This is a genomic window from Methylobacterium persicinum (genome assembly GCF_022179525.1).
Taxonomy (GTDB): domain Bacteria; phylum Pseudomonadota; class Alphaproteobacteria; order Rhizobiales; family Beijerinckiaceae; genus Methylobacterium; species Methylobacterium persicinum.
In genome coordinates this window covers 57,471-113,916 of record NZ_BPQX01000012.1, presented here as the reverse complement: position 1 = coordinate 113,916, position 56,446 = coordinate 57,471, and the positions used below count along the sequence as shown (strand labels likewise).

Annotated in this window: 50 protein-coding genes, 1 tRNA gene and 3 pseudogenes (2 of these 54 only partly in view); 25 read left to right on the top strand and 29 right to left on the bottom strand. The window is 67.9% G+C overall.

The features are described 5' to 3' along the window. The 3 genes from glyS to MFF22_RS04370 all read right to left on the bottom strand — a co-directional run. Nucleotides 1-72, bottom strand: partial view of a glycine--tRNA ligase subunit beta gene (glyS, locus tag MFF22_RS04380; protein WP_238247703.1) — the start only. 2,028 nt of this gene lie to the left of the window's left edge; 72 of the gene's 2,100 nt are visible here — the first part of the coding sequence; the start codon lies at nt 70-72; its stop codon lies off the left edge, out of view. Between the two features lie 49 nt (nt 73-121). Continuing rightward, nucleotides 122-565 (bottom strand): nuclear transport factor 2 family protein, encoded by a 444-nt coding sequence (locus tag MFF22_RS04375; RefSeq protein WP_238247702.1) that lies wholly within the window; start codon nt 563-565, stop codon nt 122-124. A 218-nt stretch (nt 566-783) separates the two neighbouring features. Next, nucleotides 784-1,704, bottom strand: coding sequence for a glycine--tRNA ligase subunit alpha (locus MFF22_RS04370; protein ID WP_238247701.1), 921 nt, complete (start codon nt 1,702-1,704; stop codon nt 784-786). A gap of 331 nt (nt 1,705-2,035) precedes the next feature. Between MFF22_RS04370 and MFF22_RS04365 the strand changes: the two genes are divergently transcribed. After that, entirely contained in the window at nt 2,036-2,290 is a 255-nt protein-coding gene (locus tag MFF22_RS04365; protein WP_238247700.1) for a hypothetical protein, read from the top strand. A 38-nt stretch (nt 2,291-2,328) separates the two neighbouring features. Here the strand turns inward: MFF22_RS04365 and MFF22_RS04360 are convergent, their stop codons facing one another. From MFF22_RS04360 to MFF22_RS04350, 3 genes are all read right to left on the bottom strand, one after another. Further along, nucleotides 2,329-3,933, bottom strand: coding sequence for a Na+/H+ antiporter (locus tag MFF22_RS04360; RefSeq protein WP_238247699.1), 1,605 nt, complete (start codon nt 3,931-3,933; stop codon nt 2,329-2,331). A 94-nt stretch (nt 3,934-4,027) separates the two neighbouring features. Beyond that, nucleotides 4,028-4,558 (bottom strand): MmcB family DNA repair protein, encoded by a 531-nt coding sequence (locus MFF22_RS04355; protein ID WP_238247698.1) that lies wholly within the window; start codon nt 4,556-4,558, stop codon nt 4,028-4,030. An 81-nt stretch (nt 4,559-4,639) separates the two neighbouring features. Then, the gene (locus tag MFF22_RS04350) at nt 4,640-5,161 is read right to left on the bottom strand and encodes a DedA family protein (protein WP_238247697.1); all 522 of its coding nucleotides are present in this window, start codon (nt 5,159-5,161) and stop codon (nt 4,640-4,642) included. A 43-nt stretch (nt 5,162-5,204) separates the two neighbouring features. Between MFF22_RS04350 and MFF22_RS04345 the strand changes: the two genes are divergently transcribed. From MFF22_RS04345 to MFF22_RS04315, 7 genes are all read left to right on the top strand, one after another. Beyond that, nucleotides 5,205-5,345, top strand: a complete 141-nt coding sequence (locus MFF22_RS04345) for a hypothetical protein (protein WP_238247696.1) — start codon at nt 5,205-5,207, stop codon at nt 5,343-5,345. Nucleotides 5,346-5,378: 33 nt separating this feature from the next. Next, complete coding sequence (gene pdxY, locus MFF22_RS04340; protein ID WP_238247695.1) at nt 5,379-6,227, top strand: pyridoxal kinase PdxY; 849 nt, start codon at nt 5,379-5,381, stop codon at nt 6,225-6,227. Between the two features lie 45 nt (nt 6,228-6,272). Then, nucleotides 6,273-7,160, top strand: coding sequence for a PhzF family phenazine biosynthesis protein (locus MFF22_RS04335; protein WP_238247694.1), 888 nt, complete (start codon nt 6,273-6,275; stop codon nt 7,158-7,160). Further along, the gene (locus tag MFF22_RS04330) at nt 7,153-7,851 is read left to right on the top strand and encodes an NUDIX hydrolase (protein ID WP_238247693.1); all 699 of its coding nucleotides are present in this window, start codon (nt 7,153-7,155) and stop codon (nt 7,849-7,851) included. Before MFF22_RS04335 ends, MFF22_RS04330 begins: the two co-directional genes overlap by 8 nt. Before the next feature lie 231 nt (nt 7,852-8,082). After that, a complete protein-coding gene (locus MFF22_RS04325; protein WP_238247692.1) occupies nt 8,083-9,051 on the top strand; it encodes an ABC transporter substrate-binding protein in 969 nt (322 codons plus the stop codon). Nucleotides 9,052-9,316: 265 nt separating this feature from the next. Continuing rightward, a complete protein-coding gene (gene glgX, locus MFF22_RS04320; protein ID WP_238247691.1) occupies nt 9,317-11,584 on the top strand; it encodes a glycogen debranching protein GlgX in 2,268 nt (755 codons plus the stop codon). 129 nt (nt 11,585-11,713) lie between these two features. Then, nucleotides 11,714-11,803: transfer RNA gene (locus tag MFF22_RS04315), tRNA-Ser, on the top strand. On the opposite strand, the pseudogene MFF22_RS04310 reads toward MFF22_RS04315, so the two are convergent. The 6 genes and pseudogenes from MFF22_RS04310 to traA all read right to left on the bottom strand — a co-directional run. Continuing rightward, nucleotides 11,774-13,402, bottom strand: a pseudogene (locus tag MFF22_RS04310) (recombinase family protein); the annotation flags it as partial. The gene MFF22_RS04315 and the pseudogene MFF22_RS04310 overlap by 30 nt on opposite strands. After that, nucleotides 13,399-13,860, bottom strand: a complete 462-nt coding sequence (locus tag MFF22_RS04305; protein ID WP_063112035.1) for a type II toxin-antitoxin system VapC family toxin — start codon at nt 13,858-13,860, stop codon at nt 13,399-13,401. The gene MFF22_RS04305 and the pseudogene MFF22_RS04310, both read right to left, overlap by 4 nt. Beyond that, the gene (locus tag MFF22_RS04300; protein WP_082772848.1) at nt 13,857-14,105 is read right to left on the bottom strand and encodes a type II toxin-antitoxin system Phd/YefM family antitoxin; all 249 of its coding nucleotides are present in this window, start codon (nt 14,103-14,105) and stop codon (nt 13,857-13,859) included. The genes MFF22_RS04305 and MFF22_RS04300 overlap by 4 nt, the downstream gene beginning before the upstream one ends. An 86-nt stretch (nt 14,106-14,191) precedes the next feature. Then, complete coding sequence (locus MFF22_RS04295; RefSeq protein ID WP_229644492.1) at nt 14,192-14,338, bottom strand: hypothetical protein; 147 nt, start codon at nt 14,336-14,338, stop codon at nt 14,192-14,194. An 85-nt stretch (nt 14,339-14,423) separates the two neighbouring features. Further along, nucleotides 14,424-14,642: a helix-turn-helix transcriptional regulator gene (locus MFF22_RS04290; protein WP_063112037.1), complete on the bottom strand. Its 219-nt coding sequence runs from the start codon at nt 14,640-14,642 to the stop codon at nt 14,424-14,426. Nucleotides 14,643-14,770: 128 nt separating this feature from the next. Beyond that, entirely contained in the window at nt 14,771-17,686 is a 2,916-nt protein-coding gene (traA, locus tag MFF22_RS04285; protein ID WP_063112038.1) for a Ti-type conjugative transfer relaxase TraA, read from the bottom strand. Nucleotides 17,687-17,857: 171 nt separating this feature from the next. Between traA and MFF22_RS04280 the strand changes: the two genes are divergently transcribed. Continuing rightward, nucleotides 17,858-18,184 carry a conjugal transfer protein TraD gene (locus MFF22_RS04280; protein WP_197430434.1) on the top strand — a complete coding sequence of 109 codons (327 nt, stop codon included), beginning with the start codon at nt 17,858-17,860 and terminating at the stop codon, nt 18,182-18,184. A gap of 1 nt (nt 18,185) precedes the next feature. Further along, on the top strand, nt 18,186-18,413 hold the full coding sequence (locus tag MFF22_RS04275; RefSeq protein WP_063112040.1) for a conjugal transfer protein TraD: 228 nt from the start codon (nt 18,186-18,188) through the stop codon (nt 18,411-18,413). 266 nt (nt 18,414-18,679) lie between these two features. On the opposite strand, the gene MFF22_RS04270 is transcribed toward MFF22_RS04275, so the two are convergent. Both MFF22_RS04270 and MFF22_RS04265 read right to left on the bottom strand, forming a co-directional pair. Beyond that, complete coding sequence (locus MFF22_RS04270) at nt 18,680-19,675, bottom strand: phosphonate dehydrogenase (protein WP_063112041.1); 996 nt, start codon at nt 19,673-19,675, stop codon at nt 18,680-18,682. Between the two features lie 26 nt (nt 19,676-19,701). Then, a complete protein-coding gene (locus tag MFF22_RS04265) occupies nt 19,702-20,571 on the bottom strand; it encodes a LysR family transcriptional regulator (protein WP_238247690.1) in 870 nt (289 codons plus the stop codon). Nucleotides 20,572-20,903: 332 nt separating this feature from the next. Between MFF22_RS04265 and MFF22_RS04260 the strand changes: the two genes are divergently transcribed. The 5 genes from MFF22_RS04260 to MFF22_RS04240 all read left to right on the top strand — a co-directional run bounded on the left by MFF22_RS04260 (nt 20,904) and on the right by MFF22_RS04240 (nt 27,743). Beyond that, nucleotides 20,904-21,785 (top strand): phosphate/phosphite/phosphonate ABC transporter substrate-binding protein, encoded by an 882-nt coding sequence (locus MFF22_RS04260; RefSeq protein ID WP_082772847.1) that lies wholly within the window; start codon nt 20,904-20,906, stop codon nt 21,783-21,785. Nucleotides 21,786-21,881: 96 nt separating this feature from the next. Further along, nucleotides 21,882-22,763, top strand: a complete 882-nt coding sequence (gene phnE, locus MFF22_RS04255) for a phosphonate ABC transporter, permease protein PhnE (RefSeq protein ID WP_063112043.1) — start codon at nt 21,882-21,884, stop codon at nt 22,761-22,763. A gap of 21 nt (nt 22,764-22,784) precedes the next feature. Beyond that, the gene (gene phnC, locus MFF22_RS04250) at nt 22,785-23,588 is read left to right on the top strand and encodes a phosphonate ABC transporter ATP-binding protein (RefSeq protein WP_082772846.1); all 804 of its coding nucleotides are present in this window, start codon (nt 22,785-22,787) and stop codon (nt 23,586-23,588) included. Continuing rightward, complete coding sequence (locus tag MFF22_RS04245) at nt 23,572-25,065, top strand: NADH-ubiquinone oxidoreductase-F iron-sulfur binding region domain-containing protein (RefSeq protein WP_063112044.1); 1,494 nt, start codon at nt 23,572-23,574, stop codon at nt 25,063-25,065. The genes phnC and MFF22_RS04245 overlap by 17 nt, the downstream gene beginning before the upstream one ends. Next, nucleotides 25,062-27,743: a molybdopterin-dependent oxidoreductase gene (locus tag MFF22_RS04240; protein WP_063112045.1), complete on the top strand. Its 2,682-nt coding sequence runs from the start codon at nt 25,062-25,064 to the stop codon at nt 27,741-27,743. The genes MFF22_RS04245 and MFF22_RS04240 overlap by 4 nt, the downstream gene beginning before the upstream one ends. Before the next feature lie 135 nt (nt 27,744-27,878). On the opposite strand, the gene MFF22_RS24810 is transcribed toward MFF22_RS04240, so the two are convergent. Next, entirely contained in the window at nt 27,879-28,535 is a 657-nt protein-coding gene (locus MFF22_RS24810; protein WP_373320178.1) for an IS5 family transposase, read from the bottom strand. Then, a pseudogene (locus tag MFF22_RS24805) lies at nt 28,517-28,717 on the bottom strand (transposase); the annotation flags it as partial. The gene MFF22_RS24810 and the pseudogene MFF22_RS24805, both read right to left, overlap by 19 nt. A gap of 838 nt (nt 28,718-29,555) precedes the next feature. On the opposite strand from MFF22_RS24805, the gene MFF22_RS04230 reads away from it, so the two are divergent. The 4 genes and pseudogenes from MFF22_RS04230 to MFF22_RS04215 all read left to right on the top strand — a co-directional run. Continuing rightward, nucleotides 29,556-30,313 (top strand): IS5 family transposase gene (locus tag MFF22_RS04230; RefSeq protein ID WP_133866454.1). Its coding sequence is split into 2 segments (ribosomal slippage): nt 29,556-29,892 and nt 29,892-30,313, totalling 759 coding nucleotides; the frame shifts between segments, so codons are not numbered across the junction. A gap of 51 nt (nt 30,314-30,364) precedes the next feature. After that, nucleotides 30,365-33,727: a S8 family serine peptidase gene (locus MFF22_RS04225; protein WP_133866437.1), complete on the top strand. Its 3,363-nt coding sequence runs from the start codon at nt 30,365-30,367 to the stop codon at nt 33,725-33,727. Continuing rightward, a complete protein-coding gene (locus MFF22_RS04220; protein WP_063112050.1) occupies nt 33,678-34,211 on the top strand; it encodes an autotransporter outer membrane beta-barrel domain-containing protein in 534 nt (177 codons plus the stop codon). The genes MFF22_RS04225 and MFF22_RS04220 overlap by 50 nt, the downstream gene beginning before the upstream one ends. Before the next feature lie 223 nt (nt 34,212-34,434). Beyond that, nucleotides 34,435-34,767, top strand: a pseudogene (locus tag MFF22_RS04215) (IS110 family transposase); the annotation flags it as partial. 726 nt (nt 34,768-35,493) lie between these two features. Here MFF22_RS04215 and MFF22_RS04210 read toward each other — a convergent pair. The 3 genes from MFF22_RS04210 to MFF22_RS04200 are packed head-to-tail and all read right to left on the bottom strand — an operon-like array spanning nt 35,494 to nt 38,901. Next, nucleotides 35,494-36,852 carry an LLM class flavin-dependent oxidoreductase gene (locus tag MFF22_RS04210; RefSeq protein ID WP_238247688.1) on the bottom strand — a complete coding sequence of 453 codons (1,359 nt, stop codon included), beginning with the start codon at nt 36,850-36,852 and terminating at the stop codon, nt 35,494-35,496. 14 nt (nt 36,853-36,866) lie between these two features. Beyond that, the gene (locus MFF22_RS04205) at nt 36,867-37,910 is read right to left on the bottom strand and encodes an LLM class flavin-dependent oxidoreductase (protein WP_238247687.1); all 1,044 of its coding nucleotides are present in this window, start codon (nt 37,908-37,910) and stop codon (nt 36,867-36,869) included. A 4-nt stretch (nt 37,911-37,914) separates the two neighbouring features. Next, nucleotides 37,915-38,901: an ABC transporter substrate-binding protein gene (locus tag MFF22_RS04200; protein WP_238247686.1), complete on the bottom strand. Its 987-nt coding sequence runs from the start codon at nt 38,899-38,901 to the stop codon at nt 37,915-37,917. 412 nt (nt 38,902-39,313) lie between these two features. Between MFF22_RS04200 and MFF22_RS04195 the strand changes: the two genes are divergently transcribed. From MFF22_RS04195 to MFF22_RS04180, 4 genes are read left to right on the top strand one after another with little or no spacing between them, the layout of a single operon-like run. Beyond that, nucleotides 39,314-40,534: an acyl-CoA dehydrogenase family protein gene (locus MFF22_RS04195; protein WP_238247685.1), complete on the top strand. Its 1,221-nt coding sequence runs from the start codon at nt 39,314-39,316 to the stop codon at nt 40,532-40,534. A gap of 10 nt (nt 40,535-40,544) precedes the next feature. Beyond that, nucleotides 40,545-41,912: an LLM class flavin-dependent oxidoreductase gene (locus MFF22_RS04190; RefSeq protein WP_238247684.1), complete on the top strand. Its 1,368-nt coding sequence runs from the start codon at nt 40,545-40,547 to the stop codon at nt 41,910-41,912. Nucleotides 41,913-41,958: 46 nt separating this feature from the next. Further along, nucleotides 41,959-43,200, top strand: a complete 1,242-nt coding sequence (gene soxC, locus MFF22_RS04185; protein WP_238247683.1) for a sulfite dehydrogenase — start codon at nt 41,959-41,961, stop codon at nt 43,198-43,200. Next, on the top strand, nt 43,187-43,729 hold the full coding sequence (locus MFF22_RS04180) for a c-type cytochrome (RefSeq protein ID WP_238247682.1): 543 nt from the start codon (nt 43,187-43,189) through the stop codon (nt 43,727-43,729). Before soxC ends, MFF22_RS04180 begins: the two co-directional genes overlap by 14 nt. Before the next feature lie 235 nt (nt 43,730-43,964). Here MFF22_RS04180 and MFF22_RS04175 read toward each other — a convergent pair whose 3' ends face one another. From MFF22_RS04175 to MFF22_RS04160, 4 genes are read right to left on the bottom strand one after another with little or no spacing between them, the layout of a single operon-like run. Next, nucleotides 43,965-44,903 (bottom strand): carbohydrate ABC transporter permease, encoded by a 939-nt coding sequence (locus MFF22_RS04175; protein ID WP_238247681.1) that lies wholly within the window; start codon nt 44,901-44,903, stop codon nt 43,965-43,967. Further along, nucleotides 44,900-45,856, bottom strand: a complete 957-nt coding sequence (locus MFF22_RS04170; RefSeq protein ID WP_238247680.1) for a carbohydrate ABC transporter permease — start codon at nt 45,854-45,856, stop codon at nt 44,900-44,902. Before MFF22_RS04170 ends, MFF22_RS04175 begins: the two co-directional genes overlap by 4 nt. A 23-nt stretch (nt 45,857-45,879) precedes the next feature. After that, nucleotides 45,880-47,190: an ABC transporter substrate-binding protein gene (locus MFF22_RS04165; RefSeq protein ID WP_238247679.1), complete on the bottom strand. Its 1,311-nt coding sequence runs from the start codon at nt 47,188-47,190 to the stop codon at nt 45,880-45,882. A 51-nt stretch (nt 47,191-47,241) separates the two neighbouring features. Next, the gene (locus MFF22_RS04160; protein ID WP_238247678.1) at nt 47,242-48,303 is read right to left on the bottom strand and encodes an ABC transporter ATP-binding protein; all 1,062 of its coding nucleotides are present in this window, start codon (nt 48,301-48,303) and stop codon (nt 47,242-47,244) included. Between the two features lie 579 nt (nt 48,304-48,882). On the opposite strand from MFF22_RS04160, the gene MFF22_RS04155 reads away from it, so the two are divergent. Next, a complete protein-coding gene (locus tag MFF22_RS04155) occupies nt 48,883-49,308 on the top strand; it encodes a hypothetical protein (protein WP_238247677.1) in 426 nt (141 codons plus the stop codon). Between the two features lie 23 nt (nt 49,309-49,331). Here MFF22_RS04155 and MFF22_RS24800 read toward each other — a convergent pair whose 3' ends face one another. Further along, nucleotides 49,332-49,463, bottom strand: a complete 132-nt coding sequence (locus MFF22_RS24800) for a YjiS-like domain-containing protein (protein ID WP_370877576.1) — start codon at nt 49,461-49,463, stop codon at nt 49,332-49,334. 220 nt (nt 49,464-49,683) lie between these two features. Next, nucleotides 49,684-50,400, bottom strand: a complete 717-nt coding sequence (locus tag MFF22_RS04150) for a Crp/Fnr family transcriptional regulator (RefSeq protein ID WP_238247676.1) — start codon at nt 50,398-50,400, stop codon at nt 49,684-49,686. Between the two features lie 440 nt (nt 50,401-50,840). On the opposite strand from MFF22_RS04150, the gene MFF22_RS04145 reads away from it, so the two are divergent. Further along, complete coding sequence (locus MFF22_RS04145; protein ID WP_238247675.1) at nt 50,841-51,464, top strand: helix-turn-helix transcriptional regulator; 624 nt, start codon at nt 50,841-50,843, stop codon at nt 51,462-51,464. Nucleotides 51,465-51,799: 335 nt separating this feature from the next. On the opposite strand, the gene MFF22_RS04140 is transcribed toward MFF22_RS04145, so the two are convergent. From MFF22_RS04140 to MFF22_RS04125, 4 genes are all read right to left on the bottom strand, one after another. Next, the gene (locus MFF22_RS04140; RefSeq protein WP_238247674.1) at nt 51,800-53,167 is read right to left on the bottom strand and encodes a S8 family serine peptidase; all 1,368 of its coding nucleotides are present in this window, start codon (nt 53,165-53,167) and stop codon (nt 51,800-51,802) included. A gap of 52 nt (nt 53,168-53,219) precedes the next feature. Continuing rightward, a complete protein-coding gene (locus MFF22_RS04135; protein ID WP_238247673.1) occupies nt 53,220-54,029 on the bottom strand; it encodes a phosphatase PAP2 family protein in 810 nt (269 codons plus the stop codon). 39 nt (nt 54,030-54,068) lie between these two features. Continuing rightward, complete coding sequence (locus MFF22_RS04130; protein WP_238247672.1) at nt 54,069-55,880, bottom strand: adenylate/guanylate cyclase domain-containing protein; 1,812 nt, start codon at nt 55,878-55,880, stop codon at nt 54,069-54,071. Nucleotides 55,881-55,981: 101 nt separating this feature from the next. Beyond that, nucleotides 55,982-56,446 carry the final stretch of an ABC transporter ATP-binding protein gene (locus MFF22_RS04125; protein WP_373320177.1) on the bottom strand. Its footprint extends 1,392 nt past the window's final position, so only the last 465 of its 1,857 coding nucleotides appear in the window; the start codon falls outside the window, past its right edge; it ends in the stop codon at nt 55,982-55,984.

The following is a 56,446-nucleotide window of genomic DNA, read 5'->3' as shown; positions in this document are numbered from 1 at the left end:
ATCCTCGGCCGCCCGCCGCTGCATGCGGGCGGGGATCTCTTCCGAGCGGAGTTCGAGCAGGAGGTCGGGCATGGCGCGGCCATATCGCCGCGCCGCACCCCTGTCGAGGGTGCGGGAGCGGTTACCGCGCCTCGCCCTTCAGGATGGTCGAGAGCTGCCACTTCTGGTCGCCGATAGCGTGGGCGTCGGAGACCTTCCAGCCGCCATCCTCGCGCACGAGGTCGTAGACGATGGATTTCGAGCCGTCGCCGCCCTTGCGCTCCACCGTGACCTTCGCCTGATCCTTGCCCTCCGTGGCCTCCTTGAAGGTCAGGGCCTTCACGGTATCAGGCTTCATGGGCTCGCCGTTGAGGCGGAAGTCGAAATCGAGGTTGCCGGTGGCGCCGTTGGCCTGCTTCGCGTCCGCATCGAACAGGGACTGCAGGCGCTTCGTGTAGACAGCCGAGTGATTCGGGTGGGGCTCGGCATAGAGCTTCTTCACCACGGCCTCCGGGCCGGGCTCGGCGGCGAGGGCGGGGGCGAGGCCCAGCGCGAGGAGGCCGAGGGCGAGGGCGGTCTTTTTCATGCTGCGGTTCCCGCGTCTGCGGACGCGCCCGGGGCGCGCCGATTGGCGGGGCTGCAACGCACGAGGGCGCAAGGGGCTCCCCGTCACGCCGTCACCGTCATTGCGAGCGCCGCGAAGCAATCCAGGGATGCGCCACGCTCTGAGGCGTTCCGCTGCCCTGGGTCGCTTCGCGGCGCTCGCGATGACGGCGCGGGGCGAGGCGAGCGGCTTGCGGCCGGTCAGGCCCCCCCGGCTGCCGTCTTCAGCCACGCCGCGCCGCAGGCCTTGGCGAGTTCGCGGACCCGCAGGATGTAGCTCTGCCGCTCGGTGACCGAGATGACGCCCCGCGCGTCGAGCAGGTTGAAGACGTGGCTCGCCTTGATGCACTGGTCGTAGGCCGGCTGCACGATGCGGTGACGCTCGCCCTCGGCGGGGGCACCCGCGTCGAGATAGGTCCGGCAGGCCGTTTCCGCGTCGGTGAACTGGCGGAACAGCATCGCCGTGTCGGCCGCCTCGAAGTTGTGGCGGGAATATTCCTGCTCGGCCTGGAGGAACACGTCCCCGTAGGTGACCCGGTCCTCGCCCTCGGCGCCGTTGAAGTCCAGGTCGTAGACGTTCTCGACGCCCTGCACGTACATGGCAAGCCGTTCGAGGCCGTAGGTCAGTTCCCCCGCCACGGGGGCGCATTCGAAGCCCGCGACCTGCTGGAAATAGGTGAATTGGCTCACCTCCATCCCGTCGCACCAGCATTCCCAGCCGAGCCCCCAGGCGCCGAGCGTCGGGCTCTCCCAGTCGTCCTCCACGAAGCGGATGTCGTGCAGCCTCAGGTCGACGCCGATCGCCTCCAGGGAGGCAAGGTAGAGTTCCTGCAAATTCGGCGGATTCGGCTTCAGGATCACCTGGAACTGGTAGTAGTGCTGCAGCCGGTTCGGATTCTCGCCGTAGCGCCCGTCCTTCGGGCGGCGGGAGGGCTGCACGTAGGCGGCCTTCCACGGTTTCGGCCCCAGCGCCCGCAGGGTGGTGGCCGGGTGGAACGTGCCGGCGCCGACCTCCATGTCGTAGGGCTGCAGGATCACGCAGCCCTTGGCCGCCCAGAACTCCTGCAAGGCCAGGATCAGCCCCTGGAAGGACTTTTTCGGATGGGGCGCGGCGCTCGGCATGGTCGGTCGGGGCTTTCGGACTCGGCCGGGGGTCTAGGAGAGCGGGGCGGCGGGCGCAAGGCGCCTGGGCCGCGATGCAGGTCCGGCCCACGACAGGGTGCATGTCCCCTGATCCAAGGATCACACGCCCTGTCATCGACCTTTTCCCGTGTGAAAGCAGTAAGTCTTTCACCACTGAAGGTGCACGGAACCTTTGCGCGTGCCGTTCTGCTTAGGGGACCCGGCTGAGACGGCACAGGGCGACGGAACCTGCGCGCCAATGGTCAAGTTATGTCTGCAACCAGGGGAAATCCGGCGCCCTCGTGCTGCCGAATGTTGCGGACCACCGACGATGAACCAGTCTTTCGCCCGCCGTCACCTCACCCTCGTCGCCACCCTCGCCCTCTCGGCGATGGCCGCCACGCCCGTCGTGATGGGCGCGACCCGGGCGCTCGCGACCGCCGACGATCCCATTGCCACCGCCACGTTGCGGGTCGAGCCGGTGGAGGTCGCCGCCGTCTCCCCGGCGCCGGTCCCGGCCTGCCAGCACAAGGTGCGGGTCGTCTACGGCAGCTACGGCACGCCGGAGGGCTGCGCCGCCCGCTGATCGCCCGCTGAACCCGCCTTCGCTCAGGCGGATGGCCCTCAGCCGTGGCCGGCGGATTCGCCGCCGATCTGCCGGAGATGGAGTTCCTCGAGGTCGAGTTCGGCCTCGAGGGTCCGCAGCACCGAGCTGTGGACCACCCCGTCCCGGTGGAGGGCGATGAGGGCCTTCCGCCCCGCCTGAACCGCCGCGAGGGCTGCCATGAAATGGGCGTCGCGCTCCGGCTCGGCCGCCTGACGTTCGTCGCGCAGACGCGACGTGGCCCAGACCCGAAGCCGGTACTGCTCTACGAGGCGAGGATGGCGGTGAGCGCCTGTCTCGGGCTCCTGCAGGCTCTCCAGGACGGAGAGGGCCGCTTGGTTCACCGCCACCCGGGCCATGCTGGCATCGAGGTGCCCGTCCGGCAGACTCGCGCCCCCGCCGAGGCGCAGGCGGCGGATCAGTGGCCCCAGGGTGGTGCCCTGTACCAGCACCGTGAACAGGATCACCGCGAAGGAGGCGAGCAGGATCGGGTCCCGCCCGGGGAACCCGAGGGGCAGGGCAAGCGCCGCCGCCAGGGTGACGACGCCGCGCATCCCCGCCCAGCCGATCACCAGGGGAATCGCCGGGCTGAGGGGCGGCGGCGCGTCCGACCGCCGCCGGGCCAGGATCTGCGAGAGGTGGACGGCGGGAAACACCCAGGCGAGGCGGGCGACGACGCAGGCCGCCGTGGTGGCGAGGGCCAGGGGCAGGCCGGCGAGCACGGCATCCTCGCTGCCGCCCATCCGGGTGAGTACGCCCCGGAGCGCCAGCCCGATCAGCACGAAGACCAGCGCCTCCAGGAGGAACACCACGAATCCCCAGACGGCCAGCGCGTGGGTCCGGGTGCGGGCGTCGAAGGTCTCGTGCTCGCGCCCCCCCAGCATCAGCCCGCAGGCCACCACTGCCAGCACCCCCGAGGCATGGATCTCCTCGGCCGCGAGGTAAGCGAGGTAGGCGACGAGGAAGGTCACCACCGTCGTCGCGTCCGTATCCTGCAGGCGCCCGATCGCCCAGTTGGCGGCGAAGCCGAGGGCCACTCCTACCGCGATGCCCGCCGCGGCGAGCCACGCGAAGCTGCCGAGCGCCGCGAAGGCGTCGAAGGCCCCGGTCAGGGCGGCGGCGACGGCGAAGCGGTAGAGCACGAGGCCGGAGGCGTCGTTGACCAAGCTCTCGCCCTCCAGCACCGTCACCGTCTTGCGGGGCAGGGTCACCCGCGCCAGCACCGCCTTGGCCGACACGGCGTCCGGCGGGGAGACGATGGCGCCGAGTGCGAAGCACGCCGCCCAGGGCAGGCCCGGCACCACCCAGTGGGCCACCAGCCCGACCACCAGGGTCGTGAACATCACCGCCCCCAGCGACAGGGACAGGATCGGGCCGAGGGAGGCGCGAAAGTCCCGCCAGACGGTGAAGTAGGCCGATTCGAGCAGCAGCGGCGGCAGAAATAGGCCCATGATCAGGTCCGGGTCGAGGTCGAAGGCCGGAAGGCCCGGCGCGAAGGCCAGGGCCATGCCGCCGACCACCAGGGCGGCGGCGGGGGGAAGGCCGAGCCGGGCGGCGGCGAGGGACAGGACCAGGGCCGCACTCAGCAGCGCGAGGACCAGTTCGAACAGCGCGACGGGCGTCATGCCCAAGCTGTGGACTGCGGGCCCGCGCCGGGCAAGCGGGGCGTTTCCCGCACCCCAGATGCCATCGGCGCCCCACCCGCGACGGCGACGGGCGTCAGAGGGCCCCTTCGCGGATCGCGCCGGGGTCGGCCAGGGCGTGGAGCAGCCGCGCCGCGCTGTGCGCGAAGCGCAGGGTCACGGCCTTGCGCCGGGCGCCGCTCAGGGCATGCTCCGGCGCCTCCCGGAGAATCGCCGCACCGTAGGCGTCGGCGACGATCAGGCCGCATTCCTCCGGGATCAGATCCTCGGGGACGTCGTCGGGGATCGCGAAGAAGAAGCGATCGCAGAAATCCCGGTAGTCGGGCCATTTCCGGTCGGCACGGAAGTCGGCGACGCTCGACTTGATCTCCACGATGGTGAGCCGGCCCGCCCCGCACAGGGCGATCACGTCGGCCCGCCGGCCGTTGACGAGGGAGAATTCCGGCAGGGTCACGCAGCCCATCTCCGAGAACAGCCGCCGCACCCCGCGCTGGATGCGCAGGGCGGTGGGCGACTGGCGCCGGTCCGGGGGAAGGACGAGGGAAGGCTCGGCGGAGGTGGTCGTGGAGATCTCGGCGGAGATCTTGGGAAAAGCGGTGGCTGTCATCTGCGAATCGGTATCGTGCCGAATCGGGACATCCTGATGGCTTGGGCCGGTGCCGTCACCTGCGGCGCGGCACCACGCGGTTCAGCGGTCGAACCACGCGAGCAGCCCCGCGCCGGGGGCGAGGAGCACGAAGGCCCACACCGCCGCCGAGGTGACGTTGGCGAACTGGAAGGGCAGGCGGGCCATGCCGAGCACGCCGGCCAGCAGCGGCACCAGCGCCCGCGCCGGGCCGAAGAACCGCCCGAGCGCCACGGCGGCCACGCCCCAGCGGCCGATGAAGCCCTCGGCCTTCAGGGTCATCGCGGGATAGCGGTTGAGGGGCCATTTCTGCTTGGCCCCCGGCCCGAGCCAGCGCCCGACTTCGTAGGACAGCCAATCCCCCGTCGCCGCCCCCAGCGCCGCCCCGATCACCACCGGCCAGAAGGCGAGCCCGGCCCCGCCGATCAGCGCCCCGACCGCCATGAGGATCACCGTCGCCGGCACGAACAGCGACAGCACCGCCACCGATTCGCAGAAGGCGAGGACGGCGGCGATGACGGGCGTCCAGGCCTTGTGGGTCTCCACGAAGGCGAGCGTCGAGTCCTTAAGGGCTTCGATGTCCATGCGCCGGAATAATCTCCTTGGGTCGGTCCCATCTGATGCGCGGATGCCGAGGGGACAAGGGATCATCGCCCGGCACGGGGCATGGGTGCTTCGTCGCCACCTCCCTTTCGAGGACTGGGTCCCGCTCGCCCTCCTCGACAAGAATCCGCAGGTGGTCCAGGAGCTTCCCGGCGAGGCCGCCTGAGTCCCGAGTGCCGGCCTGCCTGGAGCCGCCCCGGTGAACGTCCTCTCCATCCAGTCCCATGTCGCCTACGGCCATGTCGGCAACGCCTCGGCGGTGTTTCCGATGCAGCGGCTCGGGGTCGAGGTGTGGCCGGTCCACACCGTGCAGTTCTCCAACCACACCGGCTACGGCGCGTGGCGGGGCGAGGTCTTCGCCGCGCAGACCATCCGCGACGTGGTCCGGGGTGTCGGCGAGCGCGGGGCGCTCGCCCGGTGCGACGCGGTGCTGTCGGGCTACATGGGTTCGGCCGAGATCGGCGAGGCGATCCTGGAGGCGGTCGCCGCCGTGCGGGCCGAGAACCGGGACGCGCTCTATTGCTGCGATCCAGTGCTCGGCGACACGGAGGAGGGGGTCTATGTCCGCCCCGGCATCACCGAATTCATGCGCGAGCGGGCGGTGCCGGCCGCCGACATCGTCACCCCCAACCAGTTCGAATTGAACCTCCTCACCGGCCTCCCGAGCCGGACCCTCGGGGAGGCGAGGGCCGCCGTCGCCGCCCTCCAGGCCCGGGGGCCGCGGGTGGTGGTGGTGACCTCGGCCGCCACGGACGACACGCCCGCCGATCGGATCGACCTGCTGGCCGGGGAGGGCTCCCGCCTGTTCCGGGTGCGGACCCCGCGCCTCGACCTCGCCATCAACGGCGCGGGCGATTGCATCGCCGCCCTGTTTCTCGTCCACTACGCCCGGGAGCGCTCCGCCGCCCTCGCCCTGGCGAAGGCCGCGGCCTCGGTCTACGGCCTCCTCCGGCGCACCGCCGAGGCGGGATCGCGGGAGATCCTCACCGTGGAGGCACAGGACGAGTTCGTCGCCCCCACCGCGACCTTTGCCGCCGAGGCGGTCTGACCGCCGCCCCTCCTCCGTCCCTGTCCCGCGAAACGAGGTCCCGTCATGAGCCGCCGCCGCTTCGCCACCCTCGACGTGTTCACCGGGACGCCGCTCGCCGGCAACCCCCTCGCGGTGGTCCTCGACGCGGAGGGCCTCGACGGGGCGACGATGCAGGCCGTCGCCGGCGAGTTCAACCTGTCGGAGACGGTCTTCGTGCTGCACCCGGCCGACCCTCGGCACCGGGCGCGCCTGCGCATCTTCACCCCCGCCCGCGAGTTGCCCTTCGCCGGCCATCCTACCGTCGGCACGGCAGTGCTCCTCGCCCTCCAGGATCCGCCCGGCGCCGACGCCCGCGCCTTCGGGCTGGAGGAGGGGATCGGCACCGTCCCCTGCCTCGTCGAGATCCTGCCGGACGGGACGGGGGGCCGCGCCCGGTTCAGGCTTCCGGCGATGCCCGAGTTTCTCGGGCCGGGGCCGGAGCCGGCGGTGCTGGCGGAGCGCCTGGGGTTGGCCCCGGCGGAGATCGGCTTCGGGCGCCACCAGCCAAGCCGGCATCGGACGGGGCCGTCCTTCACCTGTGTGCCGGTGGCTTCGGTGGAGCGCCTCGATGCCGTCCGCCCTGTGGCGGCGCCGGAGGAGGGCGACGGGCTCTATCTCTACGCCCCCGATCCGGAGGGGACGGGCCTCGCCTTCCGCACCCGGATGTTCGCCCCGCGGATGGGCGTGCCGGAGGATCCTGCCACCGGTTCCGCCGCGGCGGCCTTCGCCGGGGTGCTCATGCAGTTCGAGGCGCTCGGCGACGGGACCCACGACGTCGCCATCGCCCAGGGGCAGGCCATGGGCCGCCCGAGCACGATCGCCCTGCAGCTCGTCATCGAGTCCGGCGCCCTGCGCGCCGTGGAGATCGGGGGCTCGGCGGTGCTCGTCTCCGAGGGGACCCTGCGTGTCTGAGGGCCTCCGGACGACCCGGCTCACGGGGATCGAGGGCCGCCTCGTGTACCATGAGTGGCCCTGGGCGCGGGACCATGCAGAGGCCATCGCGGCTCACTGGGCCCGGCGGCAGGCAGAGCGCCCCGCCCTGTTCGACGGGGTCGTCCTCCTCTCCTGCGCCCATGCGGTCGCCGACGGGCTCTGCCGGATCGACCTGTTCGAGACGCGCTATTCCCACTTCATCGCCTATCGCGATGGGGGCCGGTTCGGCGGGGACGTCGCCAACGCCTTCGCGGCGATCGTGCCCTGGAGTGCCGACGGGGCGGTTCTGGTGGGCGAGATGGGCGCCCACACCGCCACCGCCGGCCAGCTCTACTTCCCCTGCGGCACCCCCGACCGGGACGACGTCCGCGGGACGGCGGTCGACCTTGCCGGCAGCGCGGCGCGGGAATTCACCGAGGAGACCGGCCTGTGCCTGCCCGAGGGCGCCCCGGAGGAGTGGATCCTCCTCGAAGGGGAGGGGCAACTCGCCTTCCTGCGCCCGGTGCGCTTCCCCGATTCTGCCGACATCCTCCTGGCCCGGGCGGAGGCCCACCGCCGGACGGAGGCCGAGCCGGAACTCGCCGGCTTCCGTGTCCTCCGCGGGCCCGCCGACCTCGACCCACAGCGCATGCCGGGCTTCGTGCGGGCCTATCTGGCGGGCGCGTTCTGATGCCCGATCCGGTGGCCCCCAGGCTGCCGGATCGGCGGCTCCGGGCCCACGCCGGAGAAGGGGGGCGGCCGCCACGCGTCTCGCTTTCTCTCCGATGCCGTCAGCTTGAAATCTTCTTGCCGCTTGTCTTGGAAATACGGAGGATCGTTTCGTTGACGATGCTTTCGCAAGCAATACCCTCGGCCGTCCAGCATCGCTGCACCTGTGATGCACAACCATACGACGGACGATATGACCTTCGCCTTCCGCCTTCGCGTGATCGGACGCCGCATCGCGGCATCGCTTCTCGCCGCCTCGGTGCTGTCCGCGGCCCCTGCGGCGGCCGATGAGACGATCGTCCTGCGGGTCGGAGACCAGAAGGGTGGCAACCGATCCCTCCTCGACATCTCCGGCTACGCGAAGGATCTGCCCTACCGGATCGCATGGTCCGAATTTCCGGCCGCCGCCCCGATCCTCGAAGCCCTCAACGCGGGGGCCCTCGATGTCGGCTATACCGGCGACCTGTCGTTCCTGACGGCCTACGCGGCCGGCGCGCCGATCAAGGCGATCGGCGGCACGAGGGCGGTGGCCAGGACGCAGGCTATCCTCGTCCGCGCGGGGTCGCCGATCCGCTCGGCCGCCGATCTCAAGGGGAAGCGCCTCGCCGGCACGCGGGGCGGATGGGGGCAATTCCTCATCGCGGCGACTCTGGAGAAGGCGGGGATCGCGCCGGAGGAGGCCACCTTCGTGCCCCTCGGTCCCGTGGACGCCAAGGTCGCGCTTCTCGCCGGCTCGGTGGATGCCTGGGCCGTCTGGGAGCCCTACGTCTCCTTCGCCATGCTGAAGGACGGGGCGCGCGTGGTCGCCACCGGCGAGGGCCTGACGCCGACCATCACCTTCATCACCGCCTCGGACAGCGCGATCGCCACCAAGCGGGCGGCCCTGCGGGACTTCGTCGAGCGCCTGAACAAGGCGCGGGCTTGGTCCCTCGACCATCTCGCCGACTATGCTAGGTCGACGGCCGAACAGACCAGATTGCCCGAAGACGTGCTCCTCGCCGCCTACACCACCCAGCGCACCAGCCCGATCGCGATCGATGACGGCGTGGTGAGGGACGTGCAGGCCGCCTCGGACCGCGCGACGCGCTATGGCATCCTGCCCCGCACGCTCGATGTCGGCCGCGCGGTCGATCGCAGCTTCACGGCGCCGGCCTCGCAGTGAGGCCTAGCCGTCGGTCGGGGACAAGCCGGGATCCCTCCCCGCAAGGGGGGAATCGTCGCGCCGTGCCCCGCCCTTCGCTTCCTCGAGTGCCAATTCCGCCGTCGCTTCGCGCGCGCTCGCAATGACGGTGGGGGTGTCGGGGCTTGCGCGATCCGCCACGGCCACCCTCACCAAATTTTCGCGGCGGCGCGGGAGCTTCGCCGTGTCAGGCACGTTCCCGGAATGCCCCTGCCGCGGCGCCGGCAGGCGGAGCACCGGAGACCCCATGTCCGATTCCCCCCGTTCCACGTTCCAGGCCCGTGCGGCCCGCTCGCGCATCCTGGAGGGGCTGCCCTACCCGCTCGGTGCCACTTGGGATGGCCTTGGGGTGAACTTCGCCCTGTTCTCGGCCCACGCCACCAAGGTCGAACTGTGCCTGTTCGACGACCAGGGCGAGCGCGAGATCGAGCGCATCGAGCTGCCGGAATACACGGACGAGATCTGGCACGGCTACCTGCCCGACGCCCGCCCCGGTACGATCTACGGCTACCGGGTCCACGGCCCCTACGAGCCGAAGGCCGGGCACCGGTTCAACCCGAACAAGCTGCTGATCGACCCCTACGCCAAGGGCCTCGTTGGCTCCATCACCTGGAACCCGGCCCTGTTCGGCTACAAGATGGAATCGGGGGACGACACCACCTTCGATGACCGCGATTCCGCCGCGTATACCCGCCGCTCGCGGGTGATCGACCCGGCCTTCACCTGGGGCCGCCACCAGAAGCCCAACGTGCCCTGGGAGCGGACCATCTTCTACGAGGCCCATGTGAAGGGCCTCACCAAGCTCCACCCGCGGGTGCCCGAGAAGCTGCGCGGGACCTATGCCGGCCTCGGCACACCGGAGGTGCTCGACTACATCAAGAGCCTCGGCGTCACCTCGGTCGAATTGCTGCCGGTCCATTCCTTCGTGCAGGACGACTACCTGCAGGAGAAGGGCCTCGTGAACTACTGGGGCTATAACACCATCTCGTTCTTCACCCCCGCCCGGCGCTACGCGGCGGTGCCGGACTTCGCCTTCTCCGAGTTCAAGGAGATGGTCTCCCGCCTGCACGGGGCCGGGCTCGAGGTGATCCTCGACGTGGTCTACAACCACACCGCCGAGGGCAACGAGAAGGGGCCGACCCTGTCGTTCAAGGGCATCGACAACGCCTCGTACTACCGGCTCCTGCCCAACGAGAAGCGCTACTACATCAACGATACCGGCACCGGGAACACCTTCAACCTCTCCCACCCGCGGGTGCTGCAGCTCGTCACCGATTCGCTCCGCTACTGGGCGACCGAGATGCGGGTGGACGGCTTCCGCTTCGACCTCGCCACCATCCTCGGCCGGGAGCCCTACGGCTTCGACGAGGGCGGCGGCTTCCTCGACACCTGCCGCCAGGACCCGGTGCTGAACTCGGTCAAGCTCATCGCCGAGCCGTGGGATTGCGGCCCCGGCGGCTATCAGGTCGGCGGCTTCCCGCCGGGCTGGGCCGAGTGGAACGACCGGTTCCGCGACGACGTCCGCGGGTACTGGAAGGGCGATGGCGGCCTTCTGCCGGACATGGCCGCCCGCGTCAGCGGTTCGGCGGACAAGTTCGACAAGCGCGGGCGCAAGCCCTGGGCCAGCGTCAACTTCCTCACCGCCCACGACGGCTTCACCCTGCACGACACCGTCGCCTACAACGACAAGCACAATGAGGCGAATGGCGAGAACAACCGCGACGGGCACTCGCACAACCTGTCCTACAATTACGGGGTCGAGGGCCCGACCGACGATGCCGGCATCCGGGCGGTGCGGCTCCGGCAGATGCGCAACATGCTGGCGACGCTGTTCCTGTCCCGGGGTACGCCGATGCTGCTGGCCGGCGACGAGTTCGCCCGCACGCAGAGGGGCAACAACAACGCCTATTGCCAGGACAACGAGATTTCCTGGCTGGACTGGGGGGCCATCGCGGACGAGGAGCGGGACCTCGCCGAGTTCACGCAGCGCGTGATCATCCTGCGCAACGCCCTGCCGATCCTCAACCGCGGCCGCTTCCTGACCGGCCGCTACGACGAGGAGTTCGGCGTCCAGGACGTGACGTGGCTGCGTCCGGACGGGGGCGAGATGGCGCCCGAGAACTGGAACGACGGCGGCGCCCGCAGCTTCGCGGTACGCCTCGACGGCCGTGCCCAGGCAACGGGCCTTCACCGGCGGGGAGGGGACGCGACGCTCCTCCTGCTGTTCAACGCCTACCACGACCTCGTGACCTTCACCCTGCCGGAGACGGTGGGGGGCGAGGCCTGGACGCGGCTCCTCGACACCAACCTGCCCGACAGCCAGGATGCGGAGAGCTTTGCCTTCGGCCAGCCCTACGAGGTGACGGGTCGCTCGCTGCTGATGTTCGTGCTGAAGCCGGAGGACACGCCCGGCGACGCAGCGACGGAGATGGAGCGTTCGTACCAGCATGTGATGCAGGCCTTCGAGCGCGCGAATGTGGAGCGTGTCCGCTTCCATCTCGACGACGAGGCGTGACGGCGAAAACGATCACGCCGCATTTTAATGGGGGGCGTGCCTTGCGCGATGCCCCCCGCGCAGGATACAGCACCGGCCCGCGAGGCCCGACCCGCGCCCGGCTTTTCAGCCGGACGCCGAGCCCCGGACGGAGGGGTGGCCGAGTGGTTGAAGGCGCACGCCTGGAAAGTGTGTATACGGGAAACCGTATCGCGGGTTCGAATCCCGCTCCCTCCGCCACTTCAGTCCCTGAGTGGGCACTGCGCTTACGCCGCCGCCCGACACCAGCGCCTGAAGCAGCTGGGTCTTCGATCCCATGATCCGAACCTCGCCGTCCGCGACCTCGACACGCTGGGCTAGCGCGCGCAGGTGGTCGCGGCGGTAGCCGCCGCCTTCGAGGCGGATGCGCTGGCGGGCTGTCTTGGCGAAGGTGCGGACCATTTGCGGGGTGACGGCCTTGGAGCCGGAGCTGTCGAGCATGGCCTGGGCGCGCTCGGCGTCGGCCTTGGCCTGATCGCGGATGGCCTTGAGGCCGTCGATGCGGTCCTTGAGCGCCGGATCGTCGATGTCGGCCACGCCCGCCTCAATGGCATCGTAGAGGCGTTTCAGGCGCAGTTCCGATTCGGTAGCACGCTTGTTCAGTTCGGCGATGTGCTCGCGGCGGCGCTGGGATTGCTCCTGCCTGCGGTCGAGAACACTGGCGAGGATGGCTTCCAACCGCTCGGGCTGGAGAAGCTGGCTTTCAAGGTGATCGGCGACAAGATTGTCCAGCTTGTCCATCGGCACAGCCATGCCCTCGCAGGCGGTCGGTCCCTGCCGCGCCTTCATGGAGCAGGCATAGTAACGATAACGCCCGCCCTTGCCGGTGCGGATGGTCATGGCGCCGCCGCACTTGGCGCAGTGGATCAGGCCGGTGAGCATGGTCGGGCCGCTGATAACGGCGGAAGGGATGAGCTTGGGGTTGCGGGCCTTCAAGAGCGCCTGCACGGTGTCGAACGTCTCGCGGTCGATGATCGGCGGCACCGGAACCGTGACGATCTCGCTGACGGGTTTCAGTTCCTTGGTCTTGCTGCGCTTGTTGAACTCATGCTCGCCCATATAGGTGCGACGGGTCAGGATGCGGTGAACCTGACCGATGCCCCAGCGCCCGCCGTCGCGGGTGAAGATGCGGCGGCTGTTGAGATAGGAGACGATGTTCTTGACGCCCATCTGGCCGGTGGTGCCGTCACCTTCCAGCGCAAGCCGATAGATCAGCCGTACCGTGTCGGCGTGCAGCGGATCGATTTCGAGCTTCTTCTTGACCTTGGCCCCGCGCTGCTCGGCGGCGACAACCCGGTAGCCGATAGGTGGGAGCGCGCCGTTCCAGAAGCCTTGCCGGGCGTTCTCCTTTAAGGCGCGCATGACGTGCTTGGCGTTTTCCTTCGACTGGTATTCATCGAACAAAGCCATGATCTGGCGCATCATGACGTGCATGGGGTCGTCCCCCATTTCCTGAGTGATCGAAACCAGCTTGACGCCGTTCTTCGCCAGCTTGCGGACATAGAACTCCAGTTCGAAGTGATCGCGGAAGAAGCGGCTGAACGAATGGACTACGACGACATCGAATGGCGCGGGCTTGCTGGTCCCCGCCTCGATCATGCGCTGGAACTCGGGGCGGCGGTCGTTGGTGGCGGATGCGCCTGGCTCCACATAGGTTTCGACAAGCTGATAGCCGCGTGAGGCGCAGTAGGCTTCGCCCTGCCGCTTCTGGTCGGGGATGGAAACGTCATGCTCGGCCTGCCGCGCCGTCGAAACCCGAAGATAAAGGGCGGCACGCAGAGGGATTGTGGAAGCGGTCATGCCGGGCCTCCTTGTGCAGCCGCCTCGTCAGGCGACAACACGGCGACGCCGAACGGAAGGAAATGCTTCGTGTTTCGGGTGACGATGACGAGTTCATGCGCTGCGGCGATACCGGCAATCACGGCATCGGCCATTCCGGGGTCGTGACCGGCCGCAAGCGCCTTCGCCTCCAGCCGCCCGCCGATTGCGGCGGCCTGCGCGTCGAAGCCAATGATCTTGTCATCGTATGTGGAGACGAGACCACTGAGCCATGCTTGCAGGCTCGCGGCTTTCGTCGTCGCCCCCTTGTGGTCGAGGAGCGCGATTCCCTTCTCGATCTCGTGGATAGAAACGACCGACAGAAATAGCCGACCATCGGCGTCCATACGGTCCAGCCAGGTGAGGAAGTCAGTGGATGCTTCCGCCTTCGACGGCGCGAGCATGGAGACGACGTTGGTGTCGAGAAGGAAGCCGCTCAAAGCTCGACATCCCGCGATGGTTTGCGGTTGCGCGGGAACTCTCCGCCTGGGAACGTCCTGAGATAACTGACAAGGCCCGCCCGTTTACGTTCGAGCGCTTTGCGCGCGATCTCCGCCGCCTCAACCGAGACCAGGGCCGCAACGGGTTTGCCATGACGGGTGATGGTCACGATTTCTCCTTTGACGGCTTCATCGACCAGGCTCGAAAATCCAGCCTTGGCGTCTCTGAGGTTGATGGTCAGCATGTTGCGCCCTCACATATGTAGACACTTGTGACTACAAGTAGTCTGTCGGAGGGCAGATTTCAACGTCGATTTCGACGCCTGAAGCATCAGCCGCCGGAACAGAATAGTTCATCGAACAGGTCGCCGAACCATTGCTCGAACACCTCGATCTCAGCCTCTGTGACCGGAACGGGGCGCGGCCAATCGTCGGTGACGGTCCAGATGGACAGGTCGTGTTTGGGCGGTCGGCCCATGGGAACATGGTATCCCAGCAGCGCCTCAAGCTGCTCCGACGCTGTGGGCGGCCTGACGCGCCGGGCGCGGGAGCGCGCTCCGCGATCAGACGCCATCGCGGCCGCGCCCGCTTCCGGGCCGCCACGCCACGGGGTTGGCGACCCAACGGTCGATGTCGGATTCCCGCCAGCCCGCGCCGTTGATGCTGATCTTGATCTGGGGCGGGAACGTACCCTCGGCGATCTTGCGGTAGATGGTGGACCGGGACAGGCCGGTGCGGTCGCGGACGGTGTTCATGCGGATGATACGATCTGGCTGGCGCATGGCTGGGCTGCCTCCTGCTGGCTTTTCGTGGGACTGCCAGGAGAGGCAAAGGCAAGGGTTTATTGTTGTGCAATAGGGATTTAGCCGTCGTAGGGCCGTGGCGCAGAGGGGGCGGTAAATAGGACGGTTTACAGCCCGAGACCCCGGCCCCGGCCAAGCCCGAACGTGAGGGTGAGGTCACGGGCGACGCCCATTCCCGAATCGAATGAGATGCCGAGTTCGCGTTTGCGGTTGGCGAGCAGGGATTCCATCTGCGGGTCGCGTTCGAGGCTCTGCGCCATGTTCCCCATCGCCGCCCGCGCCGCCCTGTGACCTGCATAGTCGCCCGCCGCATAGCGTTGGTCGCTGGCCCGGTGGAGTTTCTGCCAGCGCTCCACGAAACGGTCGGCTCGCAGGCCGGGATCGGTGCGCAACTCGGTTTCCAGTTGCAGGGCGTGGATCGCGCGCCGGGCGTCACCTGACGCCGCCTCCGCCGCAAGCTGCGGGTTTTTCTTGTAGGCCGCTTCGGCGTCATGCGAGCCGTGGGGGCGCACCTCCTCGAACCGCTGGCGCGCCTCCTGCAATTCCCTGACCTGATCAGGTCTGGCCTCGCCGCCCTGATCCTGCGCCGCGAAGATCGCATCGACGGCGCGGGCATGACGGACGAGCGCCCGCCCACGCGCCCGGCGTAACGCCGCCTCCGGGTCTTCCTCCACCTTCCTTTCCGGCCCCTGTCCGTCTGCGGCGGGCAGGCGCAAGTCGTCGAAGATGCCGCGCACCTTCTCGGGAACTCGGCGGGCGATCTCCACAACACGCTCGACGTGCTCGCGGAAGGTGATGCCGCGCCGCTCGGCGTAATCCTGGGCCGGGTCGATCCGCTGGTAATCCGCTGCCATGTCCTTGGCGCGGTCGCGCGACAGGGTGTTGATAAGCCGGTCCCGGCTGGCGAAGTCGTCGTGGCCGTAATGCAGGTCCATGCCGTCGCGGTGTCTTGACAGGGCGACATAGCTGCCATGGCGGTCCATGCCGGGCGTCGCCAGCACATGGGCGCGGTCCACGGTCATGCCCTGCGCCTTGTGGATCGTGGCGGCATAGCCGTGGTCGATCTTGTTGTAGCCCTTCAGGTCGAACGTGACATTGCGCCCATCGTCGGCGCGGACGGTCATGCTCTGCCCGCTGACCTGCTCAATGGTGCCGAGCGTGCCGTTCTTCACGCCAAGGCTGCGCTCGTTTTGCAGGAACATAATGCGGTCGCCGGTGGCGAAATTCCGCACGCCGCGTTCGGCGGCGATATGCACATCCGCGCCAAGCTCGCCTGCATCGCGCACCCGTTCGCGGGCCGCCTCGTTCAATTCCCGCACGTCAGCATTGGTGTGGGTGAGGATGATACGGGTTGCGTCTGGGCTGGCCTGCCGGTCACGGTCCCAGCGGTCGATCAGGTCACGCCGCGCTTCTTCCCGCGTTCCAGCCTCATGCACCATGTCGCGGGCGCGGTAGGCGTTCAGGGCTTCGCCCGTCCGGCCGCTGGCGAGGTCGCGGGTCGCCTCACGCTGCCAGTCCTCATGCTGGCGGCGAACCTCGCTGATCTCCGCGCCGCCGTGGCGTTCGTGGATCGAGCGGAACGCCGCGCCCGCCTCGATGGATTGAAGCTGTTCCGGATCGCCGACCAGCACCACCTTCGCGCCGGCCTCGGCGGCATGGGACAGCACGCGCTCCAACTGCCGCGTGCCGACCATCCCGGCCTCGTCGATGACAAGCACGTCGCGGCTGGTGAGCATGTCGCGGCCCTGCGACCAGCGATGCTCCAGGCTGGCGATGGTGCGCGAGGCGATGCCCGATCCGCCTTCCAGACTCTCGGCGGCGATGCCGGAGAGCGCCGCGCCGCGAACCTCATAGCCCGCCGCTTCCCAGGCTTCGCGCGCCACACCCAGCATCGCGCTCTTCCCCGTCCCGGCATAGCCGACGACAATCCCAAGGTCGCGCCCGTCCGTGACATGCGCCAGCGCCTCGGTCTGCTCGCCGGAAAGGGTCAGCCCGCGATCCGCCGCGCGCGCCAACGCGGCTTCTCGGCCCCTGTCATTCACCTCATGGCGTTCGCGCTCGGCCATCATCGCGGTGGCGCGATGCAGGCGCTGTTCGGCCTCGATCATGCCGCGGCTGGTGAAGCGGTCCTGCCCAACATCGTCCTTGCCGAGTTCGACAAGATCGGGCGCGCCGCGCATCGCGCCCATGACCTCGTTGAACTGGTCGATGCCATCGCTGTGCCGGTGCGCGAACATCGCCATGTCGCGCCGTGTAAAGGTCGATTGCTGCTGGGTGATCGCGTCCAGGGCGATGTTCGGGTTCTGGATGATGCGCGCGCCGTTCTCGCGGGCGATGCGCCGGTGATCCTCGGCGCGGTCGGCCTCGATCCCGGTAGCCTCGATGCGCTGCGCCGGTGCGCCGATCTTGGTCTGCGGCTCAAGACCGATGCCCTGCGCCTCAAGGCTGCGGTGGTCGATCCGCGCGTCGATGTCGAGTTCGGCAAGACGCTCGTTGACGTGATCGGCCCAGCGTTCGCGCCAACGTTCGACCAGCTCGGTGCGGTTCCACTCCCGCACCTTCTGGCCGAACCCGTTGTCGTCCACGCTGCGCATGGTCAGCATGACATGGGCATGGGGTTTCGGCATTCCGTCTTCGCCGATATCCCAATGCACGTTCACATCGGCGATCATGCCCTGATCGACAAATTCGGCTTGGGCAAAATCGCGGGCCAGTTCGACGCCTTGGCGCTCCGTCATCTCACGCGGAAGGGCGAACTCCACCTCGCGGCAAAGCTGGGCGTCCTTCCTTTTCTCGAACGCCTCGACATCGTTCCAAAGCTTTTCGCGGTCGTTCCATTCCTCCGGTGCGTTCTCCGGCAGCATGACCTCGGAATGGACGACGCCGCGCTTGGCGGAAAAGTCCTGATCGCGGCCCAGCCGGTCGTCGCGCAACCGCGAGGCCGAGCGGTAGGCGGCGGCAGCCACCACGCTGCGGCCCGCCGCGCGTCCGATGACCTGAACGGAGAAATGGTAGATCGCCATGGCGACCGACCAGATACTGCTCCCAAGCGCACGTCGGAACGACGTATAAGCGCACCCTCGAAATGAATTTCTCGGGACGGTCCGCGCCGTTCCAGGCCGTCCCGGCAACCTTACAGCATTCCGGCCGACACGAAACTATCATCGCTCCATCCATTGCTTATGGAGACGACGATGCGGAAACCACGGGACTATGGCGCTGAACTGAAGGCGCTGGAGGACAAGGCGCGGGAACTTAAAACGCGCAAGGTGCAGCAACTCGGCGAACTGGTGATCTTGACCGGAGCCGACGCGCTCACCGTCGACGAACTGGCGGGCGCGCTGATCGTGCTGGCCGAAACCAAGGACGCCGGAAAGAGGGAGGCGTGGGCCAAGCGCGGGGCCGCGTTCTTTCAAAGCCGGGCGCGGCGATCTGCATCGGCATCTGACCGCGACGCGGGCGGCGCTCAACCGCAACCGGACGGTGCGCAACCGGCATCAGGCAGCACGAGCGCGGCATGATATGCGAACCTGGCAGGTCGAACGCCGCCAACGCACGCGGCATCTGATCGAACTCGGCGGTCTCGTCGTCAAAGCCGGGATCGTGGACCTGACCTGCGATGATCGCGCCATCATCTACGGCGCCCTGCTCTGGGCGGCCGACAAGCTCCAAAGCGATGAACGCGACAAGGCGTTGGCGCTCTGGGCCGACAAGGGAAAGCAGGCGTTCGAGCATGAAGCTACGGCATGAATCCCATCACCGCGCAGGATCGGCATGGCAGGGTATGACCGATGGCGGGCGGCGCGGAGACATCACATATCGCAGCGCCACCCGTCATCGCGCGGCAACGCCGCGCAACGGCGACGCACATCACGGGCTCGAGGTTTCGCGCACCTCGCGCAAGGCCCGGCTGAAGAGGTGATTGAAGATGCGATCGCAATTTCCGCATTGGTCATGATGATGCTTTGAAGGCTGCTGTCGCGCTGGTATTGCTTGATGGCCACCGACGGGCCGTGTCAGGCGGCAGAGCGATCGTGCGAAGGTGGCTCCCGCTGCAATCCGTCCAGATGGCGCAGGATGTTGCGAGCGGCGGCGAGGGCGATGTCCCGCCGCACGCTGTCGACCGCCGAGCCAATGTGGGGGGTCAGAACCGTGCGGGCATGAGAGAGCAGTCGCGGCTCGACGCCGGCGGGCCGATCAGGCCGGGCCCAGTCCTCCGTCTCGAACACGTCGGCCGCATACCCGCCGAGATGGTTCGCCTCTAGGGCGTTGGCGACCGCCGCCTCGTCCACCAGCGATCCGCGGGCGGGGTTGATGAGGAGCGCGCCCGGCTTCATGGCCGCGATCGCCGCCGCATCGATCAGGTGGCGCGACTCCGCGTTCAATGGCAGCGCCAACACCAGATAGTCACTGCGTGCCAGCAACTCTGCCAGATCGCGCCGCAGGAGCCCCTGCGCATCCTCCGCGGCGGGAGAAAGCGGGTGCGCGTCGCAATAGGAGATGCGGCAGCGGAATGGCCGCACGCGGTGGGCGATGGCCTGGCCCACGGCACCCATGCCCACGATGCCCACCTCCGCCCCATCGAGCCCCATGCCGTAGAGTACCGGCCGCCAGCCGGCGAACGGGTGCTGGCGGATCAGCCGGTCGCCGGCGAGCAGATTGCGGCCGAGGGCGATCATGAGGCCGACGGCGAGTTCTGCGGTGGGCGCGGTGAGCAGGTCGGGCACGATGGTCACGTCGACGCCGCGCGCCCGGCACGCCTCCATGTCGAAATTGTCTGCTCCCTTCAGGGCGCAGGCGACGACCTTCAGATCCGGGCAGGCTTCGAGGAAGGCGCCATCCACGTGGTCCGTCATGAAGGCCAGGATGGCGTCGGCGTCGCGCGCGCGGCGCAGGAGTTCCGCGCGCGGCCACGGCTCGCGGGTGGTGTTGGCCTCTACCGCACCGCGGGTGGAAAGCAGATCTAGCACCTCGGGGTGGACCCAGTTGGTGACGAGGGTCTTGCGAGCCATGGATGTCTCTTGCGGCAGGAGTGGGATCAAGCGGAGGCGAGGCAGAAGGTGGCGAAGCGCCGGGCCATGGAGGATTGCGGGCTTTCGCGGCCGAGGCCGATGAACAAGGTCTTGAAGATGTCGGCCTCCTCCAGTTCCAGCATGGTGAGCGTGCCGGCCTTCACCTCCTCGGCCACGGAATAGGCGAACACCACGGAAAGGCCGAGCCCGGTCTTGACCGCCTCCTTCACGGCGGCGGTGCTGCCGAGTTGGCGTGCCACGCGCAGGCGCCCAGCATCGGGCCCGAACATGCCGGCGAGCGCCCGGCCGGTGCCGGTGCCGGGCTCGCCGCCGATGATGGGATGGTCGAGCAGTGCCTGGCGCGGAATGCAGCGCTCCTTCGCGAGCGGATGGTCGGGGCCGGCAATCACCACCAACTTCTCTCGGCGCCAGCCCTGCCATTCCACGGCCGGGTGGTCCTCGCTCCATTCGGTGAGAGCGATGTCCGCCTCGCCGGCGATGAGGGCGTCCACCGCATGGCGGTTGGTGGTGATGACGAGGTCCACCGTGCCGGGCCGATCCAGGTCGCGCTCGAACACGGCGATGAGGCGCGGCGCAAGATAGACTCCTACGTTGCCGCTGGCATGCACCACCAGGCGGCGATCGGAGACGACGGCGCGGGCACGGTCGGCGCTGGCTATGAGGGAGCGGGCCTTCGGCAGGAACAACTCGCCGTCACGGGTGGGGACCGCGCGGCTGCGGTTGCGCACCACGAGGGGCACGCCGACGAACTCCTCGAGCTTGCGCAACTGCTGCGAGACGGCCGGCTGCGAGCAGGCAAGGCGCTCCGCTGCCGACTGGATGCCGCCCTCATCGATGACCGCCAGAAAGGTCTGAACCTGAGACAGATTCAGCATGCGCATGCCCCCGCCCTTGTGCGGCCACAGCCGCTCCATCCCTTGCACCGGAATGTATGCATTAAACGAATGTATGTTGCAACTTCATATTTAATTGGCATTTCCCGCACGTTGGTGAGCTCATTCATATTGTGTCGGAAACATATGGATAAAATCGCATCCGCGCGCCCTCTTCGCCGCCAGCGTCATCAAAATGAAATGCAATTGTTGTCTATTTTTCATTGAGATATGTAATCTATCTGCCGCCAAGAAGGCGCCCACGGAGTTGCATCGTGCGGCAGCCCCGCCGGCGGGCCGTCTCGGCGCGCACGCCATAAACCCATGAGGTCGACATGATCACGCGTCGTCGCTTCGGGGCGCTTGCCGCCTCCGCGCTCTCGCTTCCCCTCGTTTCCGGTGCCGCGCACGGCCAGCAGATGCGCGACGGCAAGCTCCACCTGCGCTTCGCCATCGCCCCCCTGCGGCCAACTCCCGCCATCACCATCAAGGAATTTGAACCGGTGTTCCGCTATCTGGCGGGCGAACTCGGCGCCACCTACGAGTTGGTCAGCCCGGAGAGCTGGGCTGCCATCTCGGTGGCCATGAGCAACGGCCACGTGGATGTGGGCTGGCTCGGCCCGTGGGGCTACGTGCTGGCCAACCAGCACGCCGGCACCGAGGTGATCGCCACCGCCAAGTATCGCGGCAAGCCGTTCTACCACGCCATCATCGAGGGGCGGCCGGATCTCCCCATCAAGGAGTTTCCAAAGGATGCCAGGGGCATGAAGCTGTCCCTAAGCGACCAGGGCAACACCTCCGGCTGGCTCATCCCCTACGCCTTCCTGGTGAAGAGCGGCATCGATCCGCGCGACTTCTTCCAACTGCGCGAGGGGGCCACCTTCGGCAACAACGTGTCCATGATCCAGCAGGGCCTCATCGACCTCGGTTCCGACATGGACCGCGGCCGCAACGGCATGATCGAGGCCGGCGAGATGGATCCGGCCAAGGTGGTCGTCTACTGGACCTCCCAGGAACTGCCCAATGACGCAATCTGTGTGCCCAAGGGCTTCGACCCGGCGTTGAAGACGAAGATCCGCGACATTCTCGTCTCCCTCCCGGAGGACAAGGCGCAGGCGCTCATGGGCAGCGGCTACAACGGCTTCGTGCCAGCCACCCATGCCGATTACGGCATCATAGAGGAAGCCGGCCGCGTCACCGGCAAGCTGAAGTCCTGATCCGCGCGGGCCGGTGCCTTCGGGCACCGGCCACGTCGCGCCCGGCATGAAGCCGGGCGTCCGTTTCATAGCGCGCCGAGCCAGGGGAGACCGTCCATGACCATCGCAAGCTTCGAGGAGACACGCTACGTCGAGCCGGCCCGGTCGCTACTAACGTGGCACAATCTGCGGCGGGGGCTCGTCTTCCTCGCCGTGACCCTGTTCCTCGGGATGTGCTTCGCGGCGGCGAAGGTGGACCTGGCGAAGCTCGTGGACGGGCTGCCGAAGATCGCCTCCTGGTTCCAGCAGATGTTTCCGCCGGACGTACGGGATATCGACCGGGTGCTGCGCGACGCATTCCAGACCCTCGCCATGGCCACGGTGGGCACCATCGGCGCCCTTCTCGTGTGCATCCCACTGGTGCCGCTTGCCGCGCGCAACACCACGCCGAATCTTCTGGTCTATCGTTTGGTGCGGGCGGTGTTCGGGGTGCTGCGCGGCACCGAGATCCTGGTATTCGCCCTCATCTTCGTGGCGGCGGTGGGGTTCGGCCCTTTCACTGGCGTGCTGGCCGTCATGTTCAACATGGTGGGCGCCCTCGGCAAGCTGCTCACTGAGGTGATCGAGCCGGCCGATCGCGGCCCGGTGGAGGCGTTGGAGCTCACCGGTGCCGGCCCGGTGCGCGCGTTCCGCTACGCCCTCCTGCCGGACGTGTGGCCGAACATCGTCGCCGTCACCCTCTACATCTGGGAGTTCAACGTGCGCGCCTCCACGGTGCTGGGCATCGTCGGTGCCGGCGGCATCGGCCAGACGCTGAAGGACTCCATCGACCTGCTCGACTTTCCTAAGTTGGCCACCGTGCTGGGCGTCATCCTCGCCATGGTGATCGCCATCGACACCCTGAGCGCCCACTTGCGCCGTCTCGTGCTGAGCCCCGAGACCGCCGCCACCCGCGCCGGCACGCCGACGCGCCTTTTCGAAGGCGAAAGCCGCGCCTGAGCGGCCCATGGGAGTTGACCGATGAAGAGCATCGCCCCTGCGCATCTGCCGCACGACCGTTCCCTGGGCGAGGAGGAGGGTGCCGCAATCGTCGTGCGCGACCTGAGCAAGGCGTTCGACGGTCGCGTGGTGCTGGATCGCGTCTCCTGCACCGTGCCTGCCGGCCAGTTCGTGGTGCTGCTCGGCCCCTCCGGGTGCGGCAAGTCCACCCTGTTCCGCTGCCTGACCCGCCTGGTGGAGCCGGATGCCGGAAGCGTCACCATCCGCGGCACCGAGGTGACTGCCCTGAAGCCCGCTGCCCTTGAGGCGCTGCGCCGGGAGGTGGGGTTCGTGTTTCAGCAGTTCAATCTGGTAAAGCGCTTCAGCGCCATCGACAACGTGCTGGCGGCCCGGCTCGCGACGACGCCCCTGTGGCGGGTGCTGCTGCGCCGCTTCCGCGCGCGGGACCGGCAATTGGCGCTCGCCTGCCTCGACAGCGTGGGCCTCATGGACCAAGCCTATCAGCGCGCGGAGCGTCTTTCCGGCGGGCAGCAGCAGCGGGTCGCCATCGCCCGCGCCTTCGCCCAGCAGGCGGAACTGATCCTCGCCGACGAGCCCATATCCAGCCTCGATCCGGAATCCTCCGAGAACGTGCTGCAGATCCTGCAGCGGGCGGCGCGGGAGCGCGGCTTCTCGGTGTTGTGCAGCCTGCATCAGGTGGATCTCGCCGTGCGCTACGCCGACCGCATCATCGCCCTGCGCCAGGGGCGCCTGTTCTTCGACGGCCCGGCGGCCGCCTTCACCCCCGGCCTGCGGGAGGACCTGTATCGTGCCGCCCGTTCCTGAGACCGCGACGCCCGCTGACACCGCAGAATGGGCCGCGATCGCCACCGTGCTTGCCCGCGGCGATGATCGCGGCCGGCTTCTGGAAATCCTGCTGGAGGTCCGCGACGCCAAGGGCGGGATCGGCATCTCTCAGGCCGGGCTTCTGGCGCTGGCCGAGCGCCTGCGCCTGTTCCCCTCCGAGGCATACGAGGTGGCCACCGCATTTCCGGCGGTGAACTACGCCGCCACCACGCCCTATGCCGCCGACGGCTGCGGCGATCTGGTGTGCGGCCTGCTGCACGGCGCGCTCGGCGCCGGAGTGTGCCGCAACCGTTGTGACGGGCCCCGCCCCGAACCCGTTCCGCGCTCCTTCGCGGCCTACCGGGCGGCAGGGGGCTACGGGCAGCTCGGCCGCATCATGGCCGATCCCGGCGCGGCGGCGCAGATGTTGGAGCGGCTGTCGGTGCACCAGGCGGTGGGGCGGGCGGGCGTCGGCTTCCCGGTGGCGGAGAAGTGGCGGCAGGTGATCGCTGCCGGCGGCACGCCGGTGGTCATCGTGAACGGCGACGAGGGCGAGCTTGCCATCTTCAAGGACCGCTTCATCCTGGAGAACGACCCGCACGGCGTGATCGAGGCGGCCCTGGTGGCCGCGCGGGTGATAGGCGCGGACCAGGTGTTCCTCTACGTGCGCGACGACTACGTCCCCATCCACGCCATCCTGCGTCAAGCGCTGATGGAGGTGGCGGGGGCCGGCCTCGCGGAGGGCCTCGCCCTGGAGCTGCGGCGCAGCGGTGGTGCTTTCATCTGCGGCGAGGAAACGGCGCTCATCGCGAGCCTCGAGGGACGCCCGGCCCGCCCTGTCGAGCGCCCGCCCTTTCCCACCGCCTGCGGCTATCTCGGCCGGCCCACCTTGCTGCACAACGTGGAGACCTTCTATCGCGTCACTGCAGCGTGGGGCGGCACGCTGGGCTCGCCTGCCTCGGCCCTCCTGGATCCCGAGGTTCGGCTGTTCAGCGTCTCGGGCCGGGTGTGCGCACCGGGGCCGAAGCCGATGCGCGGTCTGTTGCGCCTCGCCGACCTGGTGGAGATCGCCGGTGGAATGCAGGACGGCCATGCCCTCGGCGGCATGGTGATCGGCGGATCGGCGGGGGCGCTGGTGAGCGCCGCAGACTGCTACAGGCCGCTTGCCGATCTGCTGGACGAAGGGCTGCGCCTCGGCACGGGCGGGGCGATCGTGTTCGGCGCGACAGACGAGCCGCGCGCCATTGCCGCCCGCATGGCGGCCTATCTGGCACGGGAGAGCTGTGGCCAGTGTGGGCCCTGCCGCATCGGCACCGCGCACGCCTCGCGCGCCCTGGCTGCGCCGGGCCCGCTGGATCAGCATCTTCTCGAAGACCTCGCAGCGGTCATGGGCGAAGCCTCCCTGTGCGCGCTCGGGCGCAATGCGGGCCGCTTCCTCGGGCGGCTGTCCATCCCCGGCCGCGGTGTTAGCGCATGAGCCTCATCAACTTCACCATCGACGGCCAGCCCGTTGCCGCGCAGGACGGGCAGAGCCTGCTGCAGGCGGCCACCGCCGCCGGACTCGACCTACCTCACCTGTGCGCTTCTACGCGCGATGGCTTCGCGCCCATGGGCAGCTGTCGCACCTGCCTGGTGGAGGTGGAGGGCGAAGCCGAGTTGGTTCCTGCCTGCCGCCACAGGGTCCGGACCGGACTCGCCGTGCGCACCGACACGCCGCGCGCCGCGCGGGTGCGGCGGCTCGCGGTCAGCCTGCTCGCCTCCGAGATGAGCGCCGCGGCGAAGGCGCGCCACCCCGACACGCCGTTCCTCGATCTCGTCGCGCGCACCGGAGCCGATCCCGATCGCTTCGGCCACCGGGCGGCAGGCCGTCCCGCGGATGCCAGCCACCCCGCCATTGTCCTCGACCCGGAGGCGTGCATCCGCTGCGGCAAGTGCCGGGCGGGATGCCGTGACGTGCAGGTGAATGGGGTCATCGCCCTCGCCGGGCGAGGCGACGGCATCCACGTGACATTCGATGCCGGGATGGCCATGGGGGAGAGCAACTGCGCCTCCTGCGGGGAATGCGCCCAGCTCTGCCCCACCGGCGCGCTGGCGCCCAAGGCGCTGGAGCGGGCCGGTGGACGGACCGCGGTGACGGCCAAGGGCGAAACGGTCTGCCCCTTCTGCAGCGTCGGCTGCCGGGTCACCCTGCATATGGTCGACGACGAGGTGGCGTGGGCGGAAGGTGCCGACGGCCCGGCGAACCGCGGTCGGTTGTGTGTCAAGGGCCGCTTCGGCTTTTCCTACCTGAGGCATCCGGATCGCCTCACCGTGCCCCTGGTGCGCCGGGCGGATGCGCCCAAGGATCCGGCCCTCGCCCTGCGCGGCGCCGCGGTGCTGGACCTGTTCCGTCCCGTTGACTGGGACGAGGCGCTGGACACCGCCGCTCGTGGCTTCGCCCGGTTGCGCGCGGCGCACGGCCCCGGATCTCTGGCGGTGCTAGGGTCGGCAAAGGGTTCGAACGAAGATGCCTATCTCCTGCAGAAACTCGCACGCATGGGCTTGGGCACCCCCCATGTTGACCACTGCACACGCTTGTGCGCCTCGGTGCCGCCGCTGGCGGAGGCCACCGGCTTCGCCGCCGTGACCGCCCCCATCGAGGAGATCGCCTGCGCCGAGGTGGTGCTGATGGTGGGCAGCAACCCGGACAGCAACCATCCGGTGGCCGCCTCCTTCATGAAGAATGCCTTTCGGCGTGGGACGAAGCTCATCCTGGTGGATCCCGGCATTCAGGCCCTGTCGCGGTTCGCCACCCATCACCTCAGGACGGCCCCGGGGACGGATGTGGCCCTGCTCTCCGCCATGACGCGCGTGGTGATTGAGGAGGGGCTCCACGACCGGGATTTCGTCTCTGGGCGGCTGGAGGGCTTCGAGGCGCTGCGCGCGCGGGTCGCACCTTTCACGCCGGAGATGGCGGCCGGCCTCACGGGCGTTCCGGCGCAGGACATCGTGGCCGCCGCCCGCCTGTTCGCCGGGACGCGCGCGGCCATGACCTTCTGGGGCATGGGTGCCTCGCAGCACGCCTTCGGCGCGGACAACATCCGGGCCGTCATCGCCCTCGCTCTCGTGTGCGGGCAGGTGGGTCGTCCCGGCGCGGGCCTCCATCCCCTGCGCGGGCAGAACAACGTGCAGGGCTCCTGCGACGCCGGCCTGTTGCCCAACTATCTCCCCGGCTACCGGCCGCTTGCGCAGGCAGGTCACACGGTGGTGGAAATGTTCGATGCGGCCCGTCGAGGGGCGGTGCGCGGGCTCTATGTGGTGGGTGGCAACCCGGCCATGGCCAACCCGGACCTCGCCGTCACCCGCGCCGGGCTGGCCTGCCTGGAGCATCTGGTGGTGCAGGATATCTTCCCCACCGAGACCGCGGCCTTCGCCGATGTGATCCTGCCCGCAGCGGCGCTGGCGGAGCGGGCGGGTACCGTGACCAATACCGACCGACTGGTGCAACGCATCGCACCGGCGCTGCCCCTGCCCGGCGGCGCGCGACCGGACTGGCGCATCATTCGCGACATCGGCGCGCGCCTCGGCCTATCGTGGGCAAATCTGACTGTGGAGAGCCTGTTCGAGGACATGGCGCAGGAACTGCCCACCCTTGCCGGCTTCAGCTGGCGGATGATGGTCCAAGACGACCATGCGCGCTACCCCTTGCGCCCAGCCGGCGCCGGCGAGAGCCTGTTCGGCGATGATTTTCCCCGCGGGGCCAAGGCCGCCATCGTGCCTCTCGACGCGAGTGGTGCGGACGAGATGACGGACGCCGACTATCCCTTCATCCTGATGACCGGCCGCCTGCGCGAACACTGGCACACGGGCACCATGACCCGCCGCTCGCCGGTGCTGGAGGCCCTGAGCCCGGAGCCGCAGGCCCACATGCATCCTGACGACCTCGCCCGGCTGGGCGTGACCGTCGGAGGGGAAGTGGAGGTACGCACGCGCCGCGGGATGGTGCATCTCGCCGCTATGCCCGATCGGGCGGTGCGGCCGGGCGTCGTGTGGATGGCCATGTCCTTCTTCGAGGCGGCTGCGAACGAACTGACGGTGAACCGACTGGATCCCACCACCCGCGTGCCGGACTTCAAGTTCTGCGCGGCGGCGGTGGAGAAAAAAACATATACCTGACCACGATAGACTATAAGTTCCACGACACACTGCCGATCGCTGCCATATTAATGGCCAGATCTTCATATAATAATACTATATCTTATCGTTTATAATTGGCACCGAATTGGAAATTAATTGACCATCTTGCGCAATTCATGTGTAATCGGTTTGTGGAGTGCCACTGCGCCATATTAGGTTGTGTGGACGGATTTTGATGAGGATGAGGATGAGGATGAGGATGAGGATGAGGATGAAGCTGAAGGCGAGAGCGACGATGGCGGCGAAGCCGCATTCGGTCTTCTCGCAGCGCAGGGCGACGCGCTTGAAGCGCTTGAGCTTTCCGAAGCACTGCTCGATGCGGGCGCGCCCCCTGTAAAGCGCCTTCGGGAAGAAGGCTGGGCGCTCCTTCGCGTTGGATTTGAAAGGGATGGCGGACGCGATGCCGCGCGCCCGGGCGATGGCCCGGTTGGCCTTGGCGTCATAGCCCTTGTCGGCGAGCGCCGCGCGCGGCGTGACATCGGGACCCAGATCCAGCAGCAGCTTGAAGAGCGGACTGTCGCCGGCTTCCCCGCCGGTCAGGTGGAAGGCGATCGGCAGGCCGTCGAAGTCGCTCTTGAGGTGGATCTTGGTGGAGAAGCCGCCGCGCGAACGGCCGAGGGCTTGGCCGTCCTGCCCCCTTTTGCTCCGGCGGCGGAGACGTGGGCGCGCACCACGGTGGAATCGAACATCTGGACCAGATGGGCCGTGCGGCTCAGCGAGGCCAGGGTTTCGAAGTAAAGCTCGAACACGCCGGCCTGACGTAGCCGCCAGAACCGTTTCCAGACGCTATTCCACGCGCCGAACTCGGCAGGCAGTGCCCGCCAGGTGATGTTGTGCACAGTGAAATAGTGCATGGCTTCGAGGAACTTGCGATCGTCGCGACCCTTGTCGCCGCGCCGTGAACGGCAGGCGCGGAACACCTCCAGCGCCAGCGCCCAATCCTCGTCCGTCATCCGCGTCAGCATGGTCGATCTCGCCAAAAGCCGACCCGCTATGAATCACCGAAAGGGGCAGAAGGGAATCCCCTCTGCCTAAACCCACCGCAATCCGTCCACACGGCCTAGCGTGAGGTGTCGAGGCCTTACACCAATTGATTATAATATCGATCCGACCGCAACCCAATATATCCAGAGATAGTTTCTGAAAGTTGCTTAAATTTTCTGGACAAGCAGATTTTATGAACCGTAACCTAGACTAATTAGGTGACGAATTTTTCCATTGCCGCCATGCTCGATGGCTCTCCGAGCCAATGAGTGACAAAGGGATAGAGATACAATGCCTGACATGCTGGGCTGCGCTCGCTCTCCACCAGCGGCGAGCGACAGGCGATGCCATGTTACCGGCAGCCGCCGACCAGGGCTTTCACATCCCTGGCACCAGCACTCAAACTGAGCGATAGCTCAACAAAAAAGCACCCAAGAGAGCGATTGGCTGCACGTGTGCGCATCAAGATTCCTGCGCGACTGATGTGCCATGTCTGGCGCCGAAGGCAATCGTCGCGTCCCCTTTCTGCCATCATAGACCCTCCCACGCCCAAGTCGCGGGTGACCGGCAAGCTGACCTGAATTTCGAGCATTCGGTCCACTCCGTCACGGATGGCCGATCCTGTTTCCTATCAAGCGGTGAGTGGAATGCGCGTGAAAAGGCTTGTTCGATCAATCCCAACGGATCGCAGGGGCCGGCGGACATCTATCGCCTCGCTGCTGCGGCACACCGGCCTAGGGCTCGGACCCATAAAATAATTGGCCTTCGCAGCATGTTGTGATTCATCAGTCCGTGGAGGATCTGATGATGAGCGGAGACCGTTTCTGGCTCACGGATGCGCAGTTTGCGCGGCTTGAGCCGTATCTGCCCAGGGACACGCGCGGCAAGCCGCGTGTCGATGACCGGCGGGTGATCAGCGGCATCGTGCATGTCCTGAAATCGGGCGGCCGATGGATCGACGCGCCGCCCGAATATGGGCCGCGCAAGACGCTCTACAACCGCTTTGTCCGATGGGCTGCCAAGGGGATCTGGACAGACCTCTTCCATGCTCTCGCCAGCGCAGGAGGTCCTCCCGCCCAGGTGCTGATCGACAGTTCTGCGGTCAAAGCTCATCGCTCCGCTTCTGGTGGAAAAGGGGGGAGAGCAGTCAGGCGATCGGCCGCTCGCGGGGCGGGCGCACGACCAAAATCCATGCGCTGACAGACCGCCACTGCCGACCGGTCGCATTCCTGCTGACCGGCGGACAGGTCGCAGATTGCACCGCTGGAGCGGTTCTGCTGCGCCAGATGTCCAGTGCCCGCATCCTCCATGGTGACAAGGGCTACGATAGCGATGCGATCCGCCGACAGGTCGAGGGCATGGGCGCCATGCCGAACATTCCGCCCCGCTCCAACAGGCTCTGGAAGAACTGCTTCTCTCCCGTGCTCTACCGCGACCGAAACGCCATCGAGCGCATGTTCTGCCGCCTGAAAGACTTCCGGCGCATCGCCACACGATATGACCGCCTCGCCATCAACTTCCTTGCAGCAGTCAGCATCGCGGCAACCGTCAGCTACTGGTTATGAGTCTGGACCCTAGGGCTGGCCGCGCTCGGCGCGTCGGTGTCGCATAACGCCTTGGCGCAGAGTCTGTCCACCGCCGATCCCGCGAGTTGGCGCACGCCGGAATACAAGGCCGATTGGGGCTTGGAAGCCATGCACGCCGCCAACGCCTATGCGGCGGGCTACACCGGCCTGGGTGTGACGGTGGGTGTTGTTGATTCAGGTGTCTATAGTGCCCACCCGGAATTCGCCGATGGCCGCGTCAAGCCGCTCACCATCACCGGGACCTTCGGATCGGACGGCTTCTATTTTATGGACGGGTCCGGAAAGCCGCAGAATCAGTCGCCACAACCAAGCTTCTTCAAGGCGGGTGATTCTTATACCGCTCCGGGAACGTACAGCCCCATCTACAACGATCCACACGGGACACACGTCACAGGGACGATCGGGGCCTCCCGAGACGGCGTCGGCATGCAAGGCGTGGCGTTCAATGCCAATGTCTACGTCACCAACACACAAACGAACGACTCGGCACGATACGGAACGAACGTTGATTATGCCTACTTCAAAAACGCTTATGGTAGCCTAGCGGCGGCCGGCGCACGTGTGATTAATTCCTCTTGGGGCAGCCCGCCTACTGGAGACAATTACAACACCATCCAAGGCTTACGCACAGCTTATTCTAAATTTTCTGGCAAGCTCAGCTACGTCGACGCGCTTTCCGAGACCACAAAACAATACAATATTATTCAGGTATTTGCGGCGGGAAACACCGGATACAGCAACCCAAACGTTAGATCTTCGCTACCTTATTTCAGACCGGATCTTGAGAGCAATTGGCTTGCCGTAGGCGCAGCTGCTAAGGGGGGCAATGGCGGCCTAAATCCCGGAGATCTTGTCCTCGCGAGCTATTCAAATCGAGCCGGCGTCGCCAAATATTGGTACGTTGTCGCACCAGGCAGCGCTATCAACAGTACGGTTCCTACCTATGCGCCAGGCGCTCGATGGAATCTCGGTGAATGGGCTATCAATCCAAACAAGCAGACCGGCTACACAACAGTGAACGGCACCTCCATGGCCGCGCCCCATGCCACTGGCGCGCTGGCCCTGATCATGGAGCGATTTCCCTATATGACCAACCAGCAGGCCCGCGATGTCCTGCTCACCACGGCCTATCACCGCAACGTGGTCGCCGGCGTGGCGGATGCCAATCCCAATGCTCCCAACGCCGTCTGGGGTTGGGGCGTGATCGATCTCAATAAGGCCATGAATGGCCCAGGGCAATTTCTTGGCTCAGTCGCCGCGAACCTCCCGGCCGGCACCCGCGATACCTGGTCCAACAACATCTCCGAGGACGCCCTCATCCAGCGCAAGCAGGAGAATGACGCAGCGGCGGCCGCATGGGCAGCCCGCAAGGCCGCCCATGATCCGACACTCACCCCCGAGTGGCAGACCGAGATTCAGGTGGAGACCACGCGCGTCGCGGCTTTCGCCGATGTCCCTACCCGCGGCAGCCTGATTAAGGCCGGAGACGGCATTCTCACGCTCACCGGAACCAATAGCTATTCCGGCGGCACCACATTCGCTGGGGGTATTCTGTCGGTGGCCCGTGACGCCAACCTCGGCGCGGCGGCGGGGGGCCTTACCTTTGACGGCGGCATCCTCCAGGTCACCGGCACCAGCTTCACCACCACCGGCCGGGCCATCACCTGGGGCAACGGCGGCGGCGGCTTCGATATTGCCAGCCTGGACAATACCTTCACCCTGAACCAGTCCCTTTCCGGCACCGGCGGCCTCGCCAAGCTCGGGGCAGGAACCCTGGTTTTCACCGCCACCCACAGCTTCACCGGCCAGGCGACCCTCGCCGGCGGCGGCCTCCAGCTTACCGAAACCGCGAGCCTCATCGCCCCGGTCGTCACCTTGGCAGGAACCACCCTCACCAACGCAGGAACCCTGGCCGGCGGCGTCACCAATGCCGGCACCCTGATCACCACCGGCACCATTGCCGGCGGGCTCAGCAATACCGGCTTTGTCCAGGCCGCCGGCGTGCTCGCCGGAACGGTGAGCAATGCCTCCGGCGCAGCCGTCGCCCTCACCGGCAGCACCACAGGCATCACCCGCCTAAGCAATAACGGCGCCATCGATCTCGGCGGCACCGCCCTGACGGTCGGATCGCTCACCGGCACCACAGCCACCGCCGTTATTGGCAATGGCCAGCTCACGGTAGGCACAGACGGCAGCTCCGCCAGCTATGCCGGACAGATCGTCGATGGCGCCAGCCGCACCAGCCTCACCAAGGCCGGTGCCGGCACCCTCACCCTCACCGGCAACAACTCCTATACCGGCCTCACCACCGTCACCGGCGGCCTGCTGTCGGTGAACGGCGCCTTCTCCTCGACGCTGGCCATCGGCACCTCGGGCACCCTGCGCGGCTCCGGCACCCTCTCCGGCCCGCTGGTGGTGGCCGGGCGGCTGGCGCCGGGCAACTCGCCCGGCACCCTCACCGTCAACGGGCCGGTGACGCTCGCCAGCACCTCCACCTTCCAGACCGACATCGACGGCACCGGCACCGGAACCGGCGCGGGCAATTATTCCCGCCTCGTCACCACCGGCACCAACGGCACAGTCACCGTGGCCGGAACCCTGGCGCCCACCCTGCGCGGCATCACCGGCAGCGCAACCAACAGCTACACCCCGCCGCTGGGCACCAGCTTCACGGTGATCCAGAGCAGCGCCGGCCTCTCCGGCTCCTTCGCCGGCCTGGCCCAGCCGGCGAGCGGCCTGCCCGCCTCCACCCGCTTCGATGCCCTCTACGGCCCCACCAGCCTGGCGCTGGTGGTCACCCCGCTGTGGTACGGCAACCTGGCGGCCAACGGCCTGGCCACCACCGCCAATGCCAGCGCGCTCGGCAGCGCGGTGGACAGCATTCGCCCGGTGGCCGGCATTGCTCTGACCGGAGCCAATGCCGGGCTGTTCAACAGCCTCTACAGCCTGGCCCCGACGGCATTGGCCGCCGCCCTCAGCCAGATGACCGGCGAGGTCTATGCCTCCACCGCCGCCCAGACCTTCGATGACGCCCGCCAGGTGCGCGCCGCCATCAACGAGCGCCTGGACGACGCCACCGGGCCCAAGCCCGACAAGGCCACCGCCAAGCTCTCGTCGAGCCTGAACGTCGCCGTGTGGGCCACCGGCTACGGCGGCTGGGGCAATGCCTCCGGCGACGGCCTCGCCTCCCTGGGCTGGACCCAGAGCGGCTTCATCGCCGGTGCCGACGTCAAGGTGTTCGACACCACCCGCCTCGGCATCGCCGCCGGCTTCGGCCAGTCCGATGGCCATGTGGACAGCCTCAACTCCAAGGCCGACAACAGCCACACCGACCTGGCGCTCTATGGCGTCTCGCAACGTCGCCTTCGGCACCTTCTCCAACGGCCTGGGTAGCAGCTACAACGGCAACACCGCCCAGGTGTTCGGCGAAGTCTCGCGTCCGTTCGCTTTCGGACCGGCTCAGGTGTCGCCGTTCGCGGCGGTGGCCTATGTGAACCAGAACTTCGACGCCTTCTCCGAAACCGGCGGCGCCGCCGCACTCTCAGGCTCGGCGCAGTCCATGAGCACCACGCTTACCACCCTGGGCGCGCGGCTAAGCACCGACATGGTGGTGGGCAACGGCCTCTTCACCCCCAGCCTCAAGCTGGGCTGGCAGCATGCCTTCGGCGACGTGGACACGACGTCGGTGATGTGGCTGAACGGCTCCACCCCGTTCCTGGTCTCCGGCACGCCCATCGCCCGCGATGCGCTGGCGCTCAATGTGGGCCTCAGCTATGCCTTCAACGACGCGGTCAGCGCCGGCTTCGCCTATGACGGCGTGCTCGGCTCCGATGCGCAGAGCAACACGCTCAAGGGCAATCTGCGGGTCAATTTCTGAGCCATCCCCCAGACAAAGAGGACGGCATCCTGCATCGGATGCCGTCCTCATCACTGCCGATAACATGTATGGGTAAGTGGGTGTCCTGGCTCACCTTTTTTACGTAAGGTTACAGGGGATGTTCCGAGCCTGGAGGGCGTGAACTGATGGGGTGGATGCCCCCTCCTGCGGGCTCGTATTGTGTCCGGGCAGCGCCGTGGTGGCGCTTTCAAGGGAGGGGCACATGCCAGATGTTCATGTCCTTGCGATCGACCTGGCCAAGCGGAGTTTCCAGGTCTGCGGCACGGATCGGGGCGGGGCGGTTCTGTTCAACCGGACGGTGTCCCGCGCGAAGCTGATCCAACTGTTGAGCGCGCAGCCGCCTTGCATCGTGGCGATGGAGGCCTGCGCAACGAGCCATTATTGGGGCCGCGTCGCTCAAGGCCTTGGACGCCACGTGCGGCTGGTTCCGCCGATCTACGTGAAGCCCTTTGTGAAGCGGCAGAAGAATGATGCCGCTGACGCGGCCGCGATCGCCGAAGCCGCGCTGCGTCCGAACATGCATTGCGTCGCGGTTTGAAAAGTCATGGCTGCATGGGAAAGCACGTACCCTCGCACGCCAGCAACCGCGAACGCGAAATGCCATATCGAAAATACGAAAGTCATGTTGAATTTCGCGTCGTCCGACTTGAGGTGGTCCCCATACAATCAAAGCCACACGCTGCGCAATTCGTTCGATCTCGCGCGCAACATGGGGCGGCGAGCGATTTCATAGTGCTATAGCGAAAACGTAGTGATCATCACTATCGGACGCGGCCCGCCAGCATATGTCTTTGCCAACGTGCGCCGACCTGCCTATCGGCCGCGTACATCCCGTACTTGTCGGCATTTCGCAACCGACGACGGATATGATCCAAGCTAATCGGATACCAACCCGGCACGTCGCGAGGGGCTGACCACCCCTCAGCTTGCCCTCTCAGTGAGCGCGGGACGCGGCCACCCCATGCTCGTCGGCACCGCGACCGGCACATCGGATGGATTCAGCGACTTCGTCCGCAAAATGGTATCTCCGCGGCAAGACCGTGGGATGTTCCGGATGAAGGAAGGGGGGCGCGACGCTGCCCCCCTTCTCAGGCTCCCGTGCCCAGGGGTGGCCGACGACCAGTTCGGTTCATGATCCCGAACGTGAATCCTGTACGGATGGTGTTCTCCGGCCGCGTCGCGTGACCGTGGAGGATCGCGAGCAGGCGCTGCGTCACCGAGGTCGTCAGTCCGAGGATCTGCTGGGTGGAATGCCCGACGATCAGCGACCGCTCGCCGCTCTGCGGCCGGACGCCGCGCGGTCCGGGGCGGTATAGCGGCTCGCCGGCCGCGCCAGGCCGAGATGGTCGCGCAGGGTCGCCCCGGCATAGTCCCACCGGAACAGGCCCCGGCGCTGGAGAATCGGAACGACCTCGTCCACGAAGGTTTCGAGGCCGTCCGGCAGGACGTCCGGCATCAGGTTGAAGCCGTCCGCCGCGCCGGCCCGGAACCACGCCGCGATGTCGTCGGCGATGGCGTCCGGCGTGCCGACGACGATGCGGTGGCCCACGCCGCCGCCGAGCGCCCGCAGGAGCTGGCGCACCGTCAGCTTGTCCCGGCGCGCGAGGGCGACGGTGCCCAGGAACATCGTGTGGTTGGCGTCCGGCGGGAGGGGCAGGGGGTCGGGGAGCGGCTTGTCGAGATCGAGCTGGTCAGGATCGATCCGCAACGTGCCCGCGAGGCGGGCGAGGCTGTAGGCCTCCGGCACGAGATCCCAGAGTTCGTCCTGCCGTCGCCGCGCCTCGGCCTCGGTGGAGCCGATCACCGTGGCGAGGCCGGGCAGGATGACCAGCGCGTCCGGGCTGCGCCCGTAGCGCACCGCCCGGACCCGCAGGTCGCGGGCGTAGGCCGCGCCGTCCTCGATGGTCTGCGCCAGGGAGAACACCGCGTCGGCGGTGGCGGCGGCGAGTTCCCGCCCGTCCTCCGATCCGCCGGCCTGGAACGTCACCGGGCGCCCCTGCGCGCTGCGCGGCACGGTGAGCGGCCCCGCCACCGTGTAGTGCGGCCCCCGGTGCTCGACCGCGTGGACCTTGCCCGTGTCGATGAACCGGCCGCTCGCCTTGTCGCCGACGAAGGCGTCATCCTCCCAGCTGTCCCACAGGGCGTGGACGAGCTCGGTGAACTCGCGGGCCCTCGCATAGCGGGCCCCGTGCTCCGAGGCGCCCGCGAAGCCGAAGTTGCGGCCGGCGGCGGCGTCGGCCGTCGTCACCACGTTCCAGCCCGCCCGGCCCCGGCTGACGAGGTCGAGGCTCGCGAAGCGGCGGGCGAGATTGTAGGGCTCGTTGTAGGTCGTCGAGGCGGTGGCCACGAGGCCGACATGGGTCGTCGCGGCAGCCACAGCGGAGAGCACGACGGTCGGCTCCAGGGCGTTGAACGGCCGGTAGTCGATCCGGTCGTTGATCGCCGGCGTGTCGGCGAGGAAGACCGCATCGAGCTTGCCCCGCTCGGCGATGCGGGCGACGCGCACGAAGTGGTCGATGTCGAGGAAGGCGTCCGGCCGGCTCCCCGGCAGCCGCCAGGCCGACGGGTAGACGCCCGAATGCAGCAGGTTGACGTTGAGGTGCAATTGGCGGCCGCTCATCGAAGCCCTCGGGGTCAGCGGATGCGGGGGATGACCTGCTCGGCGAAGCGGCGCATCTCCGCCTCGAAGGGTTGGAACTGCAGCATGAACAGCTCGATGCCCGCCGCGTGGAAGGCCCGGATCCGCTCGGCCACGGTCTCGTAGCTGCCCACGAGCCCGGCCGCCGTGCCGCCATTGGTCCCAACATGCCGCGAGGCCGCCGCGTCGGTCTTGGCGAACATCACGCTCGCCGTGTCGGTGCGGGCGCGGGTGTCGGCGCGGAGATCCGCATCGCGCTGGGCGAGGGCGAGGAGGCGGGCGTGCTCCGCTTCGGCCTCCGCGTCGGTCTCCCGGGCGATCACGAAGGCCGAGAGGCCGTAGCGCAGGGGGCCGTTCGCCGCGGGGCGCCGGGCGACGTCGGCGATCAGCGCGGCGACGTTGTCGAGCGGTTGGCCGTTGATGAACCAGACGTCGGCATGGTCCGCCGCGAGCGCCCGGGCCGGCTCGGATTCGCCGCCGAGATAGACCGTCGGCCTCGGCCGAAATGTGCCGGCGGGGCGGAGCTGGTAATCCTCCACCTGGAAATGCTCGCCCTGGAAGGTGACCCGCTCGCCGCGCATCAGCCGGTCGACGAGGCCGATCCATTCGCGGCCGTAGGCGTAGCGGTCGTCATGGGCGGGGAAGGGCAGGCCGGCGCGCTCGAACTCGGCCTTGTTCCAGGCATTCACGAGGTTCAGGGCGAAGCGCCCCCCGCTGATCTGCTCGATCTGCAGGGCCATCTTGGCGAGCACCACCGGGTGATAGAGCCCGGGCTTGATCGCCGCGATGATCTCGATCCGCTTCGTCAGCGCCGCGAGCGCCGCCGCCCCGGTCCAGGCTTCGAGCTGGTCCCGCTCCGGGTCGTACGGGTTCATCGTGTGCTGGGCGACGAGTACCGAATCGAAGCCGAGCGCCTCAGCCTCCAGCACGAGGGCGCGGTTGCGCTCCCAACTGGCGTCGTCCGGCTCATCGGGGTCGTGGTGGGAGGCGCGGGAGCCGTGGACGGCGGCCCAGATGCCAAAGCGGGGAGGGTTCGCCACAGCCTCAGCCCCGGCCCGTCGGCTGGAAGATCGCCACGGCGGTGGCGTCGATCCGGCGGGGGATGAGCTTGGCCTCGTAGAACACGTCGGCGATGGCCTGCTGTTCGCCGAGCTGGCCGCGCTCCACAGGCTCCACCGCGTAGGTCCGGCGGCTGTTGGCGGCGGCCACGACCGCGGGGGGGAGGTCGCCCCAGATCGGGGCGAGGAGCGCCACGGCTTCCTGCGGGTTCGCCTTCATCCAGGCGCCGGCCTCGACCAGGGCGCGGTAGACGGTCGCCACGACCTCCGGCTGCGCGGCGACGAAGCTGTCGTTGGCGAGGTAGTAGCGGTGATAGCTCGTGAGGCCGCTACCGTCGGCGATGGTCCGCACCGGGCGCTTGGCTTCCGCGAAGGCCAGGAACGGATCCCAGATCGACCACGCATCGAGGCGGCCCTGCTCGAAGGCCACGGCGCCCTCCGGCGCCTGGAGATAGGCGGGCTTGATGTCCGCGAAGGTCAGGCCGGCCTTCTTGAGCGCGGCGGCCAGCACGTAGTGGCTGCCGGAGCCCGGCGAGACGCCGACGGTCTTGCCCTTCAGGTCGGCGACGGTGCGGATGGGGGAATCCGCGGGCACGATGATCGCTTCGGCCGAGGGGGCCCCCCGCTCGCGGGCGTAGAAGGTGAGGGGCGCCTTGGCGGACTGGGTGAAGATCGGCACGGCGTCGGCGACGTCGGCGTGGATGTCGACGGCCCCGGCATTCATCGGCTCGATGACGCTGGTGAACAGGTGCCAGCTCGGGCTGAAGCCCAGGGGCGCCAGCCGCTCGGCCAGCGTTCCCTTCACCTTGAGCACGGTGAACAGCACCGACGAGCGCTGCATGCTGATCTTCACCTCCCGCGGGGCCGAGAGGACCGCCGGCGCGCCGAGCGCCAAGGCGGCCGCCCCACCGAGCCCGCCCCGCAGGAGCATGCGGCGGGAGGGGCCGAACCGGCCCATCGTGTCGTCAGTCATCGGGCGCTCGCGAATCGTCGGTGAAGAGCAGGGGAGGGCGCCGGAACAGGACCGTCGCCGCGACGCCTCTATTGAAGGCCGGCAAGGCGCTCCGGATCAATGGAACGGGTTTTCGATTTGCGCTTCGTCCGAGGGAGCATGTCCCTCGACGGGTGATTGGCGGAAGAAGTCTTTCTCCCCGCCGGCGCGAACCCGAAAAGATGCTGATAGAAGTTGCAAACTTTTGGGAATGGAATGAAATTCTGACGCGGTTCGGCGCAGAAAAACGAAAATTCTCTTGCCGGGCTTAACGGGATACATTGGTCCCAAAGATGAGGTCAGACCAAGAGTCGGGCTTGAGATCGAGAAACGCCTCACCGATTCCTTGACCATCCGCCCCCGGGGCGATGTCGGAAATCGGAAGGGCAAAGCCATGTCGCAGGTGGATGCGGGCTGGGGTGCGGGGCCGAGCGGGCGCTACGAGACCCTCGCGGAACGGTTCCGCCCGGTCTTCGCCGAGATCCGCGCCACCGCCGTCGAGCGGGACCGGGAGCGGCGCCTGCCCCACGCCGAAATCGGCTGGCTGCGGGAGGCCACGTTCACGACCCTGCGCCTTGCGCCCTCCGAGGGCGGCCACGGCGCCAGCCTGCCGGAACTCTTCGCCCTGCTGATCGAGCTGTCGGCCGCGGATTCGAACGTCACCAATGCGCTGCGGGCGCATTTCGGCTTCACGGAGGACGCGCTCTGCTCCTCCTCGCCCGAATGGCGCGCGGCCTGGATCGCGCGGATCGGGGCCGGCGAGACAGTCGGCAGCGGCGTCTCGGAGACCGGGCCGGCCAAGGTCGGCGCCTTCGACACGGTGGTGAGGCGGCGCGACGGCAGGCCCGTGGTCGACGGGCGGAAGTTCTACACCACCGGCTCGCTCTTCGCGGACTACATCCACCTCGCGGCCGAGGACGAGGCCGGCGGAGCCGTGACGGCCGCCGTGCCGGTGCGCGCGCCGGGCGTGACCATCGTGGACGATTGGGACGGGTTCGGGCAGGCGCTCACCGCCAGCGGGACCGTTACCTTCGAAGCGGTGGCCCTCGACCCCGCGCTCATCAAGCCGGACCCGGCCCGCTTCCCCTACGCCACGGCGTTCTTCCAGCTGGTGCACCTCGCGACGCTCGCCGGCATCGGCCGGGCGGCGGCCGAGGACGTGGCGCGCCTCGTGGCCGAGCGCACCCGTGTCTATAGCCACGGCAATGCCGGGCGGACGGCCGACGATCCGCAGATCCAGGCGGTGGTGGGCCGTGTCCGGTCCAACGCCTACGCGGCGGGCGCCGTCGTGCTGAAGGCCGCCGAGGCGGTCCAGAGGGTGTCCGACGCGCACCGGGCCGGATCACCGGAGTTGGAGCGGCAGGCGACGCTGGCCGATGTGGAGGTCAACCAAGCGGTGAGCGTGGTCACCGACCTGGTCCTGAGCGCGACGACGAGCCTGTTCGACGCGCTCGGCGCCTCGGCGGTCAAGGTGGGTGCCGGCCTCGACCGCTACTGGCGCAACGCCCGCACCCTCGCCTCCCACAACCCCCGGATCTACCGGGACCGCAGCGTCGGCGCCTTCGCGATCTCCGGCGAGGCGCCGCCGCGGCAGTACCGCGTCGGCGCGGCGTGAGGCGACGGGCATGGCACGCCACGACCGCATGCGCCTGGGCGCCTTCCTCTATCCCGGCGGACACCACGTCGCCGCGTGGCGGCATCCGTCCTCCAACGCCGATGCCGGGGTCAACGCCGCCCATTACCGGCAGCTCGCCCGCACCGCCGAGGCGGCGAAGTTCGACCTGATCTTCCTCGCGGACGGCGTCAGCATCCGGGGCGACGACCTCGACGCCCTGAGCCGGACGGCGATCCGCTATGTCGGCCAGTTCGAACCCCTGACCCTCCTGTCACACCTCTCGGCGGTGACCGAGCGGATCGGTCTCGTGGCCACCGCCTCGACCACCTACAACGAGCCGTTCCACATCGCCCGCAAGTTCGCCTCCCTCGACCATCTGAGCGGCGGCCGGGCGGGCTGGAACCTCGTCACCTCCGCGGACCCGCGGGAGGCCTGGAACTTCAGCCGCGAGAGCCACCTCGCCCACGTCCACCGCTACGCCCGGGCGGAGGAGTTCGTGGACGTCGTGCGCGGCTTGTGGGATTCCTACGAGGACGACGCCTTCGTGCGTGACCGCGAGGGCGGGCGCTTCTTCGATCCCGAAAAGCTGCACCTGCTGGCCCATGAGGGCGAGCATTTCTCGGTGCGGGGGCCGCTCAACGTCCCGCGCCCGCCGCAGGGACACCCGGTGGTGGTGCAAGCGGGCTCGTCGGAGGCCGGCAAGGCGCTCGCCGCCCGCACCGCCGAGGTGATCTTCACCGCCCAGCAGACCCTGGACGATGCGGTGGCCTTCTACGCCGACGTGAAGGGCCGGATGGCCCGGTACGGCCGCGACCCGGATCACCTCAAGATCATGCCCGGCGCCTTCCCCGTGGTCGGACGCAGCGAAGCGGAGGCACAGGACACGTTCGCCTCGCTGCAGGCGCTGATCCATCCGGTGGTCGGCCGCTCGCTGCTCGAACAGCTCACCGGCGCCGACCTGTCCGCCTATCCGGACGACGCCCCCGTGCCGGAGATGCCCGAGACCAACGGCGGCAAGAGCCGCCAGGACCTCTTCCTGCGCCTCGCCCGGCGCGAGGGCCTGACGATCCGCGAACTCTCCCTGCGCGCCGCCGGTGCCCGGGGCCACTGGACGATCGTCGGCACGCCGGTCCAGATCGCCGACGCCCTGCAGGAGCGGTTCGTGGCCCACGGCGCCGACGGTTTCAACATCATGCCGCCGACCCTGCCCGGTGGGCTGGACGATTTCGTCGCCCTCGTCCTTCCGGAGTTGCGGCGCCGGGGCTTGTTCCGGCAGGACTACGAAGGATCGACGCTGCGGGAGAATCTCGGCCTGCCGCGCCCTGCGCACCGTATGCCATTATCCTCCTCCGGTTCGTCCGAACGGGGAGCGGCATGACGACCATCTTCCGAAGGCCGTCGGCGAGAGACAGGATCGTGATGCCATGAGCGACGACGACACGACGATCCCCGCCCGGCGCCGCTTCCTCGTGCAGGGCGCGGCGGCGGCCGTGGGCGCGGTGGCCGGCTCCGCCCGGGCGGAGGAGGCGACGCCCCCCGGCACCCCCGAATGGATGAAGGCGCCGGGCGCCGATGTCGGCAGCCAGACCTACGGCACGCCCTCGCGCTTCGAGGCGGGGCTCATCCGCAACGTGCCGAAGGGGCTGAAGCAGTACACCTCGGCCTCGAGCCGCTCGCCGCTGCAGGATCTCGACGGCATCCTCACGCCGAATGGCCTGTTCTACGAACGCCACCACGGCGGCATCCCGGACATCGATCCCGCCCGACACCGGCTGCTGATCCACGGGCTGGTGGAGCGGCCGCTGGTCCTCACGATGGAGGACATCCGGCGCTTCCCCTCGGAATCGCACATCTACTTCCTCGAATGCTCGGGCAATCCGGGTTTCGAGGCGATCAAGGGCAAGACGGCCTCGGATCTCGTCGGACTCGTCAGCTGCGCCGAGTGGACCGGGGTCCGGCTCGCGACGGTCCTGCGCGAGGCCGGGGTGAAGCCGGAAGCCAAATGGGTCGTGGCCGAGGGCGCGGACGCCGCCGCCCTCACCCGCAGCATCCCGATCGAGAAGTGCCTCGACGACGCGCTGCTGGTCTACAGCCAGAACGGCGAGCGGCTGCGGCCGCAGCAGGGCTACCCCCTGCGGGTGCTCCTGCCCGGCTTCGAGGGCAACATGAACGTGAAGTGGTTGCGCCGCCTCGCTGTGAGCGCGGAGCCGGCCTATTCCCGCGAGGAGACATCCAAGTACACGGACCTGATGCCGGATGGCACCGCCCGGCAATTCACCTTCGTGATGGAGGCGAAGTCGATCATCACCCGGCCATCCGGCACCCAGAGGATCGCCGCCGGCTTCCACGAGATCACCGGCATCGCCTGGACCGGGCGCGGCCGGATCCGGGGCGTGCAGGTCACGACCGACGGGGGCAGGACCTGGCAGGACGCCGCCCTGCAGGAGCCGGTGCTGAACCGGGCCCTGACCCGCTTCCGCCTGCCCTGGACCTGGGACGGTTCGCCGACGACCATCGCGAGCCGGGCCATCGACGAGACCGGCTACGTGCAGCCGGCCTTCGAGGATCTGACGGCGGTGCGGGGCCTGAAGTCCTTCTATCACAACAACGCGGTCGTGCCCTGGCGCATCGCGGCGGATGGCGAGGTCGCCAATGGCTATGCGTAAGATCCCCGTCCTCGGCGGCGTCGCCCTCGTGATCGGCCTTGCCGGGGGCGCCGCGTCCGCCGAGCGTTACGGGATCGGGCGTCCGGCGACGGAGGCGGAGATCGCCGCCTGGAACATCGACATCGACCGCGACGGCAGGAAGCTCCCGCCGGGCCGGGGCAGCGTCAGCCATGGCCGTGAGGTGTTCGAGGCGCAGTGCGCGTCCTGCCACGGAAGCCGGGGGGAGGGCGGCATCGGCGAGCGGCTCGCCGGAGGCCAGGGCACGCTGGCCACATCCAAGCCGATCAAGACGGTCGGCAGCTTCTGGCCCTACGCGCCGACCCTGTTCGACTACATTCGCCGCGCCATGCCGATGAACGCCCCGCAATCGCTCAGCGACGACGACGTCTATGCGGTCTCGGGCTATGTGCTGCATCTCAACGGGCTCGCGCCGGAGAATGCCGTGTTCGACGCACGATCGCTCGCGGCCATCCGCATGCCGAACCGCGACGGCTTCGTCCCGGACCCGCGGCCGGACGTGGGACAGTAGATCGCTCCTGGCCCCCTGCGGGGTTGCCGGCAGACGTGGTCATCGACGCCACGCCCTTCGTCAACGGCAACACGGTCTGCCGGGATGGCAACTTGATTTAATGTGAACCGGGCCCTGAGGTTCACCGACCCGGCCTCGGCCTGCGCCCGCCGAAGCAGGGCGTGCTCGTGGAATCCGACCTGCTCTCGTCCCGACGCGAACCCCGCTCGCCGCGTGGGAGGCGCGGCCCTTGCCCCTACTCCTTCACGGCGCCCGTGAGCGCCGAGACGTAGTATTCGACGAAGAACGAGTACAGGACGACCAGCGGCAGCGAGCCCAGCAGCGCGCCGGCCATCAGCGAGCCCCACTTGTAGACATCGCCATCCACGAACTCGCTGACGACGGCGATGGGGACCGTCTTGTTCTGCGTCGAGGACAGGAAGGTCAGCGCGTAGATGAACTCGTTCCAGCACAGGGTCAGGGAGAAGATCCCCGCCGAGATCAGCCCCGGGAAGGCGAGCGGCAGGATAATCTTCGTGAGGATCTGCCACCGGCTGGCGCCGTCCATCAGCGCGCATTCCTCCAGCTCGTAGGGGATGGTCTTGAAGTAGCCCATCAGGAGCCACGTGGAGAACGGGATCAGGATCGTCGGGTAGGCCAGGATCAGGGCGATCGGCGAATCGAACAGACCGTAGGCCTGCACGATCGTGGCCAACGGGATGAACAGGATCGAGGGCGGCACGAGGTAGGCCAGGAAGATCGCCGCGCCGACCCAGCCGGCGCCCCGGTAGCGGATCCGCACGCAGGCATAGGCGGCGAGCACGCTGGCGAACAGGGACAGCACGGTGGCCGCCACCGACACGTACATCGTGTTCCAGAGCCAGCGCGGATACTGCGTCTCGAACAGCAGTTTGTGGATGTGCTTGAACGTCGGATGGACCACCCAGAACGGGTTGTACCGCTCCATGTCGATCAATTGCTCGTCCGGTTTGATCGCCGTGAGCGCCATCCAGTAGAACGGGAACAGCAGCACGGCGAGGATGACGAGGAGCGGCAGGTAGGTCGTCACCAGCCGCCGGGGCAGGCGCTCGAGGTAGGCCATGCCCTCCGTGTTGTCGGTGAGCCCGGCCGGCGGTGAACCGGTGAGGGGGGCGAGGCGGGGATCGGCATGGGCCGGAGGGGCGGGGGCGCTCATCGGTCGGTCTCCCCCGCCTGCCAGGCCCGGCGCTGCAGGCCGAACCACGAGATCCCGATGGCCGCCAGCAGGAACGGCACCATCGCGGTGGCGATGGCCGCGCCCTCGCCGAGCGTGCCGGACAGGATGCCCCGCTGGTAGGACAGGGTCGCCATCAGGTGCGTGGCGTTCACCGGGCCGCCCCGGGTCATCGCCCAGATCAGCTGGAAATCGGTGAAGGTGAAGAGCACCGAGAAGGTCATCACCACGGCGATGATCGGCGTGAGCAGCGGCAGGGTGATCCGCCAAAAGATCTGCCAGTTCGAGGCGCCGTCGAGGGTCGCGGCCTCGTAGAGCGAGGGCGAGACCGTCTGCAGCCCGGCAAGCAGGGTGATGGCGATGAAAGGCACGCCGCGCCAGATGTTGGCGAAAATCACGCAGGCCCGGGCCATGGTGGGCTCGCCCAGGAAGTCGATGTTGCCGTTGATGATCCCGAGGTGACGCAGCGACCATGAGATGATCGAGAACTGGCTGTCAAAGATCCACCAGAAGGCGATGGCCGAGAGCACGGTCGGCACCACGAACGGGATCAGCACGATCGACCGGACAATCGACTTGAACGGCACGTTCTTGTTGAGCAGCAGGGCGAGGTAGAGCCCCACGGCGAACTTCAGCACCGAGGCGACGGCCGTGTACAGGCAGGTGTTGAACACCGACAGCCAGAACACGTCGTCGTCCCAGAGCCACTCGTAGTTCTCCAGCCCAATGAACACGCCCTCCCGCCCGATCCGGGCGTTGGTGAAGGACAACCAGATCCCCTTCAGCAGCGGGTAGGCCAGGAACAGGCCGAGGATCAGCGCCGTGGGCAGCATGAACCAGAAGCCCGCCCAGCCGCGGCTCGTCCGCAGCCGCTGCCAGCCCGAACGGGTCGGCACCGCGAGGGGGGCGGGTTGTGTCAGGGCCGTGTTCGCCATGGTCTCGCCTCCGGCCCCCGGCGTCAGGTGTTGCGGAAGATGCGCTGGGCGGCGCGCTCGGCGTTCTTGATCGCGGTCTTCACGTCCTCGCGGCCGGTGCAATGGCTCGCGAACATGTCGACGATGACGAAGTCCGCCAGCACCGCCGCGATGCGCTCGCTCACCGGGGCGAGGCCGCCGGCCGCCAGCGACCGCCGCCCGGCCTCCGCGAACACCGCGTTCTTCGGGTCGCTCGTCCAGATCGGGTTCTTGGGATAGTTCGACAGCGGCTCGCACAGGTATCCCTGCGCCGCCTCGAGCCAGGGATTGTAGTTCTGCGCCTCCATCATGAAGGCGATGAACGCCTTGCAGGCGTTCGGCGCCTTCGAATACTTGAAGGCCAGGATCGGGAATGCGAGCTGGAACTCGGTGGGCTTGCCCACCGGGCCGACCGGCCAGACAGCATGATCCATGTCCTCGGCGAGCTTCGGGTTGTCCTTCTTGGCCGCGGCGTAGATCGAGATGCCGTTGTTGGTGAGATACAGGTCGCCGGCCAGGAACGCCTTGTTGTTCGAGGAATCGTTCCACGACACGGTGCCGGGCACGAAGGTCTCGTAGAGCGACTTGACGTATTCCAGCGCCCTGGCCGTCTCCGGCGAATTGATGACGATCTTCTCGTTGGCATCGACGAGGTTGCCGCCGTGGGACCACAGGGCCCAATGGCACCACGTGTTGCCGTCACCGGTGGCATGGCCGAGGGCGAAGCCCGCCGGGGTGTTGTTCTTCTTCATGCCCCGGCAGAGTTCGAGGAAGCCCGCCGTGTCGGTGGGGAACTTGTCGAAGCCGGCCTTCTTCATCGCCGAGATGCGGTAGTTCGGGTAGCCGCCGTTGAACGCGACGGGAATCGCGATCCACTTGCCCTTGACCTTGCCGTAGGCCTCCGCGGACGGGAACCACGGGCCGTACTTCTTGGCCAGGGAGTCCGCCACGTCTTCCAGCGGCAGGCACTTGTCGGGGAACAGGGCGGGGAACGAGAACAGGCCCCACACCATGTCGGGCCCTTGCCCGGTATTGGCGGCCACCGACGCCTTGGGCTGGATGTCGTCGTAGGATTCGTTGCTGACCGAGACCTTGACGCCGGTCGCCTGGGTGAAGGCCTCGACCATCTTCATGAAGGCCTCGTCCTCACTCGGCACGAACCGCTTCCAGCGGAGCAGCGACAGGCTGGCCCCCGCCTCGGGCTTCCACTCGGCGCTCTGGGCCCAGGCCCTGGCGAAGCTGAGGAGGTCGCCGCCGGCGGCGAACCCCGTCGCGGCGGCGCCCGCGAGGAGGGAACGGCGATCGAGAACTGACATGGGGTCGGACTCCCTCGGTGACGGCGGACGGCGTTGGGGGCGGGACGCGGTTCAGGATGGCAGGCGGCGTCCGGTGTCGGCGTCGAAGACATGGACGCGGGTCGGGCGCAGGGAGACGGTGTCGCCCGGCCGCTCGCTCACCCGGTCGCGGAGCACGCAGGTCAGGTCCTGGCCGCCGGCCCGTACCGCCAGCATGGTCTCGGAGCCGGTGGGCTCCACCACCACGACCTCGGCGGCGAGGCCGCCGGGTGCGAGGTCGAAATGCTCGGGCCGGATGCCGAGGACGAGCTTTCGGCCCTCGGTGCCGGCCGGCGCGTCGGTCAGGGGGATCGTCAGGCCCGAATCGGCGGCGAAGGTCAGATGCCCGTTCGCCCGGATCCTGCCGGGGATGAAGTTCATCGCCGGGGAGCCGATGAAGCCCGCCACGAACAGGTTGTCCGGCCGGTCGTAGAGGTCGAGGGGCGGCCCGATCTGCTCCACGACGCCGTCATGCATCACCACGATCCGGTCGGCCATGGTCATGGCCTCGATCTGGTCGTGGGTGACGTAGATGGTCGTCGTCTTCAGACGCTGGTGCAGTTCCTTGATCTCGGTGCGCATCGCCACGCGCAGCTTGGCGTCGAGGTTCGAGAGCGGCTCGTCGAACAGGAACACCTGCGGGTCGCGCACGATCGCCCGGCCCATGGCCACCCGCTGGCGCTGCCCGCCGGAGAGTTGGCGCGGGTACCGGTCGAGGAGCTGGGCGAGCCCGAGGATCTGCGCCGCCCGGTTGACCCGCTCGTCGATCTCGGCGCGCGGTGCCTTCCGAATGCGCATCGAGAAGGCCATGTTCTCGCGCACCGTGAGGTGCGGATAGAGCGCGTAGTTCTGGAACACCATCGCGATGTCCCGCTCCTTGGGCGGTACATCGTTCACCACGCGCTCGCCGATACGGATCTCGCCGCCGGAGATATTTTCCAACCCCGCGATCATGCGGAGCAGGGTCGACTTTCCGCAGCCGGACGGGCCGACCAGGATCACGAACTCGCCGTCCCGGATGTCCACGGACACGCCGTGCAGGACGTTCGTCGATCCGAAAGCCTTGCGAACCTCGCGGATTCCCACCGAGGCCATGCTTCCTCCCGATCAAGACCGCTCTGACGGCGGTTCTCGGAAGAGGAGTACAAAGGCGCTGCAGGAAAGCAAGCGGCTCACCGTCAGATCCTGCACAATGATGCCGTTCTGTCGTGATCCGCGATGCGGTGAAAGTCTGTCGGGTTGCCGGAATGACCGGTCCGGGTCGGCAAGACTGAAAGCAGCAAGTCGGCACGGGGGCGACCCAATCCTCGTCGGAGGGGCGTTGCGTTCGCCTTTGTCGGCCTTGCCGCTGCGCGAGGGGGATTCCTCCTCGAAGGGTCTCGGCAGGCAGACATTCGCCCTGAACTCGGCCTGCTTGCTCGAAAAGCGCCGATTACACTCTGCCATTAAGTAGTTTTATGAAGCCGCCATACTTGCAAATTCGATTGCGACATGCCTGCACACATAGCATTGTCAGCTTTTGACGGTCCGATCTGGCATCGGGATGCAGACGCGTCTTTGGAAGGGCCCACGATGTCTCGCCCAGTATTGAAGTCAATACTTGCCGTTTTGTGTCACATTGGATGCATTTTTTCTTTTCAGGCGCATGCTGAGCCGAAGAAGATTACCCTTCCGATGATCGAGGTTCCCGACGAACTGACCGATTCGGTGCGTGCGACACGCCGGCTCGACCGGGGCGCCTTGCTCAAGAGTCCCATCGAGCTCTCGGATAAGGCCGACCGGCTCATCGCGGCGCGTGAGCAGGTTGCCTGGAAGCGGCTGTCCGGTTCGCTGTGCGCCGGCTGCGGCGAGACGCAGCGCGCCCGCCGGGTCGACTATGTCGACCCGATCGCCGTTCTGAACGCGAAGCCCGTCTCCTGGCGGCCGACGGTCATCGCGGCCCGTACCGTCCAACCGACCCGGACCTATCGTGTCCGGCTGGCGCACCGCCACCGGCATCGGTCGAGGCTCTACGCCTATATCGGCCGCGTCCGTTACGCGCTTCTGAAGTGGCGTCGCCACCACCACCATCATCATCGCGTCCGCGTCGTCCAGCGCTGAGCATCGCGGCGGGCGCGTCATCCTCATCGCAGGATCACGTCGCCCCGCGACAGACCGAGATCTTCTAGTTCACGATCAGTGAAATGCAGCAGGATTCTGTGGCAACTGCGAATACGGACTCTTAATACCACAAGATTCACAAGTAAGTACAACATTTGTGGCCTCCACCCGATGAATCTGGCTTATCTAACCAGATCGCGAACCCGGGAGGTGTGATGCGGCTCACATCTATTCCGTGATGCCGCCGCAGACGCTCGGCGGCTGGGCGACGATCGGCGTTCACATGCACGCATCGCCCGAGCCTCATCGAGTGTTCGCGCAGTGATTTGTCAGGTGATCGAGTTTGTGCGGAAGGAAGACCGCGCGGCCTGCAGGTCAGGTCACGCCGGCCTCGCTGCCTTGCGCGATCTTCTGCAGGGCCTTGTAATCGTCGATCGTGCAGGCTCCCGGCACCAGGGAGATATATCCCTTGCGCTGCCAAGCCGAGAGATGCCGATTGGTCCCCTCCCGCGAAAGGCCGACCATATGCCCGAGTTCGCGCTGTGTGGTCAGCACGCGGGTGCCATCCCGGTCCGATCCCCCCGCCAGGGTGAGCAGCACCTTCGCGAGGCGCTGCTCCGCGCAGACGAAGGCGCGATCCGACAATTGCTGACTCGTCCGGCGCAGTCGCCCGCTCAGGATGGCCAGTAACCGGACGGCCAGGACGGGGAAGTCGTTCAGCAGGGGAAGCAGGTCGCGCCGCTCCAGCAACAGCAGGCAGCAGCGGGTCGCCGCGATGGCGTCGGCGGTCCTCGGTCCGTCGTCGAGCAGGGCGATCTCGCCGAAGACCTCGTCCGGGCCGATGAGATTCATCACGAGTTCCGACCGGCCCTCCGGATCGGCCGCCGAGATCCGGACGTGGCCGCTCACGACGGCGAGCAGCCCGTGGCTCTCGTCTCCCCGACGGAAGATGCGCTGACCGCTGCGGAAGGAGAGGGGTTGCGCCCGGAGCGCCAAGCGCTCGATGACGGCTTGCGGAGCCTCCCAGAACAACTTGTGCCGCAGCAACACGGCACGCTTGTCGGGGAGCGAGAGGGCTAGACTAGATCGCACGCGCCAAGCTCCTGCCCCGCTGTCCGACACACGGCACCGACAGGTCGAGCCGCAAACATCCGTGGCGATCACGTCCGAGCATGGTCCACCGCATCCAGTTCAAGCCGCCTGCGGAAGGTGCCGTCTTCAGGAGTGCTGAAAGGCGAAGACTGTATAGCGCGGTGCACCAATTCTGTAAAAGCACCGCTTGCGCGCGCAGGCCAGACCGAGCGCCCGGCGAGGCCTGCGCCACCGGACCGTGACCGCGCCCGTCGGTGTGATGGCCGTCACACGTGCTGCGAGCGGGCCCTCTGTAGGATGCCCGTGTTCACGAGGTTCTTCGCCCCGGGACCGATGCGAGGCCGCCCATGCAGACCGCCGCAGTTCAAAAGCCTTACGGGTTCGACGTGCCGCCGGCGGCGCTCCGCGGTCCGGCCCCTCTCCCTGCGAATCGCAGGGGCATGGCCGGTGGCGATCCCGACCTCTGTCCAAACCCAGCCGCTGCCGAGATTGCGCTTCGCAGCTTCGTCGAGCAGTTCGAGGAGGGTTTGGCGGTTGTCGACAAGGGCGGGCGGGCGCTTTTCATCAACAACGCGGCCGCAAAGTTCCTGGATGGGACCCATCTCCGTCTCGTCGACGGTTGCCTGCGGGCGCATTCGCCGGTCGACAGCATGGCCCTGCGCAGGATGCTCGCCGAATGCGTCGACAGGACCGGCGGAAGCTCGATCCGGCTCGTCTTCGACGACGACACGCTGTTGATCGCCGCGAGCGCGATTCGGTCCAGGGGCCCTGCGAGCGTGGAGCCGACGGTGCTCCTGCGCCTGATCAAGCCCGAGACCGCCCTGATGCCGAGCGAGGACGCGTTGCGGGCCCAGTTCGGCTTCACGCTCGCCGAGGCCGCGCTCGCCCTCGCGCTGTTGGCTGGAAACGACCTGGCCGCGTGTGCGACGGCCCGGGGCATCACGATGAACACGGCCCGCGCTCACCTGCGCAGCATGTTCGACAAGACCGGGACCAGCCGCCAAGCGTCGCTCATCCGCCTCCTCCTGCTCTGTCCCCGCACGATCATGGGGCAGGCCGCCTAGACCACGGGTCGATCAGGATAAGGCGGTCCCACCCTCCACCTCAGGATGAGGCCTTCGAGGCCGCCGCTGCGCGACGGCGTCATTGCGAGCGTCGCGAAGCATTCCAGCGCCAGCGCTCCGTGGGTCGACGTTCCGCTTCCCTGGATTGCTTCGCTTTGCTCGCAATGACGACAAGGGTGTCGTCGATGGAGGAGAAACTTCTGCTCCCCTGCGCGACTTTTGCGGCCGCCTGCCAGGGCCTTCGCCGCCGGACGGTCTCATGCCTGACCGTCATCCCCTTCGGCCAGGAACGCCCTCGGGGGCCTTTCGCCGGCCGATCTGATCGGGCGAGGGGGTCAGGGAATCAGCCCCAGGCTGCGGCCCGCCTCGACGGGCCGCAGGATGCCGAAGCCGAATTCCTCATTGCGCTCATTCGTGGGTCCGGCCCGCAGGGCGGTCTCGCGCAGGACCTGCACCATCGCCGCGGCCGAGGTGGGTGTCGGTGTGGCGACGGTGCGAAGCGCCGCGACGCAACCGGCCGCGACCGCGCAGGCCGCCGAGGTTCCCGCATCGGCCGTGAACCGGCTCTGGCTGAGCGAGCCCAGGAAGTGGCTGTAGGCCGTCACGTCCGGTTTCTCCGTCATCATCCCGGCGATGGGCGGTCCCTTGGCCGAATAGCCGAGCCGTTCGCCCGTGACCGTGCAGGCGGCGAGGGTGAGCACTTCCGGATAGGCATTGGCCCCCATGATCGCGCCCGTCACCCGCTTCAGGCATGGCGCCGAGGGGCACTCGGGCCCGCAATTCGACCCCGCGAACACGACGTCGATGCCGGCGAGGGTCAAGGTGCGGACATAGGACCGGAACGGATGGTTCGGGTTGTCGACGTAGCGGCCCGGATGACCCGCCGGGAAGTCGAGGCTCGGGTGGTAGATGCCCCAGCTGTTGCTCACGACGAGCGATGAGAGGCCGGCGGGCCGGCCGTCGAGCACCCAGCGGGTGATCAGGAACCAGTAGGCCTGGATGGCCGCCCCGATTGTTCCGGCCGCCGTATGGTCGCCGGCCGACCGTGCGGCGAGGGCCGGAATGTCGAGCAGGGTGGCCTTGGGCGCCGCGACCAGCGCGTCGAAGGCGCACATCGTCCCGTGTCCGACCCGGTGCCGGCCGGGCACGGAGACGATGTTCGGAGGCGACCAGGACTGATCGACGTCGAGGAGCGGCGGCGCGCCGAGCCGGGTGCTCAGCCGTGCGAGGGAGATGCCCACATCCACGATGGCGATCGCCACGCCCCTGCCGTCGAGGCCGTTCTGGGCAAGAACGCCGGTGTCGAGCCGCGTCCGCACGTCCGCCTCGGTTCCGACCGGCCGGCTGCTGCCGCAGGTCAGAGTCGTGCGGATCTCGGCATCCGAATAGATCGCGCCCCCGTCGAGGGTGGCGGGGATCTCGCCGGAGGGACCCACTGGGATGGTGGCGCGCACCAGGAACCGCGCCGATTGGCGGGGGTGGAAGGCCATGGGAGAGATCGCCCGCTCGGCCGGTCCCGGGCCGAGCGGGATCGCCCCGAAATCGCGATCGAGCGTCACCCCATCCGGGACTTGGTGCTCGCCCATCCAGCGGCGGGGCGATTCGCGTGCGGCCACGCTCCCGGCGGCCCGCACGAGGGCCGGATCGGCTGGCCTCTCCCACAGAACGCGACGGAACCCGGATTGCGGGACATTGCGCGCCACGGACGCCTCCATTCCTCGCTGCGAGACCCTGCGCCGCCCCGGCGGGGCGGAGTCAGGCCCACTCCGCCTGCGCCGCCGCCAGCGTGTCCTTGTAGAGCTGACACTGCTTGATGAAGGGCATCAGCTGCTGGCCCACCTGGAGACCGACATCGACGTCCTGCCGGAAGTGCAAACCCGCGATGACGCGGTTGAAGCCGACCCGCGCCGCCAGCGTCTCCAGGGCCTTGGCATGGGCCGGGACGACTTCCGCCAGGCAGGCGGAGGTGAAGCTTCCGATCAGGGCGTGGCCGGCGGGATAGGAGGCGTGACCCGGCACCGGCACCGGCGGGTAGAGCATCGGGCAGACCTGCGACGGCCGCGGCCGCGTCGGGTTGCGCAGCTTCAGGATGATCATCGCCAGCTCGCCGCATCGCGCGACCAGCTTCATCAGCCGGTAGGTCTGCGGATGCGAGGTCCTGCTGATGTTCAGCAACTGAAGCCAGCAGATCTGGAAGTTCTGGTTCTGCTGGAGGATCTCCGGCAGAGCGTCCGGGCGCTCGGTGATCGCAAGGATCAGCAGGTCGTCGATCATCGGCTGGGTGATGGGGTCCGGCGCCGGCAGGGTGATGGCGGCATCCCAGGTCTTGGTCCCCACCTTCGCCTTCATGAATTGCGGCATGATGGTGAGGGCGAACAGGTCGGGATCCCACTCGGACGCCCGGAACGTGGCCGTGAAGTCGCCGGGTACCGGGATCTCCGCGAGCGGATGATCGGCCCGCATGGCGAAGACCGGCGAACCGGGCGAGGCCGCGCCGTCGGTCCAGTTCCCGCCCATCGGGCCGGTCCAGTTTCCACCCAACGCATCGAACCAGTTGCCGCCCATCGCCCGCTCCCTGATTCGCTGTGGAGTCGGCGCCGGCCCCTATCGCGGCAGCCCGGCCCGTTCCAGCCTGTCGATGAATTCCTTTAACAGAATTGGCGAGAATGGACACCTTGATGAATAAGTTTCCAAGCGAAAATCTGGTTGGATCGAGAGGATTGCCTTGGCGAAAAGATTGGCTTCCGTGATTCGATCCAAAGCAACCAGCGTCGCTGCAAGTATCCTCAAGTTAGCCGAAAGCCTCGGATTCAATGTATATGTTTTCTTTGACCATATCAGCGCTTCGCTGAAGTTGTCATTGAGATAATGCGCCTGTCCGAGGAACATGACGTAAAAGTAGGATTGTATGTCGACGGGTGAGATGCGCAGCCCTTGCTCCGCACGGCGCACGGCTTCATCTCCTTGCCCGACATAACCGTAGACGCCACTGCTGAGTGTCCAGGCCATCGCGTTGCCGGGCGAGGCTTCGAGGGCGCGCTCGAAGATCAGCATCGCGTCGGCGTATTCGCGGAAGAAGAGCGCCCGGGTGTGACCGTAGACGGCGAGGGCGAAGCCGTCCGCCGGGTCGCGCTCGACGGCGGCGAGGGCGAGACGTGTCGCCTCCTCGGCCTCGGAGCCGAGATCCGTGGCCCAGCCCTGCGCCGCGTTGTGGATGTGCCAGAGGGCGGCGTACGCGAAGGACGTGGCGTAGGTCTCGTCGGCCCGCATCGCATCCTGGAGGAGTTCGCGGGCCTTCGGAAATTCCGGGCTGCGCATGAGGTACATCGCGTCGACGGCCTGCAGCATGAGCTCGTAGGCGTTCCGGCTCTCGGAGCGCTTGCGGAGGGCGCGCTTCAGCTCGGCCTCGCGGACGTGGGGGGCGATGCTCCACAGGATGCGGGTGGCGATGCGGGTCTGCAGGGCGAAGATGTCGGAGGTCGACCCGTCGTAACGGTCGGCCCAGATCACCGTACCGGTCTCCTGGTCGGCGAGGCTCGCATTGATTCGCAGCTTCGCCTTGTTGACCGCCACGGACCCGCTGAGCACGTAGCGCACGCCGAGTTCCCGGCTGACCCGCCTGCGGTCGACGCTTCGGCCCTTGTACGGCAGGGTGGAACTGCGCGCGATGACCAGCAACCCGCGCACGCTCTGCAGCGCCACGATGAGGTCGTTGGCCAGCCCCATGCCGATGTAGTCGGAGCCGCTCGTCCGCCCCTCGGTCCGGAAGGGCAGCACCGCGATGGACGGGACCTTGGCCTTCAGCCGGCGCAGCGGTCGCGCCCCCGGGTCGGCGTCGGGCTGGCCCCCCAGCACCGAATAGGCCCGCACCGGGATCGCCATGTTCTTGAGATGGATCGACCCGAGATCGACCGCCTTGATCCTCGTGTGCGGTGCGATCGAGTCGAAGACGGGCTTGGAGACGACGATGCCGTCCGGCGGCGCCAACTCCTGCAACCGCGCCGCGACGTTGACGCCGCGGCCGAACACGTCGCCGAAATCGAGGATCGTGGAATCCACGTTGACGCCGATCCGGAACCTGATCCTGCGCTCGCCCGGCTGGGCGCGCTCGGTGGTGGCGACCTCGTCCTGCAGGTGCATCGCGCACTCGACCGCGTCGAGCGGCGAGTCGAAGGAGGCGATCAGGCCGTCGCCGGTGTTCTTGACGATGCGGCCGCGGAACGAGACGACACAGGGGTCGATGGTGCGAACCCTGAGCGTCCGAAGCCGCGTATGCGTGTCTTCCTCGGCGATCTCGGTCAGGCGGGAGTAGCCGACCACGTCGGCCGATAGGATCGCGAGTGTGCTGCGGACGATGTCCCCGGCCGGCCCCCCTGGCCCTGTCTCGTCCCCTGTCAGCGACTCCTGGTTGGCCATCCGAAACGAGCGACCCCGAAAGGCCGAGAATCGCGGCCGTTGGAATGTCTTACCATGCCGCGGCGCGGGCCGGCATCATTCCGCCCCACCGCGCCGGCCGGTTACGCGGCGACGTCCCGGGCCGCGGGGCCGGCCCAGTCGGCGCCCCATAGCTGCACGACATGGCCGGGCGACACCTCCCGGTAGTGGCGCTCCGGCGCGACATGATCCGGCGCACGGATCGGGCTGCGGATCTCGTCGTCGGCGAGGCCGTGCCGGTCCCGCCGCCGCGCCGGGTCCGGGACCGGAACCGCGGCGAGCAGCTTCCTGGTGTAGGGGTGCTGCGGGTCGCCGAAGACCGCCGCCCGGGGGCCGATCTCCACGATCTCGCCGAGATACATCACCGCCACCCGGTGGCTCATGCGCTCCACCACGGCCATGTCGTGCGAGATCATGAGGTAGGCGAGGCCCATGTCGGCCTGCAGGTCGAGCATCAGGTTCACGACCTGCGCCTTCACCGACACGTCGAGGGCCGAGACCGCCTCGTCGGCCACGATCAGCCGGGGCTTCAGGGCGAGCGCCCGGGC

Bases quoted from the DNA above. Each gene is read 5' to 3' on its own strand.
- MFF22_RS04375 (WP_238247702.1), bottom strand. From the start codon at position 565: ATGAAAAAGACCGCCCTCGCCCTCGGCCTCCTCGCGCTGGGCCTCGCC.
- MFF22_RS04370 (WP_238247701.1), bottom strand. From the start codon at position 1,704: ATGCCGAGCGCCGCGCCCCATCCGAAAAAGTCCTTCCAGGGGCTGATC.
- MFF22_RS04365 (WP_238247700.1), top strand. From the start codon at position 2,036: ATGAACCAGTCTTTCGCCCGCCGTCACCTCACCCTCGTCGCCACCCTC.
- MFF22_RS04360 (WP_238247699.1), bottom strand. From the start codon at position 3,933: ATGACGCCCGTCGCGCTGTTCGAACTGGTCCTCGCGCTGCTGAGTGCG.
- MFF22_RS04355 (WP_238247698.1), bottom strand. From the start codon at position 4,558: ATGACAGCCACCGCTTTTCCCAAGATCTCCGCCGAGATCTCCACGACC.
- MFF22_RS04350 (WP_238247697.1), bottom strand. From the start codon at position 5,161: ATGGACATCGAAGCCCTTAAGGACTCGACGCTCGCCTTCGTGGAGACC.
- MFF22_RS04345 (WP_238247696.1), top strand. From the start codon at position 5,205: ATGCCGAGGGGACAAGGGATCATCGCCCGGCACGGGGCATGGGTGCTT.
- MFF22_RS04335 (WP_238247694.1), top strand. From the start codon at position 6,273: ATGAGCCGCCGCCGCTTCGCCACCCTCGACGTGTTCACCGGGACGCCG.
- MFF22_RS04325 (WP_238247692.1), top strand. From the start codon at position 8,083: ATGACCTTCGCCTTCCGCCTTCGCGTGATCGGACGCCGCATCGCGGCA.
- glgX (WP_238247691.1), top strand. From the start codon at position 9,317: ATGTCCGATTCCCCCCGTTCCACGTTCCAGGCCCGTGCGGCCCGCTCG.
- MFF22_RS04300 (WP_082772848.1), bottom strand. From the start codon at position 14,105: ATGCTGACCATCAACCTCAGAGACGCCAAGGCTGGATTTTCGAGCCTG.
- MFF22_RS04295 (WP_229644492.1), bottom strand. From the start codon at position 14,338: ATGGGCCGACCGCCCAAACACGACCTGTCCATCTGGACCGTCACCGAC.
- MFF22_RS04290 (WP_063112037.1), bottom strand. From the start codon at position 14,642: ATGCGCCAGCCAGATCGTATCATCCGCATGAACACCGTCCGCGACCGC.
- traA (WP_063112038.1), bottom strand. From the start codon at position 17,686: ATGGCGATCTACCATTTCTCCGTTCAGGTCATCGGACGCGCGGCGGGC.
- MFF22_RS04280 (WP_197430434.1), top strand. From the start codon at position 17,858: ATGCGGAAACCACGGGACTATGGCGCTGAACTGAAGGCGCTGGAGGAC.
- MFF22_RS04275 (WP_063112040.1), top strand. From the start codon at position 18,186: ATGCGAACCTGGCAGGTCGAACGCCGCCAACGCACGCGGCATCTGATC.
- MFF22_RS04270 (WP_063112041.1), bottom strand. From the start codon at position 19,675: ATGGCTCGCAAGACCCTCGTCACCAACTGGGTCCACCCCGAGGTGCTA.
- MFF22_RS04265 (WP_238247690.1), bottom strand. From the start codon at position 20,571: ATGCTGAATCTGTCTCAGGTTCAGACCTTTCTGGCGGTCATCGATGAG.
- MFF22_RS04260 (WP_082772847.1), top strand. From the start codon at position 20,904: ATGATCACGCGTCGTCGCTTCGGGGCGCTTGCCGCCTCCGCGCTCTCG.
- phnE (WP_063112043.1), top strand. From the start codon at position 21,882: ATGACCATCGCAAGCTTCGAGGAGACACGCTACGTCGAGCCGGCCCGG.
- phnC (WP_082772846.1), top strand. From the start codon at position 22,785: ATGAAGAGCATCGCCCCTGCGCATCTGCCGCACGACCGTTCCCTGGGC.
- MFF22_RS04240 (WP_063112045.1), top strand. From the start codon at position 25,062: ATGAGCCTCATCAACTTCACCATCGACGGCCAGCCCGTTGCCGCGCAG.
- MFF22_RS04220 (WP_063112050.1), top strand. From the start codon at position 33,678: ATGGCGTCTCGCAACGTCGCCTTCGGCACCTTCTCCAACGGCCTGGGT.
- MFF22_RS04210 (WP_238247688.1), bottom strand. From the start codon at position 36,852: ATGAGCGGCCGCCAATTGCACCTCAACGTCAACCTGCTGCATTCGGGC.
- MFF22_RS04200 (WP_238247686.1), bottom strand. From the start codon at position 38,901: ATGACTGACGACACGATGGGCCGGTTCGGCCCCTCCCGCCGCATGCTC.
- MFF22_RS04195 (WP_238247685.1), top strand. From the start codon at position 39,314: ATGTCGCAGGTGGATGCGGGCTGGGGTGCGGGGCCGAGCGGGCGCTAC.
- MFF22_RS04190 (WP_238247684.1), top strand. From the start codon at position 40,545: ATGGCACGCCACGACCGCATGCGCCTGGGCGCCTTCCTCTATCCCGGC.
- soxC (WP_238247683.1), top strand. From the start codon at position 41,959: ATGAGCGACGACGACACGACGATCCCCGCCCGGCGCCGCTTCCTCGTG.
- MFF22_RS04180 (WP_238247682.1), top strand. From the start codon at position 43,187: ATGGCTATGCGTAAGATCCCCGTCCTCGGCGGCGTCGCCCTCGTGATC.
- MFF22_RS04175 (WP_238247681.1), bottom strand. From the start codon at position 44,903: ATGAGCGCCCCCGCCCCTCCGGCCCATGCCGATCCCCGCCTCGCCCCC.
- MFF22_RS04170 (WP_238247680.1), bottom strand. From the start codon at position 45,856: ATGGCGAACACGGCCCTGACACAACCCGCCCCCCTCGCGGTGCCGACC.
- MFF22_RS04165 (WP_238247679.1), bottom strand. From the start codon at position 47,190: ATGTCAGTTCTCGATCGCCGTTCCCTCCTCGCGGGCGCCGCCGCGACG.
- MFF22_RS04160 (WP_238247678.1), bottom strand. From the start codon at position 48,303: ATGGCCTCGGTGGGAATCCGCGAGGTTCGCAAGGCTTTCGGATCGACG.
- MFF22_RS04155 (WP_238247677.1), top strand. From the start codon at position 48,883: ATGATCGAGGTTCCCGACGAACTGACCGATTCGGTGCGTGCGACACGC.
- MFF22_RS24800 (WP_370877576.1), bottom strand. From the start codon at position 49,463: ATGTTGTACTTACTTGTGAATCTTGTGGTATTAAGAGTCCGTATTCGC.
- MFF22_RS04145 (WP_238247675.1), top strand. From the start codon at position 50,841: ATGGCCGGTGGCGATCCCGACCTCTGTCCAAACCCAGCCGCTGCCGAG.
- MFF22_RS04135 (WP_238247673.1), bottom strand. From the start codon at position 54,029: ATGGGCGGCAACTGGTTCGATGCGTTGGGTGGAAACTGGACCGGCCCG.
- MFF22_RS04130 (WP_238247672.1), bottom strand. From the start codon at position 55,880: ATGGCCAACCAGGAGTCGCTGACAGGGGACGAGACAGGGCCAGGGGGG.